Annotated in this window: 53 protein-coding genes (1 of these 53 only partly in view); 19 read left to right on the forward strand and 34 right to left on the reverse strand. The window is 70.9% G+C overall.

Annotation, left to right across the window (positions count from 1 at the left end):
* Positions 1 to 406 precede the first annotated feature (406 nt).
* On the reverse strand, positions 407 to 1,420 hold the full coding sequence (locus ACFQ6X_RS18775; protein ID WP_383182804.1) for a GlxA family transcriptional regulator: 1,014 nt from the start codon (positions 1,418 to 1,420) through the stop codon (positions 407 to 409).
* A gap of 73 nt (positions 1,421 to 1,493) precedes the next feature.
* Here ACFQ6X_RS18775 and ACFQ6X_RS18780 point away from each other — a divergent pair, with 73 nt between their 5' ends.
* Positions 1,494 to 2,078 carry a cysteine hydrolase family protein gene (locus ACFQ6X_RS18780; RefSeq protein WP_383182806.1) on the forward strand — a complete coding sequence of 195 codons (585 nt, stop codon included), beginning with the start codon at positions 1,494 to 1,496 and terminating at the stop codon, positions 2,076 to 2,078.
* 30 nt (positions 2,079 to 2,108) lie between these two features.
* On the opposite strand, the gene proC is transcribed toward ACFQ6X_RS18780, so the two are convergent.
* From proC to ACFQ6X_RS18795, 3 genes are read right to left on the reverse strand one after another with little or no spacing between them, the layout of a single operon-like run.
* The gene (proC, locus tag ACFQ6X_RS18785; protein WP_351179221.1) at positions 2,109 to 2,918 is read right to left on the reverse strand and encodes a pyrroline-5-carboxylate reductase; all 810 of its coding nucleotides are present in this window, start codon (positions 2,916 to 2,918) and stop codon (positions 2,109 to 2,111) included.
* Between the two features lie 58 nt (positions 2,919 to 2,976).
* Entirely contained in the window at positions 2,977 to 3,750 is a 774-nt protein-coding gene (locus tag ACFQ6X_RS18790) for an ABC transporter permease (protein WP_383182808.1), read from the reverse strand.
* Positions 3,747 to 4,565 carry an ABC transporter ATP-binding protein gene (locus tag ACFQ6X_RS18795; protein WP_383182810.1) on the reverse strand — a complete coding sequence of 273 codons (819 nt, stop codon included), beginning with the start codon at positions 4,563 to 4,565 and terminating at the stop codon, positions 3,747 to 3,749. Before ACFQ6X_RS18795 ends, ACFQ6X_RS18790 begins: the two co-directional genes overlap by 4 nt.
* 179 nt (positions 4,566 to 4,744) lie before the next feature.
* On the opposite strand from ACFQ6X_RS18795, the gene ACFQ6X_RS18800 reads away from it, so the two are divergent.
* Complete coding sequence (locus ACFQ6X_RS18800; protein WP_383182812.1) at positions 4,745 to 6,199, forward strand: SulP family inorganic anion transporter; 1,455 nt, start codon at positions 4,745 to 4,747, stop codon at positions 6,197 to 6,199.
* On the opposite strand, the gene ACFQ6X_RS18805 is transcribed toward ACFQ6X_RS18800, so the two are convergent.
* The 3 genes from ACFQ6X_RS18805 to ACFQ6X_RS18815 are packed head-to-tail and all read right to left on the reverse strand — an operon-like array spanning position 6,180 to position 7,921.
* Complete coding sequence (locus ACFQ6X_RS18805) at positions 6,180 to 6,959, reverse strand: class I SAM-dependent methyltransferase (protein WP_383182814.1); 780 nt, start codon at positions 6,957 to 6,959, stop codon at positions 6,180 to 6,182. The genes ACFQ6X_RS18800 and ACFQ6X_RS18805 overlap by 20 nt on opposite strands.
* 52 nt (positions 6,960 to 7,011) lie before the next feature.
* Positions 7,012 to 7,560, reverse strand: a complete 549-nt coding sequence (locus ACFQ6X_RS18810) for a hypothetical protein (RefSeq protein WP_329209837.1) — start codon at positions 7,558 to 7,560, stop codon at positions 7,012 to 7,014.
* Between the two features lie 34 nt (positions 7,561 to 7,594).
* Positions 7,595 to 7,921, reverse strand: coding sequence for an SH3 domain-containing protein (locus ACFQ6X_RS18815; protein WP_383182816.1), 327 nt, complete (start codon positions 7,919 to 7,921; stop codon positions 7,595 to 7,597).
* Positions 7,922 to 8,044: 123 nt separating this feature from the next.
* Here ACFQ6X_RS18815 and ACFQ6X_RS18820 point away from each other — a divergent pair, with 123 nt between their 5' ends.
* A complete protein-coding gene (locus ACFQ6X_RS18820) occupies positions 8,045 to 10,213 on the forward strand; it encodes a PQQ-binding-like beta-propeller repeat protein (protein ID WP_383183012.1) in 2,169 nt (722 codons plus the stop codon).
* Positions 10,214 to 10,244: 31 nt separating this feature from the next.
* Here the strand turns inward: ACFQ6X_RS18820 and ilvD are convergent, their stop codons facing one another.
* The 4 genes from ilvD to ACFQ6X_RS18840 all read right to left on the reverse strand — a co-directional run bounded on the left by ilvD (position 10,245) and on the right by ACFQ6X_RS18840 (position 14,706).
* Positions 10,245 to 12,095, reverse strand: coding sequence for a dihydroxy-acid dehydratase (gene ilvD / locus ACFQ6X_RS18825; RefSeq protein ID WP_383182818.1), 1,851 nt, complete (start codon positions 12,093 to 12,095; stop codon positions 10,245 to 10,247).
* Between the two features lie 126 nt (positions 12,096 to 12,221).
* Positions 12,222 to 12,854: a TetR family transcriptional regulator gene (locus tag ACFQ6X_RS18830; RefSeq protein WP_383182820.1), complete on the reverse strand. Its 633-nt coding sequence runs from the start codon at positions 12,852 to 12,854 to the stop codon at positions 12,222 to 12,224.
* Positions 12,851 to 13,675 carry a sugar phosphate isomerase/epimerase gene (locus ACFQ6X_RS18835; protein WP_351179196.1) on the reverse strand — a complete coding sequence of 275 codons (825 nt, stop codon included), beginning with the start codon at positions 13,673 to 13,675 and terminating at the stop codon, positions 12,851 to 12,853. The genes ACFQ6X_RS18830 and ACFQ6X_RS18835 overlap by 4 nt, the downstream gene beginning before the upstream one ends.
* 83 nt (positions 13,676 to 13,758) lie before the next feature.
* On the reverse strand, positions 13,759 to 14,706 hold the full coding sequence (locus tag ACFQ6X_RS18840; protein WP_329209827.1) for a Ppx/GppA phosphatase family protein: 948 nt from the start codon (positions 14,704 to 14,706) through the stop codon (positions 13,759 to 13,761).
* 41 nt (positions 14,707 to 14,747) lie between these two features.
* Between ACFQ6X_RS18840 and ACFQ6X_RS18845 the strand changes: the two genes are divergently transcribed.
* On the forward strand, positions 14,748 to 15,587 hold the full coding sequence (locus ACFQ6X_RS18845; protein ID WP_329209825.1) for a hypothetical protein: 840 nt from the start codon (positions 14,748 to 14,750) through the stop codon (positions 15,585 to 15,587).
* Positions 15,588 to 15,747: 160 nt separating this feature from the next.
* Here the strand turns inward: ACFQ6X_RS18845 and ACFQ6X_RS18850 are convergent, their stop codons facing one another.
* The gene (locus ACFQ6X_RS18850; protein WP_383182823.1) at positions 15,748 to 17,550 is read right to left on the reverse strand and encodes an RNA polymerase sigma factor; all 1,803 of its coding nucleotides are present in this window, start codon (positions 17,548 to 17,550) and stop codon (positions 15,748 to 15,750) included.
* A 143-nt stretch (positions 17,551 to 17,693) separates the two neighbouring features.
* Between ACFQ6X_RS18850 and radA the strand changes: the two genes are divergently transcribed.
* Both radA and disA read left to right on the forward strand, forming a co-directional pair.
* A complete protein-coding gene (radA, locus tag ACFQ6X_RS18855) occupies positions 17,694 to 19,106 on the forward strand; it encodes a DNA repair protein RadA (RefSeq protein ID WP_329209821.1) in 1,413 nt (470 codons plus the stop codon).
* A gap of 80 nt (positions 19,107 to 19,186) precedes the next feature.
* The gene (gene disA, locus ACFQ6X_RS18860; protein ID WP_351178271.1) at positions 19,187 to 20,311 is read left to right on the forward strand and encodes a DNA integrity scanning diadenylate cyclase DisA; all 1,125 of its coding nucleotides are present in this window, start codon (positions 19,187 to 19,189) and stop codon (positions 20,309 to 20,311) included.
* Between the two features lie 141 nt (positions 20,312 to 20,452).
* Here the strand turns inward: disA and ACFQ6X_RS18865 are convergent, their stop codons facing one another.
* Positions 20,453 to 21,274 carry a hypothetical protein gene (locus tag ACFQ6X_RS18865; RefSeq protein ID WP_383182825.1) on the reverse strand — a complete coding sequence of 274 codons (822 nt, stop codon included), beginning with the start codon at positions 21,272 to 21,274 and terminating at the stop codon, positions 20,453 to 20,455.
* A gap of 271 nt (positions 21,275 to 21,545) precedes the next feature.
* Here ACFQ6X_RS18865 and ACFQ6X_RS18870 point away from each other — a divergent pair, with 271 nt between their 5' ends.
* From ACFQ6X_RS18870 to cseC, 5 genes are all read left to right on the forward strand, one after another.
* Positions 21,546 to 22,448: an A/G-specific adenine glycosylase gene (locus tag ACFQ6X_RS18870; RefSeq protein ID WP_329209815.1), complete on the forward strand. Its 903-nt coding sequence runs from the start codon at positions 21,546 to 21,548 to the stop codon at positions 22,446 to 22,448.
* 183 nt (positions 22,449 to 22,631) lie between these two features.
* Entirely contained in the window at positions 22,632 to 23,216 is a 585-nt protein-coding gene (locus ACFQ6X_RS18875) for a SigE family RNA polymerase sigma factor (protein WP_356416505.1), read from the forward strand.
* The gene (locus tag ACFQ6X_RS18880; RefSeq protein ID WP_383182827.1) at positions 23,204 to 23,896 is read left to right on the forward strand and encodes a hypothetical protein; all 693 of its coding nucleotides are present in this window, start codon (positions 23,204 to 23,206) and stop codon (positions 23,894 to 23,896) included. Before ACFQ6X_RS18875 ends, ACFQ6X_RS18880 begins: the two co-directional genes overlap by 13 nt.
* A gap of 8 nt (positions 23,897 to 23,904) precedes the next feature.
* The gene (gene cseB / locus ACFQ6X_RS18885) at positions 23,905 to 24,612 is read left to right on the forward strand and encodes a two-component system response regulator CseB (RefSeq protein WP_383182829.1); all 708 of its coding nucleotides are present in this window, start codon (positions 23,905 to 23,907) and stop codon (positions 24,610 to 24,612) included.
* Positions 24,609 to 25,943 carry a two-component system sensor histidine kinase CseC gene (cseC, locus tag ACFQ6X_RS18890; protein ID WP_383182831.1) on the forward strand — a complete coding sequence of 445 codons (1,335 nt, stop codon included), beginning with the start codon at positions 24,609 to 24,611 and terminating at the stop codon, positions 25,941 to 25,943. The genes cseB and cseC overlap by 4 nt, the downstream gene beginning before the upstream one ends.
* Before the next feature lie 97 nt (positions 25,944 to 26,040).
* On the opposite strand, the gene ACFQ6X_RS18895 is transcribed toward cseC, so the two are convergent.
* Positions 26,041 to 27,630 (reverse strand): MDR family MFS transporter, encoded by a 1,590-nt coding sequence (locus ACFQ6X_RS18895; RefSeq protein ID WP_383182833.1) that lies wholly within the window; start codon positions 27,628 to 27,630, stop codon positions 26,041 to 26,043.
* A 137-nt stretch (positions 27,631 to 27,767) separates the two neighbouring features.
* On the opposite strand from ACFQ6X_RS18895, the gene ACFQ6X_RS18900 reads away from it, so the two are divergent.
* Positions 27,768 to 28,352 carry a TetR/AcrR family transcriptional regulator gene (locus tag ACFQ6X_RS18900; protein ID WP_329209808.1) on the forward strand — a complete coding sequence of 195 codons (585 nt, stop codon included), beginning with the start codon at positions 27,768 to 27,770 and terminating at the stop codon, positions 28,350 to 28,352.
* Positions 28,353 to 28,378: 26 nt separating this feature from the next.
* Here the strand turns inward: ACFQ6X_RS18900 and ACFQ6X_RS18905 are convergent, their stop codons facing one another.
* Both ACFQ6X_RS18905 and ACFQ6X_RS18910 read right to left on the reverse strand, forming a co-directional pair.
* Positions 28,379 to 29,101, reverse strand: a complete 723-nt coding sequence (locus ACFQ6X_RS18905) for a M23 family metallopeptidase (RefSeq protein WP_383182835.1) — start codon at positions 29,099 to 29,101, stop codon at positions 28,379 to 28,381.
* A gap of 1,234 nt (positions 29,102 to 30,335) precedes the next feature.
* Complete coding sequence (locus ACFQ6X_RS18910; RefSeq protein ID WP_329209806.1) at positions 30,336 to 32,864, reverse strand: ATP-dependent Clp protease ATP-binding subunit; 2,529 nt, start codon at positions 32,862 to 32,864, stop codon at positions 30,336 to 30,338.
* A 429-nt stretch (positions 32,865 to 33,293) separates the two neighbouring features.
* Between ACFQ6X_RS18910 and ACFQ6X_RS18915 the strand changes: the two genes are divergently transcribed.
* Positions 33,294 to 33,875 carry an SCO3374 family protein gene (locus tag ACFQ6X_RS18915; RefSeq protein ID WP_383182837.1) on the forward strand — a complete coding sequence of 194 codons (582 nt, stop codon included), beginning with the start codon at positions 33,294 to 33,296 and terminating at the stop codon, positions 33,873 to 33,875.
* Here ACFQ6X_RS18915 and ACFQ6X_RS18920 read toward each other — a convergent pair.
* The 10 genes from ACFQ6X_RS18920 to ACFQ6X_RS18965 form a co-directional block, all read right to left on the reverse strand.
* Entirely contained in the window at positions 33,854 to 34,189 is a 336-nt protein-coding gene (locus ACFQ6X_RS18920; protein ID WP_329209803.1) for an Lsr2 family protein, read from the reverse strand. The genes ACFQ6X_RS18915 and ACFQ6X_RS18920 overlap by 22 nt on opposite strands.
* Before the next feature lie 144 nt (positions 34,190 to 34,333).
* Complete coding sequence (locus ACFQ6X_RS18925) at positions 34,334 to 34,903, reverse strand: amino-acid N-acetyltransferase (RefSeq protein WP_383182839.1); 570 nt, start codon at positions 34,901 to 34,903, stop codon at positions 34,334 to 34,336.
* A 10-nt stretch (positions 34,904 to 34,913) separates the two neighbouring features.
* Positions 34,914 to 35,348, reverse strand: a complete 435-nt coding sequence (locus ACFQ6X_RS18930; protein WP_329209799.1) for a BlaI/MecI/CopY family transcriptional regulator — start codon at positions 35,346 to 35,348, stop codon at positions 34,914 to 34,916.
* Between the two features lie 103 nt (positions 35,349 to 35,451).
* The gene (locus tag ACFQ6X_RS18935) at positions 35,452 to 35,631 is read right to left on the reverse strand and encodes a hypothetical protein (protein ID WP_329209797.1); all 180 of its coding nucleotides are present in this window, start codon (positions 35,629 to 35,631) and stop codon (positions 35,452 to 35,454) included.
* A gap of 57 nt (positions 35,632 to 35,688) precedes the next feature.
* Positions 35,689 to 36,285: a hypothetical protein gene (locus tag ACFQ6X_RS18940; protein ID WP_383183014.1), complete on the reverse strand. Its 597-nt coding sequence runs from the start codon at positions 36,283 to 36,285 to the stop codon at positions 35,689 to 35,691.
* A gap of 140 nt (positions 36,286 to 36,425) precedes the next feature.
* Positions 36,426 to 37,223, reverse strand: coding sequence for a type III pantothenate kinase (locus tag ACFQ6X_RS18945; RefSeq protein ID WP_329209795.1), 798 nt, complete (start codon positions 37,221 to 37,223; stop codon positions 36,426 to 36,428).
* A complete protein-coding gene (gene nadC, locus ACFQ6X_RS18950; protein ID WP_383182842.1) occupies positions 37,223 to 38,272 on the reverse strand; it encodes a carboxylating nicotinate-nucleotide diphosphorylase in 1,050 nt (349 codons plus the stop codon). Before nadC ends, ACFQ6X_RS18945 begins: the two co-directional genes overlap by 1 nt.
* 88 nt (positions 38,273 to 38,360) lie before the next feature.
* Positions 38,361 to 40,145 (reverse strand): L-aspartate oxidase, encoded by a 1,785-nt coding sequence (locus tag ACFQ6X_RS18955; RefSeq protein WP_383182844.1) that lies wholly within the window; start codon positions 40,143 to 40,145, stop codon positions 38,361 to 38,363.
* Positions 40,142 to 41,155, reverse strand: coding sequence for a pantoate--beta-alanine ligase (gene panC / locus ACFQ6X_RS18960; protein WP_383182846.1), 1,014 nt, complete (start codon positions 41,153 to 41,155; stop codon positions 40,142 to 40,144). The genes ACFQ6X_RS18955 and panC overlap by 4 nt, the downstream gene beginning before the upstream one ends.
* Positions 41,152 to 42,138: a Rossmann-like and DUF2520 domain-containing protein gene (locus ACFQ6X_RS18965; protein ID WP_383182848.1), complete on the reverse strand. Its 987-nt coding sequence runs from the start codon at positions 42,136 to 42,138 to the stop codon at positions 41,152 to 41,154. Before ACFQ6X_RS18965 ends, panC begins: the two co-directional genes overlap by 4 nt.
* A 166-nt stretch (positions 42,139 to 42,304) precedes the next feature.
* On the opposite strand from ACFQ6X_RS18965, the gene ACFQ6X_RS18970 reads away from it, so the two are divergent.
* Positions 42,305 to 43,450: a threonine aldolase family protein gene (locus tag ACFQ6X_RS18970; protein WP_383182850.1), complete on the forward strand. Its 1,146-nt coding sequence runs from the start codon at positions 42,305 to 42,307 to the stop codon at positions 43,448 to 43,450.
* Positions 43,451 to 43,513: 63 nt separating this feature from the next.
* Here ACFQ6X_RS18970 and ACFQ6X_RS18975 read toward each other — a convergent pair whose 3' ends face one another.
* On the reverse strand, positions 43,514 to 43,672 hold the full coding sequence (locus ACFQ6X_RS18975; protein ID WP_383182852.1) for a hypothetical protein: 159 nt from the start codon (positions 43,670 to 43,672) through the stop codon (positions 43,514 to 43,516).
* Positions 43,673 to 43,776: 104 nt separating this feature from the next.
* Between ACFQ6X_RS18975 and ACFQ6X_RS18980 the strand changes: the two genes are divergently transcribed.
* A complete protein-coding gene (locus ACFQ6X_RS18980) occupies positions 43,777 to 44,889 on the forward strand; it encodes a DUF5937 family protein (RefSeq protein ID WP_383183016.1) in 1,113 nt (370 codons plus the stop codon).
* 9 nt (positions 44,890 to 44,898) lie between these two features.
* Here the strand turns inward: ACFQ6X_RS18980 and ACFQ6X_RS18985 are convergent, their stop codons facing one another.
* Together ACFQ6X_RS18985 and ACFQ6X_RS18990 are read right to left on the reverse strand one after the other, a co-directional pair.
* Complete coding sequence (locus tag ACFQ6X_RS18985) at positions 44,899 to 45,576, reverse strand: response regulator transcription factor (RefSeq protein WP_329209783.1); 678 nt, start codon at positions 45,574 to 45,576, stop codon at positions 44,899 to 44,901.
* Positions 45,577 to 45,594: 18 nt separating this feature from the next.
* Entirely contained in the window at positions 45,595 to 46,803 is a 1,209-nt protein-coding gene (locus ACFQ6X_RS18990) for a sensor histidine kinase (protein WP_383182854.1), read from the reverse strand.
* 96 nt (positions 46,804 to 46,899) lie between these two features.
* Between ACFQ6X_RS18990 and ACFQ6X_RS18995 the strand changes: the two genes are divergently transcribed.
* Positions 46,900 to 47,895: an SAM-dependent methyltransferase gene (locus tag ACFQ6X_RS18995; protein WP_383182856.1), complete on the forward strand. Its 996-nt coding sequence runs from the start codon at positions 46,900 to 46,902 to the stop codon at positions 47,893 to 47,895.
* Positions 47,896 to 47,943: 48 nt separating this feature from the next.
* On the forward strand, positions 47,944 to 49,086 hold the full coding sequence (locus ACFQ6X_RS19000) for an NADH-quinone oxidoreductase subunit D (RefSeq protein WP_329209777.1): 1,143 nt from the start codon (positions 47,944 to 47,946) through the stop codon (positions 49,084 to 49,086).
* Positions 49,087 to 49,147: 61 nt separating this feature from the next.
* On the opposite strand, the gene ACFQ6X_RS19005 is transcribed toward ACFQ6X_RS19000, so the two are convergent.
* The 4 genes from ACFQ6X_RS19005 to ACFQ6X_RS19020 all read right to left on the reverse strand — a co-directional run bounded on the left by ACFQ6X_RS19005 (position 49,148) and on the right by ACFQ6X_RS19020 (position 52,703).
* Positions 49,148 to 50,170, reverse strand: a complete 1,023-nt coding sequence (locus ACFQ6X_RS19005; protein WP_383182858.1) for a hypothetical protein — start codon at positions 50,168 to 50,170, stop codon at positions 49,148 to 49,150.
* Between the two features lie 102 nt (positions 50,171 to 50,272).
* The gene (locus tag ACFQ6X_RS19010) at positions 50,273 to 51,253 is read right to left on the reverse strand and encodes an ABC transporter substrate-binding protein (RefSeq protein WP_383182860.1); all 981 of its coding nucleotides are present in this window, start codon (positions 51,251 to 51,253) and stop codon (positions 50,273 to 50,275) included.
* Between the two features lie 49 nt (positions 51,254 to 51,302).
* Positions 51,303 to 51,977, reverse strand: a complete 675-nt coding sequence (locus ACFQ6X_RS19015) for an ABC transporter permease (protein ID WP_383182862.1) — start codon at positions 51,975 to 51,977, stop codon at positions 51,303 to 51,305.
* Between the two features lie 3 nt (positions 51,978 to 51,980).
* Complete coding sequence (locus ACFQ6X_RS19020) at positions 51,981 to 52,703, reverse strand: ABC transporter permease (RefSeq protein ID WP_383182864.1); 723 nt, start codon at positions 52,701 to 52,703, stop codon at positions 51,981 to 51,983.
* A 131-nt stretch (positions 52,704 to 52,834) separates the two neighbouring features.
* Here ACFQ6X_RS19020 and ACFQ6X_RS19025 point away from each other — a divergent pair, with 131 nt between their 5' ends.
* Positions 52,835 to 54,016, forward strand: a complete 1,182-nt coding sequence (locus ACFQ6X_RS19025) for an ABC transporter ATP-binding protein (RefSeq protein WP_383182866.1) — start codon at positions 52,835 to 52,837, stop codon at positions 54,014 to 54,016.
* 24 nt (positions 54,017 to 54,040) lie between these two features.
* On the opposite strand, the gene ACFQ6X_RS19030 is transcribed toward ACFQ6X_RS19025, so the two are convergent.
* A complete protein-coding gene (locus tag ACFQ6X_RS19030; RefSeq protein ID WP_383182868.1) occupies positions 54,041 to 55,162 on the reverse strand; it encodes an alpha/beta hydrolase in 1,122 nt (373 codons plus the stop codon).
* Between the two features lie 142 nt (positions 55,163 to 55,304).
* Between ACFQ6X_RS19030 and ACFQ6X_RS19035 the strand changes: the two genes are divergently transcribed.
* Positions 55,305 to 55,698 carry the 5' portion of a phosphatidylglycerol lysyltransferase domain-containing protein gene (locus ACFQ6X_RS19035; RefSeq protein WP_383182870.1) on the forward strand. Its footprint extends 1,442 nt past the window's final position, so the window shows 394 of its 1,836 coding nt (coding positions 1-394); it begins with the start codon at positions 55,305 to 55,307; its stop codon lies off the right edge, out of view.

Here is a 55,698-nt window from a genome sequence, read left to right on the forward strand (position 1 = left end):
GTCCCGTTTCACCGGGGCCCTCCGGGCGCTTCCCTTCGTTCTTGCGTTTCCGACTCTATCAGACTCTTTCGTGTCCGATTCCCGGTCGAAGCGGGTTCCGCTTTCCAGTTCTTCGCTTTCGCGTTTCCCTTTCCGGCGAGTCCGACTCTATCAGATCCTTTCGGGCCTGATTCCCAGTCAGCGGGGCTTGTCATCCCGGCTGTTGGGCCGTTCCGACGAGTGAGACTTTAGCGGAATCCGGGGCCCCGACGCTAATCGGGTCATCGTTCCTTCGAACGTGGATTCCTCATTCCGAACGTGCACACAGAAAACGTGCGACACAGTCGCCGGTTTCTGGTGGTCACTACGGAATGGCTGTCCGGGGACCGACCGGGGTCGGCGCTCACGTCGGACAACTCGGAGCACACTACGGATCCGCACGGGTGGTGTCAACCTCCGGCCTGGCCCCCGCGTCGCGGAAGGCTGTCCGGTAGTCGCGCGGGCTCGTGGAGAGGTGCGCCGCGAAGTGCTGCCGCATGGTGATCTCGCTGCCGAACCCCGTGCGGCGGGCCACCTCCGGGAGGGGCAGGTCGGTGCGTTCGAGGAGCTTCTGGGCTGCGGCGATGCGTTGCGTGATCAGCCAGCGCAGTGGAGTGGTCCCGGTGGTGGCCTGGAAATGACGGGCGAAAGTGCGTGCGGACATGCCGGCCCGGGCCGCGAGGGTGGCCACGGTGTGCGGTTCCGCCAGGTGGGCCAGCGCATGGGCGCGGACCGAGGCAAGAGTGTCGGCGTCCCGGTCGGACTCCGGGGTGGGGTGCTCGATGAACTGGGCCTGGGTTCCGGTCCGGAACGGGGCCGTGACCATCGAACGGGCGATCGTGGCCGCCACTTCGGCTCCATGGGTGATGCGGACCAGATGGAGGCAGAGGTCGATGCCGGCCGCCGTGCCCGCCGAGGTCCAGATGTTCCCGTCGCGGAGGAAGAGGGCGTCCGGCACCACGGTGACCTCGGGGTGGTGGGCATGAAGGAGGTCGGTGAGGTTCCAGTGGGTGACGGCCTGACGGCCGTCGAGCAGCCCCGCCTGCGCAAGCGTGAAGGCGCCGCCGCAGAGCGCGGCGATGGGTGTGCCCCGCGCTTGGGCACCGCGCAGGGCCTCGAGCACCACGGCCGGGGCCGGGGTGAGGTGGTCGTCGAGGCCGGGCACCACGATCAGGTCGCAGCCGGACAGCCAGGCCAGCGTGCGGTCCGGGGTGAGGGACAGGCCCCCGCGGAGCGGAATGGGTGCCGGGTCGGCGGCGGCGCGGCGCAGGTCGAAGGCGGGGACACCCCGGTCGGTGCGGTCCACGCCCCAGACCTCGGTGATGACGGAGACGTCGAACGCCCGCACTCCCGGGAACGAGACCAGAGCGATGCGGGCGGGGCGGTTCGGCGAGGCGGGCACCTTGGCAGTAAAGCATCGATCGATGACTTTCCCGGCTCTGGGAGACGGCCGCCCGTCGACGGAGAGTGGAGGCATGGAGATCGCAGGGAACGCAGCGCTGGTCGTGGTGGATGTGCAGCAGGGCTTCGAGGAGGAGGCGTACTGGGGACCGCGGAACAATCCGGATGCCGACAGGAACATCGCGGGGCTGATCGATGCCTGGCAGGCGAGTGGCCGGCCCGTCGTGTTCGTGCGGCATGACTCGATCAAGCCGGACTCGCCCCTGCGGGTGGGCTATTCGGGAAATGCGTTCAAGGAGTACGTGGAGGAGCGTCGCGGAAAGGGGGACGGGGCGGAGTTGTTCCTGACGAAGTCGGTGAACTCCGCCTTCTACGGGACGCCCGATCTGGATGCCTGGCTGCGGGAGGCCGGGGTGCGGCAGATCGTGGTGGCCGGGATTCAGACCAATATGTGCGCGGAGACGACAGCGCGCATGGGCGGCAATCTCGGGTACGAGGTGTTCTTCGCTTTCGACGCGACGTACACCTTCGACGCGGTGGGGCCGTGGGGATGGGCCCTGGGTGCGGACGAGCTGGCGCGGGCCACCGCCGTGACGCTGCACGGCGGTGGGTTCGCGAAGGTGGTGCGCAGTGCGGATCTGGTTGCCGCGGTGAAGTAGGCGAGTGAGGTGGGGCAGGGGCGCGGCGGCTCAGCCGTTGCCGGAGGCGAGCTCGCGGCTGCGGTCGCGGGCTGCTTCGAGTGCGGCGATGAGGGCGGCTCGTACGCCGTGGTTCTCCAGTTCCCTGATGGCGCTGATGGTGGTGCCGGCCGGGCTGGTGACGGCCTCGCGGAGCTTGACCGGGTGTTCACCGCTGTCCCGGAGCATGATCGCGGCGCCGATGGCGGCCTGGACGATCAGGTCGTGGGCCTGGGCGCGGGGCAGGCCGAGCAGGATGCCCGCGTCGGTCATGGCCTCGACGAGGAAGTAGAAGTACGCGGGTCCGGAGCCGGAGAGCGCGGTGGCGGCGTCCTGCTGGGACTCCGGGACGCGAAGGGTCTTGCCGACGCCGCCGAAGATCGCCTCGGCGTGGGCCAGGTGTCCGGGGGTGGCGTGGCTGCCCGCCGAGATCACGGACATGCCCTCGTCCACGACGACGGGGGTGTTCGGCATGACACGGACGACCGGGGTGCCCTCGGTGAGGCGCTCCTCGATGAACGCGGTCGGGATACCGGCGGCGGCGGTGATGACGAGACGGTCGGCGGTGACGTGCGGGGCGAGTTCGTCGAGGAGCTTGCCCATGTCCTGCGGCTTGACCGCGAGGATGAGGATGTCCGCGCTCTTGGCGGCTTCGGCGTTGGTGACGGACTCGACGCCGTAGCGGGTGCGGAGCTCCTCGGCGCGCTCGGAGCGCCGCGTGGTCACCAGGAGATCGGCGGCGCGCCAGCCCGCCCGGATCATGCCGCTGAGCAGAGCCTCGCCGATTTTTCCTGTACCGAGGACTGCGACTGTCTGGGTCATGCGGTTTCACCCTCCGGGTGGCGGTTCTCGTCGTTGCCGCCATCCTCGCACCGGGTGTTCAGGTGGTGCGGCGGCGGAGGGTGGCCGCGCCCAGGCAGAGGACGAGCAGGGCGCAGCCCGCGACGATCACGATGTCGCGGAAGAAGTCGGCGGTGATGTCGGTGTGGGTGAGGACCTCGTTCATCCCGTCGACGGCGTACGACATCGGCATGACGTTCGAGATGGCTTCCAGGGCGGGGTGCATCTGGTCGCGCGGGGTGAACAGTCCGCACAGGAGCAGCTGGGGGAAGATCACGGCCGGCATGAACTGGACCGCCTGGAACTCGGAGGCGGCGAAGGCCGAGACGAACAGGCCGAGCGCCGTCCCGAGCAGCGCGTCGAGCAGGGCGACCAGGAGCAGCAGCCAGGGCGATCCGACGACATCCAGGCCGAGCACCCACACGGACAGTGCGGTGGCCAGGACGGACTGGAGGACGGCGACCGCCCCGAAGGCGAGTGCGTAACCGGCGATCAGGTCGCCCTTGCCCAGGGGCATCGCGAGGAGACGTTCGAGGGTGCCCGATGTGCGTTCGCGCAGCGTGGCGATCGAGGTCACCAGGAACATCGTGATGAGCGGGAAGATGCCGAGCAGCGAGGCGCCGATGGCGTCGAAGGTCTGCGGGCTGCCGTCGAAGACGTAGCGCAGCAGCGTGATCATCAGGACGGGGACGATCAGCAGCAGCGCGATGGTGCGGGGGTCGTGCCGGAGCTGGCGCAGGACACGGGCGGCGGTGGCCAGGGTGCGGGCGGGGCTCAGCGGCTGCGGGGTGTGCGCGGGGGCCGTGGTGCTCATCGGGTCGTCTCCTGGCGGGTGGCGGTGGCGGCTTCGTCGACGAGGTGGAGGAAGGCCTCCTCGACGGTGGCGGAGCCGGTGCGGGTGCGCAGGCCTTCGGGGGTGTCGGAGGCGAGGATCTCGCCCGCGCGCATGAGCAGCAGCCGGTGGCAGCGCTCGGCCTCGTCCATGACGTGCGAGGAGACGAGGATCGTGGTGCCCCGGTCGGCGGCGAGGGTGTGGAAGAGGTTCCAGAGGTCCCGGCGGAGTACGGGGTCGAGGCCCACGGTCGGTTCGTCGAGGACCAGGAGTTCGGGTGTGCCGAGCAGGGCGACCGCGAGGGAGACGCGGCTGAGCTGGCCACCGGAGAGGTTCCCGGCCAGTGCGTCGGCGTGGGTGGTGAGGTCGACGTCCTGGATGGCTCGGGTGACGGCTTCCCCGCGGGCGTCCCGGTGGCTGCGTCCCGGCTGGAGGACGGCCGCGAAGTAGTCCAGGTTCTGCCGAACGGTGAGGTCGGTGTAGACGGACGGGGCCTGGGTGACGTAGCCGATGCGGGGGCGCAGTGCGGGGTGCCCCGCGGGGCGGCCGAGGACGTCGAGGGTGCCGGTGACCTTTGCCTGGGTGCCGACGACGGAGCGCATGAGTGTGGATTTCCCGCAGCCCGAGGGGCCGAGGAGTCCGGTGATCCTGCCCGGTTCGACGGCGAAGTCGAGGCTGCGGAGCACGGTGCGGTCGCCTCGTTCGACGGTGAGGGCGCGGGCTTCGACGGCAGCTGTGGCGGCGGGTGCGGCTGTGGGAGCGCGGCCGGTTCCCGCACCGTACGGAGAATTCATCATGTGATGAATTTTCGTCCCGTCGAAGGTCCCGCGTCAAGGGATCGGCGTGGCGTCGGGCGCGGTCGGCCCGAGGCGTGATCGGAATGAGTGGTCCGCTCCCGTTCCACCCCGTTCTGCTTCGTTCCATCCCGTACTGCACCCATGTTTCTCACCGCCCACTGCCGACGGAGGCACCTTCATTGCGTGGCATTCCGGTCTCTCGCGCCGACTTCACCGCTTCACTCGTCGTCTTTCTCGTTGCCCTGCCCCTCTGCGTGGGTGTCGCCGTCGCCTCGGGCGTGCCGGCCGAGCTCGGACTGATCACCGGGATCGTCGGAGGAATCGTCGCGGGACTGCTCCCGGGCAGCAGCCTGCAGGTCAGCGGTCCTGCGGCCGGGCTGACCGTCCTGGTGTACGAGGCGGTCGCGCTCTACGGGATCGGCGCCCTCGGGGTGCTGGTCCTGACCGCCGGCGCACTGCAGGTGGCTCTGGGGGTCATGCGGCTCGGACGGTGGTTCCGTGCCGTGTCCATCGCCGTGGTGCACGGGATGCTCGCCGGGATCGGACTGGTCCTGATCTCCGGTCAGGTGTACGTACTCGCCGACGCGACGGCTCCCGGCTCCATGGGGCAGAAGATCGCGGGGCTGCCGGGCCTTCTGCTCGGCAAGGGGGTGTCCGGTCCGGCTGTCGCATTGGGGGTCGGGACCGTCGTCGTACTGACGCTCTGGCCGAAGTGGCGGCGGGCAGCGCGTGTGGTGCCCGCGCCGCTGGTGGCGGTGGGGCTCGCGGCCGGGGCCACCGCGGTGTTCGGTCTGCCGGTGCGCCGGCTGGAGGTGAACGGCCTGCTCGACGCCGTACAGCCGCCCGGGATCGCCGACTGGGCGCGGCTCCTTGAAGCCGGGGTCCTCGGCACCGTCCTCGCGTTCGCGCTGATCGCCTCGGCGGAGTCACTGTTCAGCGCGGCGGCGGTGGACCGGCTGCACAACGGGAAGCGGACCGACTACGACAAGGAACTGATCGCGCAGGGCGCGGGCAATGCCGTGTGCGGGGTGCTGGGCGCCCTGCCGATGACCGCGGTGATCGTGCGCAGCGTCGCCAATGTGCAGGCCGGCGCGCGGACGAAGGCGTCCCGCATCCTGCACGGCGTGTGGCTGCTGCTCTTCGCCGCGGCCCTGCCGATCGCGCTGGGGATCATTCCGGTGGCGGCTCTGGCGGGCGTACTCGTCCACGCCGGCTACAAGCTCATTCCCGTACGGACGCTGGTGCCGCTGTGGCGTGAGCACCGTGGTGAGGCGGTGGTGCTGGGGGTGACGGCCGGGACCATCGTGGCGACCAGCCTGTTCGAGGGGGTCGTGGTCGGACTGGTGCTGGCCGTCGCCAAGACCGCCTGGGACATCAGCCATGTGCATGTGGAGGTGGAGGAGGGTGCCGGCGGTGTGCTGCGGGTGCGGGTGGCGGGCAATGCCACGTTCCTGCGGCTTCCGAAGCTGCTCGACGCCCTGGACGCACTGCCGCGCGACCGGGTGGTGGAGCTGGATCTGGCGGGGCTCCGGCACACCGACCACGCGTGTGCGGCCGCTCTGGAGGGATGGGCCGAGGCCCACGAGGCACGACGGGACCAGGAGACCGGCACGGTCAGCGGATCGCCACGATGAGGTCGGCGACATAGCGCTCCTCGACCCTGCCGTCCGGGAAGAGCCCGGCGAGGTGAGCGCGCTCCGCGGCGAGGAAACGGCGGGTGGCCTCCTCACCGGCGGTGCCGAGCACGAGGAACGCGGAATGGCTGGCGAGGTTGGCGAGGTGGGTCTCGACCGGCACCGTCCGGGACCAGGGGAGCAGGCGCTGCGCGAAGCCGCCGCCGTCCGGCCGGGGCAACTCGCGGAACCGGCTGCCGGGGACCGGGGACGCGGGCGAGGAGCCGTGCGCGCTGTTGTCGGCGCCGAGGTGGCGGCGCAGACGGGTGTCCTGGTCGGCGATCCAGGCGACGGAGTGGTCGGAGACGTTCCACCACAGCGCCAGGGCGCCCCCGGGACGCAGGACGCGGAACGCCTCGGGCATCGAGCGTTCCTGATCCGTCCAGTGCCACGACTGTGCGTAGGTGATCAGGTCGGCCGACGCGGTGGCCAGCGGGAGACGGTTGCCGTCCCCCCGAACGATCGGTACGGACGGGAGCGTCCGGTGCAGTTCGGCCGCCATACCGGGGCCCGGCTCCACGGCCGTGACCCTGGCGCCCCGGGCGTGGAGCAGCCGGGTGGCGATGCCTGTTCCGGCGCCGATGTCGACGGTGCGGGCGCCCCGCAGCGGACGGCCCGCCAACTCCTCGACGGCGTCGAAGAGGGCGGGCGGGTAGTCGGGGCGGGCCGCCGCGTACTGGGCGGCGGCACGGTCGAACGAGAGGGCGCGTGCAGTGGCCATGCACTCATCGTGCCTCTGCCCCGGCCTACGCGGGAGCGGTTTTCCGCAGACGCTACTTCCGCCCGGTGCGCTTGCCCTTGGCGCTCCTGCGGGCCGCCGGGTTGCCCGTGCGGGTCGAGCGGCGCTTCACGTACTGGGCGAGCGCCGTCTCGTACTCCGTGCGTCGGAGCTTCTCGCCGGGCGCCTCCAGGAGGGAGCGGAAGAAGTACGCGAGGAGCGAGCCGATGAAGCCGATGGACTTGAGGCCGCGCAGGCTGTCCTCGCGGGACGGGTCGGCGGGACGGCGGCTGAACCCGTCCCAGGTCCTGCGGAAGGCGATGGCGCTGCACACCGCGAACATCAGGACCACGAGCATGCCGACGAGGCTGCCGACCTCGGCGATCTCCAGGCCCTGGTACGCGAAGCGGAGGACGAAGCACGAGGCGACGGCTGCCGCGAGCGAGCCGACGGCTGCCCCGGCGCGCCGCAGCCCGTAGCCACCGTCGTGGTCGACCCAGGTCGTACCGAAGAAACGAAGGGGCTCGGGCTGCGGACCCGGCGTGCTGCCGCCGGACGTCGTGCTGCCGGAGGGCGTACCGGATGCTTCGCTGTTCTCGCTCACGGAATCGATTATCCCTGGGCGAGCGCGGTGCGTGTCAGTCGCAGCGCGGGGCGATGTAGCCGTCACTGCCCGTGTGCACGTACGCGTCGGACACGAACTCGCCGCTGGCGATGTTGTCCCAGAGGTTCGTCGTGCCGTACGGGCCGCTGACCCGCTCCCCCGGCTTCTGGCAGTAGACCGGGACGCTCATCCCGTACGGCAGCGTCCTGACGATCCCGTACTGCGTGCCGGGTCCCTTGCGGACGTTGACGCGGTAGCCGGGGGCGATGGGGTATCTGACGACGCTCGCGGCGAGCGTCGTCACCCCCTGGTCGTCCGCCGCCGCGCTGTCGGTGATGCCGGTGTTCTCTCCAACGCCCATGAGGGCCTCCCCCGTTGAAAACGATGCGTACGACGCGCAGGCTAACAACCCCCAGCCGACTCGCACGCACCATCGACTAGGCTCCGTGCGTCGCGCTTGCGGACGAACACACGGGGGTGGGCGGTGCCGCCGCTGCGAGGTACCGGATCGCATCCGGAAGCGGAACAACCTGAGTACGCCGGCCGGTACCGGCTCGAGGCATGTCTCGGTGCGGGCGGCATGGGTGTGGTGCACCTGGCACGCTCCGCCTCCGGGCTGCAGCTCGCGGTCAAGGTGGTGCACCGCCAGCATGCGGCGGACCCCGAGTTCCGGGCACGGTTCCGGCAGGAGGTCGCGGCGGCCCGCAGGGTCAGCGGCGCGTTCACCGCTCCGGTCGTGGATGCCGATCCGACAGCCGAACTGCCCTGGATGGCCACGCTCTACGTGCCCGGCCCGACGCTCTCCGCACAGGTCAAGCGGAACGGGCCGATGAGCCCGGCCGAGCTGCGCAGGCTCACGGCAGGGCTGGCCGAGGCCTTGCGTGACATCCACCGGGCCGGTGTCATCCACCGCGATCTCAAGCCGAGCAACGTGATGCTCCCCGACTCCGGTCCCAAGGTCATCGACTTCGGGATCTCCCGGCCGTACGACAGCGATCTGCGCACCGAGACGGGAAAGCTGATCGGCTCGCCCCCGTACATGGCGCCCGAGCAGTTCCAGCGGCCGCGTGAGGTCGGCCCCGCCGCGGATGTGTTCGCGCTGGGCGCGGTGCTGGTCCACGCGGCGACCGGCCGGGGGCCCTTCGACTCGGACAGCCCGTACATCGTGGCCTATCAGGTGGTGCACGACGAGGCCGATCTGGCCGGGGTGCCCGCCGATCTGGCACCGCTGGTCGGGCGGTGTCTGGCGAAGGATCCCGCGGAGCGTCCCACCCCGGACGAGATCATGGCGGCGCTGCATCCCCCGTCGTACGAGGCCACGGCGTTCGTCCCGGCACAGCGGCGCCCCGCCTCCGTCGGGTCCGGGGCGGCGTCCGGCGCGCGGGAGCCCGCCCAGGAGACGGCGACCCACATACGGGCGCCGGAACCGCCGTCCGGGGCGAGTCGCGGGCGGCGGACGGGACGGCGGCTCGCGGTGGCCGCGGGAGTGCTCGCCCTGATCGCCGGCTGTGTGTGGGCGGCCGGTGCGTGGAACAGCTCCGGGACCCCGGGCACGGCCGAGGCCGAGGGGAGGAAGAAGAGCGCGCCGGCCTTCGTACCGTGGCAGACACCGCTGCCTTCCCCGCAGGGCTCGACACCCTCGTGCTCCCCCTCGGGGACGGGTGCGGACTCCGCGTTGTACTGCGTGGCCGCGGGCTTCGGCACGGCGCGGCTGGACCCGTCGGACGGCCGGGTGATCTGGTCGCAGCGGGACGCCTCGCCGGAGGCCCCCGAACTGGGAGCGCCGGCCGGCGGACCGGCGTACACCGCCGTGCCGGGCGAAACCCTCCGGGCCTACGACCCCGGCCGGGGCACCCAGCTCTGGAGGACGGACCTCTCCGCGTACCTCGACGTCCCCTTCCCTGCCGGTGACACGCTGCTGATGGTCGGGCGGGACGGCACCGCGCAGGGCCTCGACGCCACGACCGGCGCCTCACGCTGGCGGCACACCGTCCCCGGCCACCGCCGGCCGGGCTACGCGCTGTACGACAGCGGAACAGGACTCGCGTACGCCTTCGAGAACTCGGCGCACGGGACCACCACGCTCGTCACGGCGGTCGAGGCGCGGACCGGGCGCACCGCCTGGCAGCGCCGGCTGGACGGGACGCTCACCCCGGCCGGGGCGTCCGACGGGATACTCGTCCTCACGTCCATGGACGAGAACGCCCAGACCACCGGGCTGGTGCGCTACGACCCGGTGCTGCGGAGCGCCACCCGGACGACGCTGCCCTTCCGGATGAACGAACCGGAGGTCGTGCTCGGCGGCGACACCGCGTACCTGCTGGAACGCGGCGGCACACTGCTGGCCGCCGGAATCCGTCCGAGCAGCGGGAAAGCGGAACGGTGGCGCCTGGAGACCGCCGTCGGGCTCACGTCCTCGCCCGTCCTCGGAGAGGGCGACCGGCTGTACTTCTCCGCGGCCGACGGGCGGCTGCTCGCCGTCGACACGGAACACGGAACGCTGCTCGGGCAGACCCGTCCGCGGCTGAGGGCGGGGAAGCTCAGCCACGCCTCGTCGCTGCCCGCTCCCGTGGTCCTCGGCACGGCCGTGTACGGAACCTCCCCGGACGGTTCCGTTTTCGCCGTGGACGCGAACGACCCCGCCCACTGGTGATACCGGGGACGGGGTCGGCCGTGCGGTGGTATCAGCCGAGCTTGGAGACGTCGCGCACGGCGCCGCGGTCCGCGCTCGTCGCCATGGCCGCGTAGGCCCGCAGCGCCGCCGAGACCTTGCGGTCGCGGTTCTTCGGCGCGTACACGCCGTTCAGGGCCGCTCGGCGGGTGGCCAGCTCGGCCTCGGGGACGAGGAGCTCGATCGAACGGTTCGGGATGTCGATCCTGATCCGGTCGCCGTCCTCGACGAGCGCGATGGTGCCGCCGGACGCCGCCTCCGGCGACGCGTGCCCGATGGACAGCCCGGACGTGCCGCCGGAGAAACGGCCGTCGGTGACGAGCGCGCAGGTCTTGCCGAGACCGCGCCCCTTCAGGAACGACGTCGGGTAGAGCATCTCCTGCATGCCGGGGCCGCCGCGCGGGCCCTCGTAGCGGATGACGACGACGTCGCCGTGCGTGATCTCCTTCCGGAGGATCTTGTCCACCGCGTCGTCCTGGGACTCGCAGACCACGGCCGGGCCCTCGAAGGTCCAGATCGATTCGTCCACACCGGCTGTCTTGACGACACAGCCGTCGACCGCGAGGTTGCCCTTGAGGACCGCGAGGCCGCCGTCCTTCGAGTACGCGTGCTCCACGGAGCGGATGCAGCCGCCCTCGGCGTCGAGGTCGAGGGTGTCCCAGCGCTCGGACTGCGAGAAGGCGGTCGCGGAGCGGACGCAGCCGGGGGCCGCGTGCCACAGCTCGATCGCGTCGGGGGACGGGGAGCCGCCCCGCACGTCCCAGGACTTCAGCCAGTCCGCGAGGGAGTCGGAGTGGACGGAGTGGACGTCCTCGTTGAGGAGGCCGCCGCGGTAGAGCTCACCGAGGATGGCGGGGATGCCGCCGGCCCGGTGGATGTCCTCCATGTAGTACGTGCCGCCGGGCGCGACGTTCGGCGCGACCTTCGCGAGGCAGGGGACACGGCGCGAGATCGCGTCCATCTCCGGGAGGCCGAAGTCGAGCTCGGCCTCCTGGGCGGCGGCCAGCAGGTGCAGGATCGTGTTGGTCGAGCCGCCCATGGCGATGTCCAGGGCCATGGCGTTCTCGAAGGCGGCCCGCGAGGCGATGTTCCGGGGGAGGACCGTCTCGTCGTCCTGCTCGTAGTGGCGCTTGGTGATCTCGACGATCGTGCGGCCGGCGTCCTCGTACAGCGCCTTGCGGGCGGTGTGCGTGGCGAGGACCGAGCCGTTGCCGGGCAGGGCCAGGCCGATCGCCTCGGCGAGGCAGTTCATCGAGTTGGCGGTGAACATGCCGGAACAGCTGCCACAGGTCGGACAGGCGTTCTCCTCGATACGGAGGATGTCCTCGTCCGAGATCTTGTCGTTCACCGCGTCGGAGATCGCGTCGACCAGGTCGAGGCTGCGGACCGTGCCGTCGACGAGGGTGGCCTTGCCGGCCTCCATCGGACCGCCGGAGACGAAGATCGTGGGGATGTTGAGGCGAAGGGCCGCCATCAGCATGCCGGGGGTGATCTTGTCGCAGTTGGAGATGCAGATCAGCGCGTCGGCGCAGTGGGCCTCGACCATGTACTCGACGCTGTCCGCGATGAGGTCGCGGGAGGGCAGGCTGTAGAGCATGCCGCCGTGGCCCATCGCGATGCCGTCGTCCACCGCGATCGTGTTGAACTCGCGGGGCACCGCGCCTGCGGCCTTGATCGCCTCGGAGACGATCCGGCCGACGGGGGCGAGGTGGGTGTGCCCGGGGACGAACTCCGTGAAGGAGTTGGCTACCGCGATGATCGGCTTGCCGATGTCCTCACTGGCTACGCCTGACGCCCGCATAAGGGCGCGGGCGCCCGCCATGTTGCGGCCGTGGGTGACAGTGCGGGACCTCAGATGGGGCATCGCCGATCGCTCCTTCGACAGATAAAGACTGTCTCCGAGCGTACGCCCCGCTCCAGGATCTGGACAGCGTGTCCGGATTCCGGGACGCGGTGCCCAGTGTCCGGGCAGGTGCGGCACCCGCCGGCCCTACGGGACGTCCTGCCCCGTGAGGTAGCGCTGGAGCGTCGGGGCCACCATGGTGATGATCTTCTCCGGGTCCGCCGACGCCAGTGGTTCCGCCTGGATCACATAGCGCAGGATCGCGATCCCGATCATGTGCGAGGCGGCCAGTTCGGCGCGGAAGGTCGGGTCGGGTACGTCCAGGTCCCCCGCGATCCGCTCCAGAAGCCGTCGCAGCACGAAGCCCCGCAGGACCTTCGCGGCCGCCTCGTGCGTGAGCGCGGAGCGCAGGATCGCCAGCATCGGCGCACGGGACACCGGGTTCTCCCAGACGCCGATGAAGTACCGGGCCAGCCGCTCGCCGACGCTGTCCATGGGACCGCCGAGGATCTCGGGGATGACGAGCGCGGGCTCGAAGGAGACCTCGATGGCTGCCGCGAAGACCTCGTCCTTCGTACCGAAGTAGTGGTGGACCAGGGCAGCGTCGACGCCGGCCGCCTTGGCGATGCCGCGCATCGACGTCTTGTCGTAGCCGCGCTCGGCGAATTCGGTACGGGCCGCCTCGAGGATCCGCGTCCGGGCGTCGGGGCCGGCGCTCTTCGCCGTACGGGAAGGGCGGCCCCGGCGGCGGGGAGCCGGGCCGTCCGCGCCCGGGGTCATGAGCGGGGTGCCTGCGCGGAGGACGCCAGGTGGAGCCGGGTGAAAGCGAGCGCCTCCGCGAGGTCGGCCTCGCGTTCGGCCGCTGACATGGCGCGGCGCGTGTTGACCTCGATGACCACATGGCCGTCGAACGCGGTACGGGCGAGGCGCTCCAGCAGTTCCGCACAGGGCTGGTCGCCCCGGCCGGGCACCAGGTGCTCGTCCTTGGCGGAGCCCTTGCCGTCGGCGAGGTGGACGTGGGCGAGGCGGTCGCCCATCCGGTCCACCATCGCCAGGCTGTCGGTCCGTGCGGTCGCGGTGTGCGAGAGGTCCACGGTGAAGTGCCGGTAGTCGTCCTGGGTGACGTCCCAGTCGGGGGCGTACGCGAGCATCTCGCGGTCCCGGTAGCGCCACGGGTACATGTTCTCCACCGCGAACCGCACATCGGTCTCGTCCGCCATGCGCCAGATTCCGCTGACGAAGTCGCGTGCGTAGTTGCGCTGCCAACGGAACGGCGGGTGGACCACCACCGTCGACGCCCCGAGCTTCTCCGCAGCCGCCCTGGCCCGCTGGAGCTTGACCCACGGGTCGGTGGACCAGACCCGCTGCGTGATCAGCAGGCAGGGCGCGTGCACGGCGAGGATCGGGACCTGGTGGTAGTCCGACAGCCGCTTCAGCGCCTCGATGTCCTGGCTGACCGGGTCGGTCCACACCATGACCTCGACGCCGTCGTAGCCCAGGCGCGCAGCGATCTCGAAGGCCGTCGCCGTCGACTCCGGATAGACCGAAGCAGTCGACAGGGCGACCTTCGCATCCGGGATGCGCACCACTGGTTCTGCCACGGAGACAGGGTACGGGCAGCGGTACGCGTCGAAGAGGGACCCCGGCTGAAAGTGAGAAGGGCCATGACCCCCGGGACGGGGGATCAGTCGAGTGCGACCTGGCCGGTCGGGAGGTGGTCCAGGCGGCGCAGGATGACTCCCTCACGCAGCGCCCAGGGGCAGATCTCCAGCTCCTCGACCCCGAACAGGTCCATCGCCCCTTCGGCGACCAGCGCCCCGGCCAGCAGCTGCGCGGCCCTCCCCTCGGCCACCCCGGGCAGGTGGCCCCGCTGCTCGACGGTCATCGCCGCCAGCTTCGGCACCCACTCCTCCAGCGCCTTGCGGGTGAGGACGCGCTGGACGTACAGGCCCTCCGCGGAGCGTGCGGCGCCCGCGATCCTGGCGAGCTGCTTGAAGGTCTTGGACGTCCCGACGACATGGTCCGGCGGGCCCAGCCGGGTGAACTCGCCGACCGTGCGGGCGATGCCGGCCCGGACGTGGCGGCGCAGCATCCGTACGTCCGTCGCGGCCGGCGGATCACCGGGCAGCCAGCTCGCGGTGAGGCGCCCGGCGCCGAGCGGCAGCGAGACGGCGGCATCGGGCTCCTCGTCCATCCCGTAGCCGACCTCCAGCGAACCGCCGCCGATGTCCAGCACCAGCAGCTTCCCCGCCGACCAGCCGAACCAGCGGCGCGCGGCCAGGAAGGTCAGCCGGGCCTCCTCCTCGCCGCTCAGTACGGCCAGGGCGATGCCCGTCTCCTCCCGCACCCGGGCCAGCACCTGGTCCGCGTTGCTCGCCTCGCGCACGGCGGACGTGGCGAACGCGAGTACGTCCTCGCAGCCCTTGTCCTCGGCGGCCCGCAGCGCGTCGGTGACCGTCGACACGAGCCGGTCGACGCCCTCGGGGCCGATCGCCCCGTCCATGTCGAGGAGTTCGGCCAGCCGCAGCTCCGCCTTGTGCGAGTGTGCGGGCAGCGGGCGGGCGCCGGGGTGCGCGTCGACCACCAGCAGATGAACCGTGTTCGACCCCACGTCGAGGACTCCGAGTCTCATACCCGGAACGCTACTGCTCCGGTCGGTCTTACTCTTGGCCCGTGCCAAAGACGAAAAAGGCGAAGCCGGACAAAGTCACGAAGAAGCAGAAGATGAAGCAGGAGATGCAGCAGCCGGAAGCAAAGGGGCCCGGCGGGCCCGATGAGAAGGGGCTCGACTTCGCGCGGGCCTGGGTCGAGTTTCCCGACCCCGCCGACGACGAGCAGATCTTCCGTTGCGATCTGACCTGGCTGACGTCCAGGTGGACCTGCATCTTCGGCAGCGGCTGCCAGGGCATCCAGGCGGGCCGTGCGGACGACGGGTGCTGCACGCTGGGCGCGCACTTCTCGGACGAGGACGACGAGAAGCGGGTGGCCGGACACGTCGCCCGGCTCACGCCCGACCTGTGGCAGTTCCACGACGTCGGCACGGAGACGGGCTGGGTCGGTGTCGACGAGGACGGCGAACGCCAGACGCGGCGCTGGGAGGGCTCCTGCATCTTCCAGAACCGTCCCGGTTTCGAGGGTGGCGCGGGCTGCTCGCTGCACATCCTGGCGCTGCGGGAGGGCAAGGAGCCGCTGGAGACCAAGCCCGACGTGTGCTGGCAGCTGCCGGTCCGGCGTACCTACGACTGGATCGACCGGCCCGACGACACGCGCGTGCTCCAGGTCTCGATCGGGGAGTACGACCGCCGGGGCTGGGGTCCCGGCGGCCACGATCTGCACTGGTGGTGCACCTCGGCGACGTCGGCCCACGGGGCCGGGGATCCGGTCTACGTGACCTACCGTCCGGAGCTCGTCGAGCTGATGGGCAAGCAGGCGTACGACCGGCTGGTCGAGCTGTGCGAGGAGCGGCTGTCGTCGCTGCTGCCGATGGCGCCGCATCCGGCCGATCCGGTCTGATCCGGGCCTTCTCCGGGTCTGCATCCGGGTCTGATCCGGGTCTGATCCGGCCGGTCCGCCCCGGAGGCGCGTGTCCGGCTGCGCAGCTCCGACCTGTGTGATCGCGGCCCGGTGCGCGGTGGACAAACGTTCCGCCGCCCACCGGGCCGTGTGCTGTCCGTCAGTCCGTCGGCTCGGGGCTGCCCCCGGGATCCGTCGTCGCACCGGACGGACCGGGTGTGGGCGACGGCGGGTCGGTGGCGGGCGGCGTCGGATCCGGGGAGTCCGTCGGGTCCGGGGTCGGATCCGACGGGCCGGGAGTCGGCTCCGTGGGGTCCGGGGTCGGGTCGGGCGTCGGCGAGGACGGCGAAGGCTCGGGGGAGCCGGAGGGCGGATCCGGGTCCGGGTCCGGGCTTCCCGGCGGCGGCACCGTGGCGCCGTACCCGCTGATCGCGACCACGGCGCCCGACGGGGCGAGCACGATGTGCGCGCTCCACGGTCCCGACGGTTCCGCCGCGTGGTTCACGAGGGCGTGGATGGTGACGCTCCGCCCCGGGGCGATCGTGCCGGAGGAACGGCTGAGGTACAGCCACGGCACATCCGCCCGTGCCGACCAGGCGACGGCTTCGGTGCCGGTCGCGGTCAGGGTGATCGTCGTACGGCCGCCGGAGGAGCGGGCCGCGACCCTGAGCGCTCCGGGTCCGTGCCTGCCGCTGCCGGCACTGATCACCTCGGCCGAGACGTCCGGCCTCCGGCCTGCGTCGGCGAAGCGGCCGTCGGCGTCGGGACGGGCGTTGCCCGCGTTCTCGTAGTGGTCGTACGGATCGCCTTCGAGCCCGGCTCCCCCGTCCACCTCCGTCGCGGTCACCGAGGAGGACCCGTCGCGGCCCTCTCCGGTCAGCGGTGCGCCCCGGTAGGCGGCCCACAGTGCGATCACGGGGGCGGCGACGACCGTCGCCACGACCGTCGTCGTCACGACCCGGGCGCGCAGCCGGTCCCGGCGCGCGGCATGGTCCTTCGGGTCGAGGGGGAAGCCTGTCCGGCCGAAGCGCGGGGTACCCGACCGGGACCGCCGGGCGTGAACCAGGGCGACGCTCACCGAGGGGCGGGGCGCCTCGAGGACCGTCAGCGCGGTGGCCGGGGTGACGGTCGCGCCGGGCCACGGTCCGGCGGCACCCGCCCGTTCGGCGGCGCCGCGGCACCGGGGGCAGTCGTCGACGTGCCGGACGAGCTCGCGGCGCATGGCCGCGGACAGCAGGACCCGGTGGGTGCCGGTGAGCCGGGCGACGGTGGGGCAGTTCCCGGTCTCGACGACCGCGAGGGCGGCGCGGGTGCGCTCCACCTCGCAGGCCGCGGCGGCCAGGAGCTCCCGGGCGGTGGCGGGTTCCAGGCCGAGGACGGCGGCGACGGCGCGCGGGGTCAGCCGGTGACGAACGGCGAGCTCCAGCGCCTCGCGCTGTTCGGGGGTGGTGCCCGCGGCCTCCGGCCAGGCGAGCTGGGCGAGTTCGCGCCGGCGCGCTTCGGCGGCGGGGGATTCGGCGTGGCCCGGGGCGACCGCTTCCTCCGGGGTGGCGCCGGCGGCTGGTAACGGGGGCGGCTGGGTGGCCGTCCGGCGGTGGGCCTGGCGGCCCCGCTTCTGCTCCGTGAGCGTGCGCAGGCACATCCACCTGGCCAGGGCGTACAGCCAGGATTTACGTTCCTCCTCGGCTGCGGGGCACCGGCCGTCCTGACGCTCCGCGATCGCGAGGACGGCGCCGAGCGCCTCCGTGGCCGCCTCGTGGTCGCACAGCACGGAGAGGCAGTAGGTGAACAGGCCGTCGAGATACGGCTCGTAACGTGCGGACGATCGCTGTGCCGCCGGGCTGGGCCCGCGGCGGTGCGCCCGGGGTGCGCCGGTGGTGTGTAGGGGTGTCTCCAGCCTGCTGCTCGTCACCTGGCGACCGTAGGCAGACGAAGGTGCGCCCTTAGCACCCCTTCCACACATTTAATCCTTACGGGTGAACGTATCCCTCGAAAGGGGACAGGAATCCCGGATTCAGATGGAAATACCGCATCGTGCACATGTTCGTCACCCGTGACTCCGGTCGACTGGTCGGCACTGTCGGACCACCCCTATACGGTGACGCCATGGCTGCCCGTACGAAATCCGCGAAGGACCGGCCGTCCTACCGCTGCACCGAATGCGGCTGGACGACCGCCAAGTGGCTCGGCCGCTGCCCCGAATGCCAGGCCTGGGGGACGGTCGAGGAGTTCGGCGGCGCCCCTGCCGTGCGCACCACGGCCGCAGGCCGCGTCTCCACGGCCGCCGTGCCCATCGGGCAGGTCGACAGCCGCCAGGCCACGGCGCGCTCGACCGGGGTGAGCGAGCTGGACCGGGTGCTCGGAGGCGGGCTCGTGCCGGGCGCCGTCGTGCTGCTCGCGGGCGAACCGGGCGTCGGGAAGTCGACGCTGCTGCTGGACGTGGCGGCGAAGGCGGCGAGCGACGAACACCGCACGCTGTACGTCACGGCGGAGGAGTCCGCGAGCCAGGTGCGGATGCGGGCCGACCGCATCAGGGCGATCAACGATCACCTGTATCTGGCCGCGGAGACCGACCTGTCGGCCGTTCTCGGCCATCTGGACGCGGTCAAGCCCTCCCTCCTCGTCCTCGACTCCGTACAGACGGTCGCCTCACCGGAGATCGAGGGCGCACCCGGCGGCATGGCGCAGGTCCGCGAGGTCGCGGGCGCCCTCATCCGGGCCTCCAAGGAACGCGGCATGTCCACGCTGCTGGTCGGCCACGTCACCAAGGACGGCGCGATCGCCGGGCCGCGGCTCCTGGAGCACCTCGTCGATGTCGTGCTGTCCTTCGAGGGCGACCGGCACGCCCGCCTCCGTCTGGTGCGGGGCGTCAAGAACAGGTACGGGGCCACGGACGAGGTCGGCTGCTTCGAGCTGCACGACGAGGGCATCACCGGCCTCGCCGATCCTTCCGGCCTCTTCCTCACCCGGCGCGACGAGCCGGTTCCCGGCACCTGCCTGACCGTCACCCTGGAGGGCAAGCGCCCTCTCGTCGCGGAGGTCCAGGCGCTGACGGTCGATTCGCAGATCCCCTCGCCCCGGCGCACGACCTCGGGCCTGGAGACCTCCCGCGTCTCGATGATGCTGGCGGTTCTCGAGCAGCGCGGCAGAATCAGCGCGCTCGGCAAGCGGGACATCTACAGCGCGACGGTCGGCGGCGTGAAGCTCACCGAGCCCGCCGCGGACCTCGCGATCGCACTGGCGCTGGCCAGTGCGGCGAGCGACACCCCCCTCCCGAAGAACCTCGTCGCGATCGGCGAAGTGGGCCTCGCGGGGGAGGTCAGAAGGGTTACGGGGGTCCAGCGCAGGCTCGCCGAGGCGTACCGTCTCGGGTTCAAGCACGCCCTGGTCCCGAGGGACCCCGGGCAGGTCCCGGCCGGTATGAAGGTCACGGAAGTCGCCGACATGGGCGATGCTCTGAGAGTCCTCCCGCGCAGGTCTCGCTCGGACGGACCACAGGAGGACGGCGCACGCCGGTAGACTTTGCCCTGGTCTCGCCCGCCCGTACGAACGGCATGAGGGACGCAAGGGCACCGCAAACCTGTGACCGGAGGAGTGCAGTGGCAGCCAACGACCGGGCAGCATCGCCCGGAAAGTCCGGCCAAGGCACCGGTAACGAGGCGCTGATGCGCGCCTCGTTGAGCGCAGTGGCGCCCGGTATGGCCCTGCGGGACGGCCTGGAGCGCATTCTCCGGGGCAACACCGGCGGGCTGATTGTCCTCGGCATGGACAAAACCGTCGAATCCATGTGTACCGGTGGATTCGTACTGGATGTGGAGTTCACCGCGACGCGGCTGCGCGAGCTGGCCAAGCTGGACGGCGCGCTGATCCTCGACAAGGACATGACCAAGATCCTGCGGGCCGGAGTACAGCTGGTCCCGGACGCCTCGATCCCCACCGAGGAGACCGGCACCCGCCACCGCACGGCGGACCGGGTCTCCAAAGCGTGTGTGTACCCGGTCGTCTCGGTCTCCCAGTCGATGCACCTGATCGCCTTGTACGTGGACGGGGAGCGCAGGGTCCTGGAGGAGTCCTCCGCGATCCTGTCCCGTGCCAACCAGGCGCTCGCCACGCTGGAGCGGTACAAGCTCCGGCTCGACGAGGTCGCCGGGACGCTCTCCGCGCTGGAGATCGAGGACCTGGTGACCGTCCGGGACGTGACGGCGGTTGCGCAGCGGCTGGAAATGGTGCGCAGGATCGCCACCGAGATCGCCGAGTACGTGGTGGAGCTGGGCACCGACGGCAGGCTCCTGTCGCTCCAGCTCGACGAGTTGATCGCGGGCGTGGAGCCCGAGCGGGAGCTGGTCGTACGGGACTACGTGCCCGAACCGACGGCGAAGCGGTCCCGCACGGTCGCCGAGGCGCTGACCGAGCTGGACGCGCTCTCGCACACGGAGCTGCTCGAACTCCCGGTGGTGGCACGGGCGCTGGGATACAGCGGCTCCCCCGAGACGCTGGACTCCGCGGTCTCGCCGCGCGGCTTCAGGCTGCTGGCGAAGGTGCCGCGGCTGCCGGGAGCGATCATCGAGCGGCTGGTGGAGCACTTCGGCGGTCTGCAGAAGCTGCTCGCCGCGAGCGTCGACGACCTCCAGACGGTGGACGGGGTCGGCGAGGCGCGGGCACGGAGCGTGCGGGAGGGGCTCTCGCGACTGGCGGAGTCCTCGATCCTGGAGCGGTACGTCTAGCCGGACCCGAACGTCCGGGGGGAGCCGGGAGAGTCGGACCGCGACAGTCCGACCCGAGGGGCGCACGGAGCGGCCATCCGGACCGGGTGGCCGGCCCGGTGGCCCGATCGGTGCCTGCCGGGCGGGCGCCGGTCCTGCCGGTCAGTCCTTGGCGAGGACGAACGAGGCACGCTGGAGCGGCTCGCCCGGAGCCTTCGCCTCGAGCAGATACGTACCGGGGGCCGCCTTGCCCGGGGGCGGTGTCGCGCACCGGGGCGCGCTCTTCTTCCGGTCCCATTCCACGGTGTGGACGACGGTCGACCCTGCCGGGACCTTCAGGAACACCGCGCCGCCCGACGGGCAGTCCTTGGAGGACCACACCTGCTCGTCGTTGCCGCCGGCCTCGGTGATGGTGAGCACCGCGCTCTTCGGCCCGAAGTCGGCCTTGCAGTCGCTGCCCGAGGTGTTCTTGGCCGTCAGCCTGAACTTCGGCTTGTCGTCGGGGCCGTAGCTGATCTCCGTACGGAGGCTCAACTGCAGTACGGAGGGCGCGCAGTTGGGGAGCGAGGAGCCGGCCGGTACCTGTTCGCCCGTGGTCCCGCCGCCACCCGTTCCCGTGCCGGCCGCCGAGCCGTCCGATCCGCCCGAACCGGAGCCGGCGTCACCGCCCGCCCCGCCGTCGCCGTTGCTCCCGTCGGAACCCGCGTCGGCTGCACCTTCGCCGCTCCCGCCGGAGTCCGACTCGTCGCGTCCGCCCGGCTGTTGGCTGATTGCCGGTCCTGAACCGGAGGGTCCCGGGGTGATGGAGGGGGCGGGATCGTGGTCGCCGGGCTTCGCGTCGTCCTTCGTCCCGCCGCCGCCACCCGAGGTGACGGCCCATGCGACCAGCGCCGCGAGCAGCGCGATCACCATCGCCGCAACTGCCCTCCGCCGCCAGTAGATGCTGGAGGGAAGCGGCCCGACCGGATTGCGCATAGATCCCACGGCGCAAACTGTACGAGAGATCCGGACCAACTCCGGCCCCACCCGCCGCTCTGATCCTCAAGTTTTCCGGATCATCATCACGCAGGGGCCGTTCCCGGCCACTTCCGGCCACTTTGCACCGCACGGAGGACTCCCGGGGCGTCCTCGAGGGGTCCGGAGGGACCAGAAGGGTCAGAACGGGTGGCGTTATCACTCCCTGAGCCCTCAGCCGGGCCGACACCCCCGTGACCGTGCCCCATGTCCTGCCTTCCGTGCCAGGATCGTGGGTGCGATGACTGCCACGACTTCGACACACACGCCCCCCGCCTCCCTCCACACCCCCGTCATCGGGTGGTTCGAGCAGCACGCCCGCGATCTGCCCTGGCGCCGCCCCGAAGCGGGCGCCTGGGGTGTGATGGTGAGCGAGTTCATGCTGCAGCAGACTCCCGTGAACCGGGTCCTCCCGGTGTACGAGCAATGGATGGCCCGCTGGCCGCGCCCCGCAGACCTGGCCGCCGACGCGCCAGGTGAAGCGGTCCGCGCCTGGGGCCGGCTCGGCTACCCGCGACGTGCCCTGCGCCTGCACGGGGCCGCGCAGGCGATAACGGAACGCCACGGCGGCGACGTACCCAGCGAGCACAACCAGCTGCTCGCGCTGCCCGGGATCGGTGAGTACACGGCCGCTGCCGTGGCCTCGTTCGCGTACGGACAGCGTCATGCCGTGCTCGACACGAACGTCCGCCGGGTGTTCGCCCGCGCCGCCTCCGGCATCCAGTACCCGCCGAACGCCACCACGGCGGCCGAGCGCAAGCTCGCCCGCGCACTGCTCCCCGAGGAGGACGAGCGCGCGGCCCGCTGGGCCGCGGCCACGATGGAACTCGGCGCACTCGTGTGCACCGCGAAGAACGAGGACTGCACGCGCTGCCCGATCGCCGGACAGTGCGCCTGGCGGCTGGCCGGCAAGCCCGCGCACCAGGGACCGCCGCGCCGCGGCCAGACCTACGCGGGTACGGACCGGCAGGTGCGGGGCCGGCTGCTCGCCGTTCTGCGCGAGGCGGTGACGCCTGTGCCGCAGTCCGCGCTGGACGCGGTGTGGGAGGAACCGGTGCAGCGCGCGCGTGCCCTCGACGGACTGGTCGCCGACGGACTGGTCGAACCCCTGCCGGGCGGCCAGTACCGGCTGCCCCTGACCTGACCCCACACCGGCGGACCGGGCTGTCCAGCGGCTGTTACACAACCGATGGACAGCCGTGCGTCCGCGTACGGCTCCTCCGCACACCCTCGTGACAACGCCTCCGTAGCGTCTGCGACGTCAGCGAACGGGACCACCTGCTGACCAGCGGTACCACGGGGATTCACGGGGACGGAGGCGGTTGTTATGGCGCAGGGCGAGGTGCTCGAATTCGAGGAGTACGTGCGCACCAGGCAGGACGCGCTGCTGCGCAGCGCGCGCCGGCTGGTTCCGGACCCGGTGGACGCGCAGGACCTGCTGCAGACCGCCCTGGTCCGCACCCTCGGCCGGTGGGACGGGATCGCCGACAAGTCCCTCGCCGACGCCTATCTGCGCCGCGTCATGATCAATACGCGTACGGAGTGGTGGCGGGCCCGGAAGCTCGACGAGGTACCCACCGAGCAGCTGCCCGACGCGAGCGTCGACGACGGTTCCGAGCAGCGCGCCGACCGTGCTCTGCTCATCGACGTCCTGGGTGTCCTGGCTCCCAAGCAGCGCAGCGTCGTCGTGCTGCGACACTGGGAGCAGATGAGCACCGAAGAGACGGCTGCGGCGCTCGGCATGTCGGCCGGTACGGTGAAGAGCACGCTGCACCGCGCCCTGGCCAGACTGCGCCAGGAGCTGGAGGACCGTGCCGCCCGGAGCCGCGAGGCCGAGGGAACACCGGCGCGGATACCGGCGCAGCCGGACAGGCGTCATGACGAGCGGGGGCGGGAGCGGTGCGCGGCCTGACAGGCAGCGGTACGGCGGCCGGCCGGGGCAGTGGGCTCCGGGCCGGTCTGGCGGCGGGAGGTACGGCCATGGCCGGGCTCGCCGCCTTCGGGCTGTTCTGCGCCGGCTGTTCCACCGGCGGTACGGGCACCCGGGACGAGGGGCCCGCGGGCACCCAGCCGGTGGCTCAGGTGACGCCTTCGAACGTGCCGCCCACCGGCACGGCGAAGGCCGCCGCGCCGGTCAACGCCGTACAGCTCGTCAAGCGTGACCCCGAGGTGAGCCGGCGGATCAGCAGCGATCTGAGGCCCTGCACCGGTGACGAGTACCCGGTGGACACCTCGTACGGCTCGATCACCGACGGCCCCGCACCCGATGTCGTGGTCAACGTGATGACCTGCGGCGATTCGGTGGGGGTCGGCACCTACGTCTACCGGCAGCGCGCGGACGGTTCGTACGAGAACGTCTTCGCCGCCGAGATACCCGCGGTCTACGGCACCATCGACCGCGGTGACCTCGTGGTGACGACCCAGGTGTACGGCTCGAAGGACGCGGTCGCCTACCCGTCCGGCGAGGACGTGATCACCTACCGCTGGTCGGCCGGCCGGTTCACCGAGACCGACCGGGTGCACAACGACTTCAACCGGGCCGTCGGCAACGGGGACGGAGAACTTCCCGCCCCGCCGACGACGCAGAACTGAGAGCCCGCATGGCCGAGACCCATGTCCTCTTCGTCGAGGACGACGACGTCATCCGCGAGGCCACCCAGCTCGCACTGGAGCGGGTCGGCTTCACGGTCACCGCGATGCCCGACGGCCTGCTGGGCCTGGAGGCCTTCCGGGCGGACCGGCCGGACATCGCCCTGCTCGATGTGATGGTGCCGGGTCTGGACGGGGTGAGCCTGTGCCGCCGCATCCGCGACGAGTCGACCGTGCCCGTGATCATGCTGTCCGCGCGGGCCGACTCGATCGACGTGGTGCTCGGCCTGGAGGCCGGGGCGGACGACTACGTCACCAAACCCTTCGACGGAGCGGTGCTGGTCGCCCGGATCCGCGCCGTACTGCGCCGGTTCGGCCACGCCTCGGGCGGGCAGGGCGGCGCCACGGCTGCCGAGCCGTCGCACGGGACGGGCGGGGCACTGGTCTTCGGTGATCTGGAGATCGACACCGAAGGCATGGAGGTACGGCGGTCAGGCGCGCAGGTCGGTCTGACGCCGACCGAGATGCGGCTGCTGCTGGAGTTCTCGTCCGCGCCCGGCACCGTGCTCTCCCGGGACAAGCTCCTGGAGCGGGTCTGGGACTACGGCTGGGGCGGTGACACCCGGGTCGTGGACGTCCATGTGCAGCGGCTGCGCACCAAGATCGGGCAGGACCGGATCGAGACGGTCCGCGGCTTCGGCTACAAGTTCCGCGCATGAAGCGGCTCGCACTGCGGACCGGTGTCCGCTGGAAGATCAGCATCGCGATCGCCGCGGTCGGCGCACTCATCGCGGTGGCCCTGAGCCTCGTCGTCCACAACGCCGCGCGCGTCTCGATGCTGGAGAACGCCCGCGAGGTGCAGCTGGAACGGCTGCTGTTCGCCCAGCGGCTGTACGAGGCGTCGAACACGCAGAAGCCGTCGCCCAAGTTCGGCGCCAAACTCAACGACCCCGCGATGCCCTCCAGCCTGCGGGACCAGGTCCGGAACAACCGGCGCGCCACCCACGTCGACGAGTTCGCGGGAGGAGTGCCCGACGTCTGGGCGGCCGTACCGCTCGCGAACGGTGACGTCCTCTCGCTCCACACACGCTTCGCCGACCGCAACGCCACGATCATGGGCGACCTCGACCGCGCCCTCGTCATCGGCTCGGTCTCGGTCGTCTTCGGCGGGTGCGCCCTGGGGGTACTCATCGGCGGCCAGCTGTCACGCAGACTGCGCAAGGCCGCGGCTGCGGCGGGCAAGGTGGCCCAGGGGAACACGGATGTACGGGTACGGGAGGCCGTCGGCGGCGTCGTACGGGACGAGACCGATGAGCTGGCCCGCGCGGTCGACGCCCTCACGGACGCGCTGAACGAACGGATCGAGGCGGAACGCCGGGTCACGGCGGACATCGCCCATGAGCTGCGCACCCCGGTGACCGGACTGCTCACGGCGGCCGAACTGCTGCCGCCGGGGCGCCCGACCGAGCTCGTACGGGACCGGGCACAGGCGATGCGGACCCTGGTCGAGGACGTGCTGGAGGTCGCCCGGCTGGACAGCGCCTCGGAGCGGGCCGAGCTGCAGGAACTGCCGCTCGGCGAATTCGTGAGCCGCCGGGTCGCCCTGCTGGATCCGGAGATCACGGTCCAGGTGGTGCACGAGTCCTGGGTGTCCACGGATCCGCGGCGCCTGGAACGCATCCTGGGCAATCTGCTGGGGAACGCCGCCAAGCACGGGGCGGGCCCGGTCGAGCTCACCGTCGAGGGCAGGGTCGTGCGGGTCCGCGATCACGGGCCCGGTTTCCCGGAGGCGCTGCTGCGGGAGGGGCCGAGCCGGTTCCGTACCGGCAGCAGTGACCGGGCCGGCCGCGGGCACGGTCTGGGGCTGACGATCGCCGCAGGGCAGGCGCGGGTCCTCGGTGCCCGGCTCACCTTCCGCAACGCTGCGCCCGCCGGGGCTGCGGACGGTGCGGGCGGGGCCATCGCCGTGCTGTGGCTGCCCGAGCACGCGCCGACGAACACCGGGAGCTTCCCGGTCCTGCAGCAGTCGGGGCAGCAGACCAAGGACTGACGGCTGGGCCGCTCCGGAAAGGGGTGGGCCGCCGCCCAGGAGACGGGTGGGCCCCGGAGGCATCACGCCTCCGGGGCCCCACACGTCGTACAGCCGCTCAGACGGTCTGCGACTCCTTGGCCGCCGATGCCTGCGGCGGTGCCGCGTCCTCGGCCGGAGCGGCCTCCGGCTTCTCGGTGCCCCGCAGCGGGACCTCCTTGACGAACAGCGCCGCCACTAGGGCCAGCACCGCGATCGAGCCGCCGAGCAGGAAGGCGATGTGCGTTCCCGAGGACACCGCGAACTCGTACGCCTGCCGCATCTCGTCCGGCAGCTTCGCCAGGCTCGCCGCATCCAGCTGGGCGGACTTCTCGGTGGCTCCCCCGCCGCCGCGCGCCGCCATCTCGTCCTGGACCCGCCCGGTGAACAGGGCACCCATGATCGCGACTCCGAAGGAGCTGCCGAGCGTGCGGAAGAGGGTGGTCGCGGAGGAGGCGACGCCCATGTCCTTCAGCTCGACGCTGTTCTGCGCGACGAGCATGGTGATCTGCATCAGGAAGCCCATGCCGGCACCGAGCACCGCCATGTAGACACCGGAGGTGAAACGCGTGGTGCCGGTGTCCATGGTGGAGAGGAGGAACAGGCCCGCGACCATCAGGATGCTGCCCACGATCGGGAACACCTTGTACTTGCCGGTGCTGGTGGTGACCCGGCCGGCGATCAGCGAGACGATCATCATCGCGATCAGCATCGGCAGGAGCAGCAGTCCGGAGTTGGTCGCGGAGGCCCCCTGCACCGACTGCTGGAACAGCGGCAGGAAGAGCACCGCACCGAACATCACGAAGCCGGCGACGAAGCCGACGATCGACATGAGCGTGAAGTTGCGGTTGCGGAAGATGTGCAACGGGATGATCGGCTCCGCCGCCTTCGTCTCGACGAAGACGAAGCCGACGAGGGAGGCCACGCCGAGGGCGATGAGCTCCATGATCACGGCCGAGCCCCAGGCGTACTCCGAACCGCCCCAGGTGGTGACCAGCACGATCGCGGTGATGCCTACGGTGAGCAGCGCGGCGCCCAGGTAGTCGACCTTCGCCTTCGTGCGCTCCTTCTTGGGCAGGTGCAGCACCGCGGTGACCATGGCCAGCGCGACCGCGCCCAGCGGCAGGTTGATGTAGAAGCTCCAGCGCCAGCCCAGGTGGTCGGTGATGGTGCCGCCGACGAGCGGCCCGCCGATCATGGCGATCGCCATCACGCCCGCCATCATGCCCTGGTACTTGCCCCGCTCCCGGGGCGGCACCAGATCACCGATGATCGCCATGACGCCGACCATCAGACCACCGGCGCCGAGGCCCTGGATCGCCCGGAAACCGATGAGCTGGCCCATGTCCTGGGCCATTCCGCTCAGCACCGAGCCGACCAGGAAGATCACGATGGACGTGAGGAAGATGCCCTTGCGCCCGTACATGTCGCCGAGCTTGCCCCAGATGGGCGTGGAGGCCGCCGTGGCCAGCGTGTAGGCCGTGACCACCCAGGCCAGATGTTCCATGCCGCCCAGGTCGCCGACGATCGTCGGCATCGCGGTGCCGACGATCAGGTTGTCGAGCATGGCCAGCAGCATCGCGATCATCAGGGCGAGAACGACCACCCGGACGCTGCGTGGCTGTGGTTCCGCTTTCCCGGCCGACGCCGCTTTTTTCAGATCCGCCATGTCCCGTACTCCCCTGATCCCCTGCTGTCCGGTCCGCCACCGGATCCGGCACTTACTTGCCGCCCGGCTAGTTGGCTACACTGAGGAAAGTAGACCCGTAACTAGCCGGGCGTCAAGTAAGTTCTTGGGAGAGTCGCATGGGCAGCAGGCCGCAGCCGCGCCGGGGCAACACCCGGCAGCGCATCCAGGACGTGGCCCTCGACCTGTTCGCCGAACAGGGATACGAGAAGACCTCTCTCCGCGAGATCGCCGAGCAGCTGGACGTCACCAAAGCGGCGCTGTACTACCACTTCAAGACCAAGGAAGACATCCTCAACAGCATCTTCGAGGACCTGAACCAGCCCGTCGAGGAGCTCCTCGCCTGGGGCAAGGAACAGCCGCGCACCCTGGAGACGAAGAAGGAGATCCTGGTCCGCTACAGCGAGGCGCTCAACCGCGCCGCCCCGCTCTTCCGCTTCATGCAGGAGAACCAGGCGACCGTGCGCGATCTGAGCATCGGCCACACGATCAAGCACCGGGTCATCGCCCTGGTGGACCTGATCAAGGAACCCGACGCCCCGCTCACCGACCAGGTGCGCTGCTTCACCGCACTCTTCGCGATGCACGCGGGGATGCTCGCCCTCAGAGACGCCGAAGGCGACCCCGAGGAGAAGCGCAAGGCTGCTCTCGAGGTCGCCATCGAACTGGTGACCAAGGCCCATGACCCGGGGCCTGCCGCTTAGCCGCTACCGGCATCGCGGGCACTCCATCAGATGTGGACGTGCTCGGCCTTCAGGTAGGAGACCGGGTTGATCGCCGAACCGTAGTTCGGGGTGGTCCGGATCTCGAAGTGCAGGTGCGGGCCGCTGGAGTTTCCGGTGTTGCCGGACAGGGCGATCTTCTCGCCCGTCTTCACGCGGTCGCCGATGTTCACTTCGATCTTGGACAGGTGCGCGTACTGCGAGTACTTGCCGTTGGAGTGCTTGATCACGATGGCGTTGCCGTACGCGGGACCGTCGCCGCCGCCGTTCGGGCCGGCCTTGACGACCCGGCCGGAGTGCGCGGCCTCGACCTTGGTGCCGATCGGCACCGCGAAGTCCTGGCCGGAGTGCTTGCTGGCCCAGCGGTCGCCGCCGGTGCCGTAGGTCGCGCTCAGCACGTAGTGGTTGACCGGGGCCTCCCACGACGCGGCCTTCTTCTTCGCAGCCGCGGCCTTCTTCTTGGCTGCGGCCTTCTTCTCGGCCTTCTTGTCGGCCGAAGCCTTCTTGGCGGCCTCAGCGGCCTTGCCCTGGGCGGTCGCCTGCTGGGCAACGGACTGGGCCGTGGCCGCACCGGCGAGAGCCGCGGTGCCCGCAGTGCCCGTCGTACCGGACGCGAACGCCGCGCCCGCACCGAACACCATCGACGCACCCAGGCCTGCGGCCACGACGGCGCCACTGACGCGGGACATGGACGGGCGGCGGGAGTGCTGGAACGTAACGCGCTTCGACATACGGGGAGAACCTCCGGGGTGCTGGGACCCGGCACTCGGACCGGGCTTGCTCCACCTTGGTAACCCGGATCGCCCAGAACACTCAAACCCCCCATCTACGAAGAAAAGCCGTAGACAGACCCTGCGGGAATCGCTTCCCGGCCCGCGCGAGGACGTCCGCGCAAACCTACCCAAACATGCTCGAATCAGGATCTCGGAACAGGTTTAGGCCCAGCCCCAAAGGCCCCTTTGCGGACATTGGGCGGCGATCCGGGCGGTTTCGCCCCATCCGCCGAAGGTCCCGACCGCTCCGGGGACGAAGGTCCCTTGAGCGATCAAGGACTTTGCTCCTACCGCTCGTAGTAGGCCCAAATCGGCTGTGCGCCTTGTCACCGCCGGTGGGACCTATGGCCCTCCGTTTCGGGACCTTCGCGACGGGGTATGGCGAGGCGTTTTCGCGGGGTCCCGGCCCCTTTTCGGGGCCCGTCACCGGTGGGACCGGGCGTCCAGTACGGGGGAACGGCCACCCGACACCCGCGGACCGCCGCCCACCACGCGGGGAACGGGCGCCCAGCATCCGCGGTCCGGCCGCCCACCACGCAGGGAAACGGGCGCCGCGCCCCGGGAAACAGCCGCCGGGCCCGGGCTCCGGGGAACGGCCACCCAGCATCCGCGGTCCGGCCGCCCACCACCTGAGGGGAAGGGCCACCACCCGAAACCGGTGGTGTCCGCCCCCTAGGCCTCTGGGCCCCTGGGGACGGGCGCCCTGCTCCCGATGCCCGACCGCCCGAATCCCGTCGTGCCCGGCCCTCGGCCGCCGGCCCCTGGGGACGGCTCACCCGACACCCTGGGGCCGGGCCCGACCGCAGTCAGGCCCGGGATTCCGGCGGTCGAGGCCGCAATCCCGGGCCTGGACCCCAGGCGGGTGTACGTGCGCCCAGGCCCGGAGCACACGCGGTTCGGCGCATGCCCGATACCCAGGGGCACACGCGGTCCGGCCCATGCCCGGTATCCAGGGGCACACGCGGTCCGGCCCATGCCCGGTATCCAGGGGCACACGGCCGGTCTCACGCCCCCATGGCTCGCGTACGCCCGCCTGCGCCGCACCTACGCACGCATGGCCCTCCCTGCGGCGGGCCGGCCCCAGGCCCCGTGGCCACACGCCGAACCGCGCCCCGGGACACAGAAAGGGGCTGCCCCGGACCGTTGACCGGTCCGGGGCAGCCCCTTCTGCGTGCTCAGGCGCTACGCGCCCTTACGCTTCCTTCGTCAGGTTCGGGCCGGCGCCACCGGCCGCCTGCTCGATCGGCGGGACGTCGGGCAGTGCCGACTTCTCCTCGCCACGGAACGAGAACTTCTTCTCGTCCCCCTCGCCCTCGGTGTCCACGACCACGATGTGACCGGGGCGCAGCTCTCCGAAGAGGATCTTCTCGGAGAGGATGTCCTCGATCTCGCGCTGGATCGTCCGGCGCAGCGGCCGGGCGCCCATCACGGGGTCGTAGCCCTTCTTCGCCAGCAGCGACTTGGCGTTCGGGCTGAGCTCGAGACCCATGTCGCGGTCCTTGAGGCGCTCATCCACCTTGTCGACCATCAGGTCGACGATCTGGATGATGTCCTCCTCGGTCAGCTGGTGGAAGACGACCGTGTCATCGACACGGTTGAGGAACTCGGGCCGGAAGTGCTGCTTGAGCTCTTCGTTGACCTTGACCTTCATCCGCTCGTAGTTCGTCTTCACATCGCCCTGGGCGGCGAAGCCCAGGTTGAAGCCCTTGGAGATGTCCCGGGTCCCGAGGTTGGTCGTCATGATGATGACCGTGTTCTTGAAGTCCACGACCCGGCCCTGGGAGTCGGTCAGACGACCGTCTTCCAGAATCTGGAGCAGGGAATTGAAGATATCGGGGTGGGCCTTCTCGACCTCGTCGAAGAGAACGACGGAGAACGGCTTGCGGCGCACCTTCTCGGTGAGCTGGCCACCCTCCTCGTAACCCACGTAACCGGGGGGCGAACCGAAGAGGCGGGAAACCGTGTGCTTCTCGCTGAACTCCGACATGTCGAGGGAGATCAGCGCGTCCTCGTCACCGAAGAGGAATTCGGCGAGCGTCTTGGAGAGCTCGGTCTTACCGACACCGGACGGGCCGGCGAAGATGAACGAGCCACCGGGGCGCTTCGGGTCCTTCAGGCCTGCTCGCGTACGGCGGATCGCCTGCGAGAGGGCCTTGATGGCGTCCTTCTGGCCGATGACGCGCTTGTGGAGCTCGTCCTCCATGCGCAGCAGACGCGAGGACTCCTCCTCCGTCAGCTTGAAGACCGGGATGCCGGTGGCGGTGGCCAGGACTTCGGCGATGAGCTCGCCGTCGACCTCGGCGACGACGTCCATGTCGCCGGCCTTCCACTCCTTCTCCCGCTTGGCCTTCGCCGCCAGCAGCTGCTTCTCCTTGTCCCGGAGGGACGCTGCCTTCTCGAAGTCCTGGGAGTCGATCGCCGACTCCTTGTCACGGCGCACGCCCGCGATCTTCTCGTCGAACTCGCGGAGGTCCGGCGGCGCGGTCATCCGGCGGATGCGCATCCGGGAACCGGCCTCGTCGATCAGGTCGATCGCCTTGTCCGGCAGGAAGCGGTCCGAGATGTAGCGGTCGGCCAGGGTGGCGGCCTGCACCAGCGCCTCGTCCGTGATGGAGACCCTGTGGTGGGCCTCGTAACGGTCGCGCAGACCCTTGAGGATCTCGATGGTGTGCGGCAGCGACGGCTCCGCGACCTGGATGGGCTGGAAGCGGCGCTCGAGTGCGGCGTCCTTCTCCAGGTGCTTGCGGTACTCGTCGAGCGTGGTCGCACCGATGGTCTGGAGCTCGCCTCGCGCCAGCATGGGCTTGAGGATGCTCGCCGCGTCGATCGCGCCCTCGGCGGCGCCCGCACCCACCAGGGTGTGGAGCTCGTCGATGAACAGGATGATGTCGCCGCGGGTGCGGATCTCCTTGAGGACCTTCTTCAGGCGCTCCTCGAAGTCACCGCGGTAGCGGGAGCCTGCGACCAGCGCACCGAGGTCGAGGGTGTAGAGGTGCTTGTCCTTGAGGGTCTCGGGCACCTCGCCCTTGACGATGGCCTGCGCCAGGCCCTCGACGACCGCCGTCTTGCCGACGCCGGGCTCGCCGATGAGGACCGGGTTGTTCTTGGTCCGGCGGGACAGCACCTGCATGACCCGCTCGATCTCCTTCTCGCGCCCGATGACCGGGTCGAGCTTGGACTCACGAGCGGCCTGGGTGAGGTTCCGGCCGAACTGGTCGAGCACCAGGGACGTGGAGGGCGTGCCCTCCGCGGGGCCGCCTGCAGTGGCCGCCTCCTTGCCTCCCGAGTACCCGGAGAGCAGCTGGATGACCTGCTGCCGCACCCGGTTCAGGTCGGCGCCCAGCTTCACGAGGACCTGGGCTGCGACGCCCTCGCCCTCGCGGATCAGGCCGAGCAGGATGTGCTCGGTGCCGATGTAGTTGTGGCCGAGCTGAAGGGCCTCGCGGAGCGACAGCTCCAGGACCTTCTTCGCCCGGGGAGTGAAGGGGATGTGCCCGGACGGGGCCTGCTGGCCCTGACCGATGATCTCCTCCACCTGCTGGCGGACCGCCTCGAGCGAAATCCCGAGGCTCTCCAGGGCCTTAGCGGCGACACCCTCACCCTCGTGGATCAGGCCCAGGAGGATGTGCTCGGTGCCGATGTAGTTGTGGTTGAGCATCCGGGCTTCTTCCTGAGCCAGGACGACAACCCGCCGCGCGCGGTCGGTGAACCTCTCGAACATCGTTAATCGCTCCTCAGAGCGGTCAGGCAGTAAGGGGTAGGTCCCCTCCCTGTCCTTCCGCAGCTTAGTCCCGCAAGCGGGGACCGCTCATTTCAACTGCCGACACCCGTCGATGGCCTCCTGCCCCGAACGCCGACAACTGCTCCAACCCGATGGTGCGAGACGATGTTCCCGCAGGCCAGGCAGATAGCCCTTTCGCCAGTACGCCGATGGCGAACGTGAGACGTTTTTACCTGCGTGTCGCCCCTTCTCACTAGGGATGTCTTACCCGCACTCACTGACAGTCCATGCGGCGCACCCCCGTTCCCTCCGCTACGGGCGAACAACTTCACGCTCCCGAATGCTCCCGTACGCCCCCATCACGGACACGAAGAGCAGTCGATCATGAACTGTGCGTAACCCTGGACCCGGTTCGGCGGTTCATCGGTCATGGCTCCCACCGTCCCGCCTCCCCGCTCGTCGCCCGAAGCCGACGCCTGCGCGCGGTGGTACGCGACGGAGCTCGACTGGGCCACGGCGGGAACAGCGCCTGTGCGGCTGCTGACCGGGCTGCGCTTCGACGTGCTGGAGCTGCCTGCCGCGGCTGGTCACGCGACACTGCGCCGGGTGGGGCGCACCGGCCCCGTGGCAGTGGCCGGGCAGCGGATGTGGCTGCTGGTGGCCGCCGGGAGCGCCGACGAGTTGCCGGGGCTGCTGGACTGGCTGGAGTGGAGCGGTATCGCTCTCGACCTGGCCGCCATCGGCGCGGGCGGGCGCATCGACGCCCCTGCGCCGCCCGACGGGGCGGGAGGCTCGGCGGGGGCCGCGTTCTGGCTGCGGCCCCCCGAACCGCGCCAGGAGGTGGAGCCGCGGCTCCCGGCTCTGGCCGGCCTCGGGAGCAGGGGTGGGGATGCTCCCGATCTCGTACGACTGGTGGACGCGGCAGCGACCGAATGCCACCGGGTCCGGCTCACGCATGCCCGGACGCTGTTGTCCCATCGGCCGACAGGTCAGCCGTTGGCCTTCTCGTAAGCCTCGCGGATCTCGGCCGGAACACGGCCGCGGTCATTCACATTGTGGCCGTTCTCGCGGGCCCACTTACGGATCTCCGCAGTGTCCTTGTTGCCACCCGCAACGGCACGGCCCTTGCCGCGGCCGGTCGCTGCGCGACCACCCGTGCGACGGCCACTCCGGGCGTAGGGCTCGAGAAGACCACGGAGCTTGTCCGCGTTGCTCGTCGTGAGGTCGATCTCGTACGTCTTGCCATCAAGAGCGAACGTGACGGTCTCGTCCGCCTCGCCACCGTCGAGGTCATCAACAAGAAGGACCTGAACCTTCTGTGCCACCGGATTTCCTTTCATCGAAAATGCAGTACGCGGAAAGGAAACCGCTTTTCCCCGGAAAACACAAACCCCTGGGAGACGTTCAGTAGCACAAGAACACGGGAAACGTGCGCGATTCGGACATAGGGTTCCGATGTCCAGTCCCGGTCACAGGTGCAGAAGCATCCGACTGTTGCCCAAGGTGTTCGGCTTCACTCGTTCGAGACCGAGGAACTCGGCGACACCCTCGTCATAGGAACGCAGCAGCTCGCTGTAGACATCTCCGTCGACCGGCGTCTCTCCGATCTCGGTGAAGCCGTGCTTCGCGAAGAAGTCGACTTCGAAGGTGAGACAGAAAACCCGGCGGACGCCCAGCCAGCGTGCGGTCTGCAAGAGCTTGTCCAGAACTTGGTGGCCTACTCCCGCGCCCTTGATGCCGTGGTCGACGGCGAGAGTACGCACTTCGGCGAGGTCTTCCCACATCACGTGGAGTGCGCCGCAGCCGATGACACGGGCGTCCTCATCACGTTCGGCGACCCAGAACTCCTGGATGTCCTCGTAAAGCGTCACCGTCGCTTTGTCGAGCAGGATGCCTTCGGCGACGTAGCCGTCAAGCAGGCCGCGGACGGATGCCACATCGCTCGTCCTGGCACGCCGGACGGTGATGGCGAGTTTCCCAACCGACGGGTCGGTAGGAAAATCTGTATGCGGCTCGGTTTGCGGCAGCTCTGGAGACATGCCCCCGACGCTATCGCCCGATCTCCGGCGGTGCTTCATCGGCCGGTACCGCGTCATCCGGCGGGGTTGCGGACGGTTCGGGGAAGACCGGCGAGACCATGCGCACCGCATCCTGGAGAGCCTCGCGCTGCTCGGCGGACATCATGCCGAAGAAGGCGACCAGAGCGGCCGCCGGGTTGTCGCTGAGGGACCAGGCTTCGTTCATCAGTGCGGCCGAGTACGCGGCCCGGGTGGAGACCGCCGTATATCGATATGCCCGGCCATCGACTTCTCGGCGCACCCAGCCCTTCTGATGGAGATTGTCCATTACCGTCATCACGGTCGTGTATGCGATGGACCTCTCCTGCTGAAGGTCCTCGAGAACTTCCCGCACGGTGACCGGACGGTTCCATTGCCAGACCCGTGTCATCACGGCGTCTTCCAGCTCTCCCAATTGGCGAGGCACAGCGTCACCTTAGTGCTAGATGTCTGGAATGAGCCATTTATCGAGACGGCAAAAGGGCGCACAGCTCCTCAGGAGCCGTACGCCCTTCTTGGCCTGGTCCGGATCAGACGCCGTCGGCCCGCGGGGCCTGCTGCAGCGATTCGGTGCGGGCGGCCGCCGCGTCCACGGCCGCGTCCTCCTTGGCCTTGTTCGGACCGCCCTGGCTCTTGACGATCGTCACGACAAGACCGATGAAGAAGGCGGCCATCACCACGGGGGGCACGAGCGCGGATACGTAGTCCATGCCGTCCAGGGTAGCGAGCCCGGCATTCCGGTCCCTCTCGGGCACCCCGTAGGAGCCCTAGGACACGGCGCGTTCCTCGGGCGGGGGTGCGGGCGCCGGACGGCGCCGGGGCGGGAAGACCTCGGACGGCTTGGGCATGGGGCGCTCACCGGGGGCCGCCGGGCGGGACGGCGTGGCGGGCCGGGCCGGGGTCTTGGGGCGCTCGGGTTCCTTGGCCGCCGCGAGGCCGCCGGGCAGGGCGAGCAGCCGGCTGCGCGGCGCGGGCGTCGTCGCGGGCACGGCGCGTCCGGCGAGGCGGGCCCGAACCGAGCGTTCCGCGAGCACCTGGCAGCGCTCCAGGAGCGCCGCCGCGACCGGTCCTGCGCGCAGTGCGCGCAGGGCGGCCAGATCGTCGGGACGGGGGTCGTAGCCGGCGGCGAGGGCGTCCTGCAGGAGCTCCAGGTAGCCGCTGAGCGAGCCGGGGAGTGCGTCGCGGTACCGGGCGAGATCGGCGAGGAGGAACGCGCGCAGCCTGCCTGCCTCGCTCACCGCCTCGTCCACCGCGGCGGCGAGCCGCAGGCAGTCCTGGACGTCGTCTTCCGGCAGGGACGTGGGGTGGAGGGCATGGGCGAGAGCACGTCGGAGCACTCGCAGCTCGTCCGCACCGAACGCCATGCCGCCGCGTGATCCGTAGGGCGTGGGCATGACGCGACAATACGTGCTAAATGGACAAAATCCGCTTAACTGGTCGCCCGGCGGCGCGCCGTCCTCCGAGGCGCCGCCGGGCCGTTCCCGCAGGTGACCGCGGGCGCGCCCTACATCCGGGCGATGTTGCGCTCGTACACGAGCCGAAGGCCGATGAGCGTGAGCCAGGGTTCGTGCTCGTCGATGACGGAGGACTCCCCCAACACCATCGGAGCAAGCCCGCCGGTCGCGATGACGGTGACCTCGTCGGGGTCGGCCGCCAGCTCCTTCTTCATGCGCTCGACGACGCCGTCGATCTGGCCCGCGAAGCCGTACACGATGCCGGACTGCATCGCTTCGACGGTGTTCTTCCCGATCACACTGCGCGGCCTGGCCAGCTCGATCTTGCGGAGCTGGGCGCCCTTCACCCCGAGCGCCTCCACCGAGATCTCGATACCGGGTGCGATCACACCGCCCGTGTACTCGCCGCGGGCGGACACGGCGTCGAACGTGGTGGCCGTACCGAGGTCGACGACGATCGCCGGACCGCCGTAGAGCTCGACGGCGGCGACGGCGTTGACGATGCGGTCCGCGCCGACCTCCTTCGGGTTGTCCGTCAGTACCGGCACACCCGTCTTGACCCCCGGCTCCACGAGGACCGCGGGGACATCGCCGTAGTAGCGGCGGGTGACCTCGCGCAGTTCGTGCAGGACGGCGGGCACCGTCGAGCAGATCGCGATGCCCTCGATCCCGTCGCCCAGCTCCACGCCGAGCAGCGGGTGCATGCCCATCAGCCCCTGGAGCAGCACGGCGAGCTCGTCGGCGGTGCGGCGGGCGTCGGTGGAGATCCGCCAGTGCTCGACGATCTCCTCGCCGTCGAAGAGGCCGAGGACCGTGTGGGAGTTGCCGACGTCGATGGTGAGCAGCATCAGGCGCCGGCCCCGTCGGTGGGTACCTCGGTGTCGCGGAAGTCCAGGCCGATGTCGAGGATCGGCGAGGAGTGCGTGAGCGCGCCGACGGCCAGGTAGTCGACGCCCGCCTCGGCGTACGCGCGGGCGGAGCCGAGGGCGAGCCGGCCCGAGGACTCCAGCACCGCACGGCCGCCGACGAGGGCGACCGCCTCGGCGGTGGCGGACGGGGTGAAGTTGTCCAGCAGGATCAGGTCGGCACCCGCGTCGAGCACCTCGGTGACCTGCTCCAGCGTGTCGACCTCGACCTCGATCGCGAGCTCGGGGAACGCCTCCCTGACCCGCTTGAACGCCTCGGCGACACCGCCGGCCGCGATGACGTGGTTGTCCTTGACGAGGGCCGCGTCCACGAGCGACATGCGGTGGTTGACGCCGCCGCCGCAGCGGACCGCGTACTTCTCCAGGGCGCGCAGTCCGGGAGTCGTCTTGCGGGTGTCGCGGACCTTGGCCTTGGTGCCTTCGAGCACATCGGCCCAGGCCCGGGTCGCGGTCGCGATCCCGGAGAGCCTGCACAGCAGGTTGAGCGCGCTGCGCTCACCGGTGAGCAGGTCACGGGTGCGGGTGGTGACGGTGAGCAGCTTCTGTCCGGGCGCGACGCGGTCGCCGTCCTCGACATGGCGCTCGACCTCGAACTCGTCCGTGCAGACGATGGACAGGACGGCCTCGGCAACGCGCAGACCTGCGACGACACCTGCCTCGCGGGCGGTGAAGTCACCGGTGGCCACGGCCTCCTCGGAGACGGTCGCCACGGTCGTGACGTCCACCCCGCCGTCGAGGTCCTCCTCGATCGCGACATGGGCGATGTCCTCGACCTGGACGGGGTCCAGGCCCGCGTCGGCGAGCAACTGGGCCAGAGCGGGGTCGAGGCCGCACTCCAGACCGTCCGGGTCGTAGCCGTCGTCGCAGCCGCAGCCGTCGCCGCAGCCGCCCCCGGACGCGGCGGGCGCGCCGATGTGGATCAGCGGTACGTCCACGGGTGTCGGGCGCGGGTTCTCTTCGGGCGTGCTCACGGTTACGGCTCCTAGGGGGCGTCGGCGGGTGGTTCGGGGTACTGCTCGGTGTTGCTGCGCAATCCGGTCGGCGTCGTGCTGTCGCCGCTCAGTCTGCTGAATCCTCGGGGCGTACGGGCGGGAATGCGGCGCTGTCCGTACGACGGACGACGAGCCGCCGGTCCGGGGCGATCCGGACGACGAGGTGACGGCGCCAGTCCGCGTCGTCGCGGTCGGGCCGGTCCTCGCGCCAGTGACAGCCGCGGGTCTCCTCGCGCTCCCGGGCGGCAGCGACCAGAACGCGCGAGACGAGGAGCAGATTGGTGGCCTCCCACGCCTCGACGCCGGGTACCGCGTCCTTGGCACCGGTCGCCGCGGTGTCCGCCGCGGTGGCCGCGGTCTGCTGGAGGGCGTCCAGCTCCTCGGCCGCGCGGGCGAGGCTGGCGGCGGAGCGGATGACTCCGGCGCCCCTCGTCATGATCCGCTGGATCTCCGTCCGGGACTCGGCGGTGAGCAGCGGGGCGGGCTCCGACGCGGGCCCGAGGGCGCCGGGGACGGCTGCCCCGGTCCCGGCCGGCCGCGGCAGGTCCTGTTCACCGGACACGTCCTGGGCCGGATCCGGGGTCGGGACCTGGGCCGGATCCGGGGTCCGGTCCGTCACGATGTCCGCCGCGATGCGTTCGGCGAAGACCAGGCCCTCCAGGAGGGAGTTGGACGCGAGCCGGTTCGCGCCGTGCACCCCCGTGCAGGCGACCTCTCCGCAGGCGTACAGGCCGGGGACCGTCGTACGGCCCCGGAGATCGGTGCGGACGCCGCCGGAGGCGTAGTGCGCGGCCGGGGCCACCGGAATCGGCTCCGTCACCGGGTCGATGCCGTGGGCCCTGCAGGCGGCCAGGATCGTCGGGAAGCGCTGCTCCCACATCTCGGCGCCGAAGTGACGCGCGTCGAGGTACATGTGCTCGGTGCCCAGAAGGTGCATCTGGCGGGTGATGGCCTTGGCGACGATGTCGCGCGGGGCCAGCTCGGCCAGCTCGTGCTGCCCCAGCAAGAAGCGCGTGCCGGAGGCGTCGACGAGATGGGCGCCCTCACCCCGTACCGCTTCCGACACCAGCGGCTGCTGGCCCTCGGAGTCGGAGCCGAGAAACAGGACGGTCGGGTGGAACTGGACGAATTCGAGGTCGGAGACCTCCGCGCCCGCCCGCAGCGCGAGGGCCACGCCGTCGCCGGTGGAGACCGGCGGGTTGGTGGTGGCCGAGAAGACCTGGCCCATGCCGCCGGTCGCGAGGACCACCGCGGGAGCGCGGACCGCGCCGACGCCGTCGTGCTGGCCCTCGCCCATGACGTGCAGGGTGACGCCCGCCGTACGGCCTTCGGCATCGGTGAGCAGGTCGAGGACCAGGGCGTTCTCGACGGTGTGCAGGGCTGCCGAGCGGACCGCCTCGACCAGGGCGCGGGAGATCTCGGCGCCCGTGGCGTCTCCGCCCGCGTGCGCGATGCGGCGGCGGTGGTGGCCGCCCTCTCGGGTCAGGGCGATGGCGCCGGTGTCGGTCGTGTCGAAGTGCGCGCCGGTTTCGATCAGCCGGCGTACGGCGTCGGGGCCCTCGGTCACCAGCGCCCGCACCGCCGTCTCGTCGCACAGGCCGGCGCCGGCGACCAGGGTGTCGTCGAGGTGCTGCTCGGGGGTGTCGCCCTCGCCGAGGGCCGCGGCGATGCCGCCCTGCGCCCAGCGGGTGGAGCCGTCGTCGAGGCGGGCCTTGGTGACGACGACGGTGGCGAGACCGGCCGCGGCACAGCGCAGGGCGGTGGTGAGACCGGCCACGCCGGAGCCGACCACGACGACGTCCGCGTCGATGGCCCAGCCGGGGGCGGGGGCGGTCAGCCGTATTCCGGTCACGTCAGGGCTCCGAGGGTCAGCGGGATGTTGTCGATCAGACGGGTGGCACCCACCCGTGCAGCGACGGCGAGGATCGCCTCGCCGCTGTCGCGGTCGTCGGGGATCTCGGTGAAGTCGGCCGGGTCCACGAGCGCCAGGTAGTCGAGCTCGAGCGGCACCGCCTCCTCGGCCGCCTCGGCGAGGACGGCCTGGGCCGCTGCCCGCACCGCGGCCGGCCCGACCGTCGGCCGGGCCAGCGCCACGGCCTGGGTGTCGGCGGCCGCACGGGCCTCTCCGAGCTTCGTGAGGGCGGCGGCCCGGCCCTCCCGCTCGGGGACGGTCTGCGCGCGGGCGTGCAACGCCTGCTGGGCTGCCAGCCGGTCGCGGGCCGCGAACAGGGCCCGGGGGAGAGCCAGCGCGGTGCGGCGTTCGTCGGCGGAGAGGAACCGGTTGCGGCTGGAGAGCGCGAGCCCGTCGGGGTCGCGGACCGTGGGCACGGCGACGATGTCGACGCCGAAGTTGAGGTCGCGCACCATGCGGCGGATGAGCGCCAGCTGCTGGGCGTCCTTCTGCCCGTAGAACGCCGCGTCCGGCCGGGTGAGGTGGAGGAGCTTGGCGACGACGGTGAGCATGCCGTCGAAGTGCCCCGGGCGCGAGGCGCCTTCGAGACGCTCTCCCATGGGGCCCGCGGTGATCCTGACCTGGGGGTCACCGCCCGGGTACACCTCGTCGACGGACGGCGCGAAGACGGCGTCGGCACCGGCCGCCGCGGCAATGGCGAGGTCGGCGTCCAGGGTGCGGGGGTAGCGGTCGAGGTCGGCGGCCTCACCGAACTGGAGCGGGTTGACGAACACGGTGACGACGACCTGTCCACCGGGTCCCGCGGCGGCCCGTGCCGTACGGATCAGGGTGGCGTGGCCGTCGTGGAGCGCGCCCATCGTCATGACGACGGCGCGCTGCGCACCGGCCGGCCGGTGCAGGGCGTCCAGTTCCGCGGCGGTGCGCAGGAGCGTGGCGGGTGCGGTGCTCATCGGCCCTCCCCCGGCCCGGTCTCGTCCGTGCCGTCCGTCCCGCTCGTTCCTTTTGCCCTGTTCACGCCATTCGCGCTGTCCGACAGGACATCGAGGAGGTCCTCCGCGAACTCGGACTTGAGCAGACCGTGGGCCAGCGCCCGGTCGGCCGTGGTGCGGGCCATCGCGAGATATCCGGCCACTGCCTGCGGGGCATGCCTGCGCAGCTCGGCGATGTGCGCGGCCACCGTGCCCGCGTCGCCCCGGGCCACGGGGCCGGTCAGCGCGGCGTCGCCGGAGCGCAGGGCGTTGTCGAGGGCGGCGCCGAGCAGCGGGCCGAGCATCCGGTCGGGTGCGGACACTCCGGCCTTCTGCAGCAGCTCCATGGACTGGGCGACCAGGGTGACCAGGTGGTTCGCTCCGAGGGCGAGCGCCGCGTGATAGAGCGGACGGGACTCCTCCGCGATCCATTCGGGCTCACCGCCCATCTCGATGACGAGCGCCTCGGCGGCGAGCCTGAGCTCCTCGGGGGCGGTGACCCCGAAGGAGCAGCCGGCCAGCCGCTGGACGTCGACCGAGCTGCCCGTGAAGGTCATGGCCGGATGCAGTGCGAGCGGGAGCGCCCCCGCGCGCAGTGCGGGCTCGAGCACCTTCGTCCCGTACCGCCCGGACGTGTGGACGATCAGCTGGCCCGGCCGCACGGCACCGGTCTCCGCGAGGCCCTCGACCAGGCCGGGCAGCGCGTCGTCGGGGACCGTCAGCAGCACGAGCTCGGCGCGCGCGAGGACCTCGGCCGGGGTGACGAGGGGTACGTCGGGGAGCAGGGCGGCGGCCCGGCGCACGGATGCGTCGGAGACGCCCGAGACCGCGACCGGGCGGTGCCCGGCGAGCTGCAGCGAGGCGGCGAGGGCGGGGCCGACCCGTCCCGCGCCGACGACGCCGACGGTGAGACGGGCGGGGCGGTCCCTCGCGTCGAGGGATTCCTTGGAAACAGATGCGTTCACGCGGCGATGGCCTTCCGTTCCAGTCCGCGGGGGGTACCGGACGATTTCTCTGCATGCTACGCCAGCGTTTCGCGAGACCCCCCGGCTGTCCACAGCCTGTGGGTAACTCTGGGCCGCAACCGAAAACGGGGTGGGCTGTGTCCGCGGTCCGGGTGATGATCGTCCCATGGCAGTCACCGATGAGCAGAAGCAGCGGCACCGCAGGCTGACCGCGTGGAAGCGGTCCGGAAGGGTGCTCGCCCGGGCGTCCGCCGACCACACCCTGGGCGAGCGGCTGGCCGCGCTGGCCGCCGACGCGGGGTCGGTCCACGACCTGGACGAGTGGACGGATGTGTACGGCGACGGGGTCGTCGCCGAGGTGGAGCGGCGAACCGCTGATCTGCTGGGCATGGAGGCCGCGGCGTTCTTCCCGACGGGGACGATGGCCCAGCAGGTCGCGCTGCGCAGCTGGGCGGGGCGCACGGGGAATCCGGTCGTGGCGCTTCATCCGCTCTCCCACCCCGAGATGCACGAGGGGGGAGCCCTCACCTCGGTGAGCGGGCTGCGCACGGTGCATCCGACGTCCGCACCCCGGCTGCCCACGGCGGACGAGGTCCGGGACTCCCCCGAGCCGTTCGGCACCCTCATGCTGGAGCTCCCGCTGCGCGACGCCGGCTTCGTCCTGCCCTCCTGGGAGGAGCTGGAGGCCGTCGTGGCCGCCGCGCGGGAGCGGGACGCGGTCGTCCACCTGGACGGAGCCCGGCTGTGGGAGTGCGGACCCCACTTCGGGCGGGGTCTGCCGGAGATCGCGGCGCTCGCCGACAGCGTCTACGTGTCGTTCTACAAGTCCCTGAACGGGTTGTCCGGTGCGGTGCTCGCCGGCCCCGAATCGCTGGTCGACGAGGCACGGACCTGGCGCCACCGGTACGGCGGTCAGGTCTTCCAGCAGTACCCGGCGGCGCTCTCCGCGCTGCTGGGCCTGGAGCGGGAGCTGCCGAGGCTGCCCCAATACGTGGCGCACGCGAAGGTGGTCGCAGGGGCACTGGCGGAGGGTTTCGCGGACAGTGCGGTGCCCTGGTCCCGAGTGCATCCGGAACCGCCGCACACCCACCAGTTCCAGGTGTGGCTGCCGTACGGGACGCAGGAGCTGGACGAGGCGTCGGTCCGGCAGGCCGAAGAGACGGGCGTGACGCTGTTCCGCCGGTGGCTGGCGGGGCCCGCGGGGCCGCCCGGAGTCTCGTACACCGAGGTCACAGTCGCCGCGCCGGGGCTGGAGTGGTCGGCGGGGGATGTGCGGGAGGCGGTGGCGGAGTTCGTGCGGCGGCTGGGGTAGGGCGCGGGCGGGGCCCGCTCCGCCCGGTGGCCGGGCTCTCCTCGGTCGCCGGACGGGCTCTCCTCAGGCGTCGCGCCGGTTCTGTCCCGCGGTCCAGGCGTGGAAGCGTCTGCGCAGTTCCCGCAGGACCTCCCGGTCGTGGCGGCCGGGCAGCGGGGGCGGTGGCTCACCGTGCTGTGCCGCGCGATAGCTGTCGAGCATGTGCTGCTGAACGATGTCCATGCATCCAGCGTGAACCCGTTCCCGGCACTCCGCCCGCCGATTGACGGCCCCCGTCAACCGGCGCCCGACCCCGGTCGCGTACCCCTCACTATGGAGGGGTGAGCGTGCACATAGACATCGCGGGCCTGACCTCCGACCGCATCCATTTCGAGATCTCCCCCCTCGCCGAGCTGGGGCTCGCCCTGCACGCGCTCTCCGAGCCCGGGCACCATCCGGGCCATCACGGCTGGGCGACCGCGACCTCCGCGGCTCTCGAGCCCGACCTCGCGGACCGGCTGCACGAGGCCGACTTCCTCTGGCGCAACACCTTCTCCGACGTCTTCCTCCCGTTCGCCGGAGTCCGCGGCGGCGACGGCCGGACCGGTTCGAGCCTGGCCGAGGACCTGGACATCCTCGACAGGATGGATGACGAGCGGTTCGTCTCCGCTGCCCTGGAGTTCACCTGCGCGAGCCTGTACGGGACGGGCGCGCCGTCCCCGCTCACCAGCGCCACGATGCGGGCCCGCGCACTGGACATGGCGGCGGCCCGGGGGCCCCAGCAGCTGGAGTTCACCCAGCAGCTGCTCGCCGCACCCGGCTCCGTACGCACCTGGGTGCGTCGCCTCTTCGAGGACTGCGACCAGGCCTTCTTCGCGGACACCTGGCAGCGGGTCCAGGTCCAGCTGGCCGCCGACGCCCGGCACAAGACCGAACTGCTGCGGCACAAGGGCCTCGACGAGGTGTTCCGCGCGGTCTCGCCCGCCCTGTCGCTCAACGAGGACGCGAACAGGCTGATCATCGACAAGCTGACCGTCGGCCGGACGAACGCCGCCGACCCGGCCGTCGGGACAGGGCTCACCCTCATCCCGACCAGCTTCGGCTGGCCCCATCTGATGGTGCTCCACGCCCCGGGCTGGCGGCCGGTGATCCACTACCCGGTGCACCGCCCCGAGCTGCCGTCCCCCGCCTCCGTGGAGCTGCTCCAGCTGCGGATGGAGGCCCTGGCCCACCCGATGCGGATGCGCCTGTGCCGCAACCTGGCCCGTTCCCCGTACACCACCGGTGAACTCGCCGACGCGCACAGCATCACGGCGCCCGAGGTCTCGAGGCACCTGTCGGTGCTCAAGAAGGCCGGTCTGATCACCACGCGCAGACGCGGCCGGTACGTCCTGCACGCGCTGGACCTGACCGTGGTGGCCCGGCTCGGCAGCGACTTCCTGGAAGGCGTGCTGCGGTAGCCGCGCCGGTCAGGCGCCCGACCCGCCGCCCGCCCTGACCAGGCCCGTCTCGTACGCGAGGACGACCACCTGGACGCGGTCGCGCAGGCTCAGCTTGGTGAGGATGCGGCCCACGTGGGTCTTCACCGTCGCCTCGGACAGCACCAGGCGGGCCGCGATCTCGCCGTTCGACAGACCCTGGGCGACGAGCATCATGACTTCCCGCTCGCGCTCGGTCAGCTTCTCGATGTGCTTGTGCTGCGGCTCCTTGCCGCTGCTGGGCAGCATCGGGGAGAACTGGTCGAGGAGCCTGCGGGTGGTGGACGGGGCGACCACGGCGTCGCCGCTGTGCACGGACCGGATCGCGGCGAGCAGCTCGCCGGGCGGCACATCCTTGAGCATGAAGCCGCTCGCGCCCGCCTTCAGGCCGGAGAACGCGTACTCGTCCAGGTCGAACGTGGTCAGGATGAGGACCTTGGGCGGATCGGTCTGCGCGCAGATGCGCCGGGTCGCCTCGACCCCGTCCAGCCGCGGCATGCGCACGTCCATCAGCACCACGTCGACGGTCGTGGACCGCAGGACCTCGATCGCCTCCGCCCCGTCACCCGCCTCGGCGACGACCTCCATGTCCGGCTGGGCGGCGAGCACCATCCGGAAGCCCGTGCGCAGCAGCATCTGGTCGTCGACGAGCATTACGCGGATCGTCATGAGGGTCCTGTCCTTGTGTCACTGGTTGGCGGGCTTGAGCGGGAGCAGTGCGCTGATCCGGAAGCCGCCGCCCGGCCGCGGTCCCGCGTCCAGCGTGCCGCCGACCATGCCGACCCGCTCCCGCATACCGATCATTCCGTGTCCGGCACCGTCGGCCCCGCCGTCCTCGTACAGCTCGTGCGCGGCGCCCCGGCCGTCGTCCTCGACGAGCAGCCCGAGGCCGTCGTCGAAGTAGACCAGCCGCACGCTCGCCCCGGCGTCCGGACCGCCGTGCTTGCGGGTGTTGGTGAGGGCCTCCTGCACGATCCGGTACGCGGTCAGCTCGACGCCGGTCGGCAGCGGACGCGGAGTGCCCTCGATCTTGAAGTCCACCGCGAGGCCCGTCCGCCTCACCTGGTCGACCAGGTCCTCGATCTGCTCGACGTCGGGCTGCGGCACGTACTCGCCGCTCTCCCGGGTGTCGCCCGTGCGCAGCACCCCGAGCAGCCGCCGCATCTCGGCGAGGGCCTGACGGCCGGTGCTGGAGATGGTCTCCAGGGCCTGCCGGGCCTGGTCGGGAGCCGCGTCCATGACGTAGGCGGCGCCGTCGGCCTGAACCACCATCACCGAGACGTTGTGCGCGACGACGTCGTGCAGCTCCCGGGCGATGCGGGCCCGTTCGGCGGCCACGGCGACCTTCGACTGCGCCTCGCGCTCACGCTCCAGCCGGGCGGCGCGCTCCTCCAGCTGACTGAAGTAGGCCCGCCGCGTACGTATCGAGTCGCCGAGCACCCAGGCGAGGACGAACGGCACGGTCAGGACGACGACGACGAAGACCGACTGCACCCAGCTGTCCGACGGGGAATCCTCCGGCCAGCGCAGCTGCGAGAGCCCCGCGGCGCCGAGACTGCACGCCAGGGCGAGCCGGGAGGCCCAGCGCTCCCCCACCGTGGACACGGTGTAGATGATCACCAGCATGGCGAAGTCCGCGGCGCCCGGACGCACGTCGAGCAGCAGCTGCGCGATGCCCATCACGATCGTGAGCAGCAGCATCTTCTCCGGTGCGCGACGGCGCAGCGCGACCACGGTGCACAGACCGACCGCGATCGGTACGGCCGCGACGCGTTCCCTGCCGTCACCGGCCTGCTCGGCCACGATGGACATGCCGGAGAGCCCGAGGAGGAAGACAGCCCAGAAGGTGTCGACGCCCGTCGGGTGTCTGCGGATGAAATCGTAGAGGCGCTGCACGTAACCCAGCGTAGGTACAGGTGATCGGTACCCGGGTCAGCCGAAGGGCCGATCCAGGTCCTGGGACCGTACTCCCCAAGGTGGAGACTTGCCTACGTGACGGATGACTGGTGCGGATGGCGGGAAGCGGCAGAGACCGCTTTGTACGGGGACGGGGGCTTCTACCGGCGCCCCGAGGGGCCGGCGGGCCATTTCCGCACATCGGTGCACGCGTCCCCGCTGTTCGCCTCCGCTGTCGCCCGGCTGCTCGCCGGCACGGCACACGAGCTGGGAACGGACTCCGTGGACCTGGTGGATGTGGGAGCGGGCAGGGGTGAGCTGCTGACCGGCGTGCTGACGGCGCTGCGGGCCGGGGCCGCCGGTCCGGGTCTCGTCGTACGGGCCCACGCCGTGGAGATCGCTCCGCGGCCGGCGGGTCTGGACCCTGCCATCGGGTGGAGCGCCGAGCTGCCGCAAGGCACGAGGGGCCTCCTGTTCGCCAACGAATGGCTGGACAACGTCCCGACGGACATCGCCGAGGCCGACGCCGACGGGGTGGCCCGCTACGTCCTCGTCCGGGCCGACGGCGCGGAACGGCTGGGCGATCCGGTGACCGGGGCGGACGCAAAGTGGCTGGACCGCTGGTGGCCGCTGACCGGACCGGGTGCCCGTGCGGAGATCGGCCGGCCGCGCGACGAGGCCTGGACCCGGGCGGTCGCCTCGATGGCCGAGGGGGTCGCGGTCGCGGTGGACTACGCGCATGCACGGGGGGCGAGGCCGCCGTTCGGAACACTGACCGGCTTCCGGGCCGGCCGCGAGGTGCGGCCCGTGCCGGACGGCAGCTGCGACCTGACCTCGCACGTGGCGCTGGACGCGTGCGCGGAGGCGGCGGGCAACGGCGCGGAGGCCGAGCTGCTGGATCAGCGGACGGCCCTGAAGGAGCTGGGGATCAGCGGCGAACGTCCGCCGCTCGCACGGGCGTCGACGGATCCGGCCGGCTATGTGCGGGCGCTCGCGGCGGCCGGAGAGGCTGCTGAACTCACCGCCCGGGGCGGGCTCGGCGACTTCGGGTGGCTGCGGCACCGGACAGCGCCGGGGCTTCGGCCGGTCTGAGGGACCTGGGGCCGGGTCCCGGGAACGGGAAGGGGGATACTGTCCCGCATGACGGAGACGACGGTCGGCATCGGCGGCGCGGCAGAGAGCACCGACATGGTGCTCAACATCGGTCCGCAGCACCCCTCCACACACGGTGTGCTCCGGCTGCGGCTCGTCCTGGACGGTGAACGGATCCAGCACGCCGAACCCGTCATCGGCTATATGCACCGCGGCGCGGAGAAGCTCTTCGAGGCCCGCGACTACCGGCAGATCATCATGCTCGCCAACCGCCACGACTGGCTGTCGGCCTTCTCCAACGAGCTCGGTGTCGTGATGGCCGTCGAGCGCATGCTCGGCATGGAGGTCCCGGAGCGCGCCGTCTGGACGAGGACGCTGCTGGCCGAGCTGAACCGGGTCCTGAACCACCTGATGTTCCTGGGCTCCTACCCTCTCGAACTCGGCGGGATCACTCCGGTCTTCTACGCGTTCCGGGAACGCGAGGAGCTCCAGGCCGTGATGGAGGAGGTCTCCGGCGGCCGGATGCACTACATGTTCAACCGGGTCGGCGGCCTCAAGGAGGACCTTCCCGCGGGCTGGCTGGGCCGGGCCAGGGAAGCCGTCGCCTCGGTCCGCTCCCGGATGGACGTGTACGACCGGCTGGTGCTCGGCAACGAGATCTTCCGGGGCCGCACCAGGGGCGTGGGCGTGCTGTCCGCCGAGGCCGTGCACGCCTACGGGGTGTCCGGTCCGATCGCCCGCGCGTCCGGGGTCGACTTCGATCTGCGGCGCGACGAGCCCTACCTCGCGTACGGGGAGCTGCAGGACACCCTCAAGGTCGTCACCCGGACCGAGGGCGACTGCCTGGCCCGCTTCGAGTGCCTCCTGGAGCAGACGCACAACGCACTGGACCTGGCGGACGCCTGCCTGGACCGGATGGCGGACCTGGCACCCGGTCCCATCAACCAGCGGTTGCCCAAGGTCCTGAAGGCGCCCGAGGGGCACACCTACGCGTGGACCGAGAACCCGCTCGGCATCAACGGCTACTACCTGGTGTCCAAGGGCGAGAAGACCCCGTACCGGCTGAAGCTCCGGTCCGCCTCGTTCAACAACATCCAGGCGCTCACCGAACTGCTGCCGGGCACCCTCGTCGCCGACATGGTCGCGATCCTGGGGTCGCTGTTCTTCGTCGTCGGGGACATCGACAAGTAGCCGGCGGACGGCCACCCGCCGCCCGCCTCCCGGCGCGCAGCGGCTACGGCTACGGCTACGGCTACGAGGAGATCGCGCTGCGCAGCCGGGCGACGTCCAGCTGTTCGGTCTCGTCGTGCGCGGTCAGGTCGATGACTTTCCCGACGGCCCGGTTCTCGGCCGTGCGCGTACGGTGCGCGGCCAGGGCCTCCTCGCCCACGACGTCCGCGAGGTCCTCGTTCTGCACGGACTCGATCGCGGCGTTGGCCTTCTGCGTACCGAAGAAGTCGAAGCTGCCCTGCGGGACGAGATGGCGCCGCCCGCCCGCGTACGGGACGACGGCCGAAGCGGCGGGTACGGAGCGCGGCGCACGCACGGGTGCGGACGGCAGCTGAGGTGCGGGGAGGGCGGCCGAAGGGCGGCGGTGCTGGTGCTGGTCACCCGCTCCGGCGGCCGCCGCGTGCTTCCCCTTCGGGCCCTCGCCCTCCGCGGCCCGCTCGGCGAGATCGCGCTGCCTGGCCAGCTCGGCCGTGCGGCGGGCCTCCTGGAGCGCGGCGTTGCGCGTCAGTTCCTGCAGGGCCTGGGCGGCGCGCAGGTAGGCGGCCGGGGTCGGGGTCGACCGGGCCGTGGGGAGCTCGCGGGGTACGGCCGCCGCTTCGATGGCGAGCTGCCTGCGGCCCTCCAGGGCACCGGCCCGCTCGGTCTCGGCGTTCGCGTACCGGCGCAGCAGAGCGGCGTGTTCGCCCCGCAGGCCGGCGAGCTCCACCCGCTTGCGGCGCAGTTTCGTCTCCAGGCGGAGGCGCAGTTCCCGTGATTCCTCGAGGTCGGCCTCGAGCTCGGCTATGCGCTCCTCGGTCTTCCACTCGTCGCTGACGCGGGCCCGGTTCAGCTCCGCGACGCGCAGTCCTGCCGCCCGGTCCCAGCTGCGCATCAGATAGGCGCCGCTGAGAGCGGCGGCCGCTGTCGCGGCCACCAGAACGCGCAGCGCCACAGGTTCCGCGAGGAGCCAGGCTCCGGCGGCGCAGACGACCGACACTCCGGCCACCACGGAGGGGGGCAGGATTTTGTGGAGGGGTGGCGAATGGCGGTGACGTCCACGTGGCATGGCCCGAAATTTACCGTGCGCACGGGTCACTTGGGAGGCCGCCCGGCAATCTGTTCCCGCCCGGTTACCTTGCGGCCCCTCAAATGACTGTTCCGCGGCCGTCTACTTCTTGATCAGACCCTTCGACTGCAGATACTCCTTGGCCGCATCGGCGGGCTTGGCGCGCTCCGCGTCGACCTTGCGGTTGAGTTCGGCGAGGTCCTCCGTGGTGAGGACTTCGGTGAGCTTCCCGAGCGCCGCGGCGATCTCCGGGGCACCCGCGTCCTTGGCGTTGAGCACCGGCAGGACGTTGTCGGCGTTCTGGAGCTTCTTGTCGTCCTCCAGGAAAACCAGCCCGTACGCGTCCAGCACCGCATCCGTGGTGGTCGTGAGGACGAGCTGGTCCTTGCCGTCCTTGACCGCCTGCTTGGACTGCGGTGTCCCGACGCCCTTGGGGTCGATCCCGGTGACGTCGATCCCGTACGTCTTCTTCAGTCCCGGTGCGCAGAACGGGCGGATCTCGCACTCGTCACCCGCTGCGATCTTCACCTTGATCTTCGACCGGCCGAGGTCGGAAAGCGTCTTGAGGTTGTTCTTGTCGGCGAATTCCTTCGACACCGCGAAGGCGTTCTGGTCGACTGCCTCGCCGACCGGGAGAACCTTCAGCCCGAGCGGGCCGGCGAGCTTCTCCAGGGCTGCCACGGTGGCCGCGGCGTCCCCCGATGCGACCGGCTTCTTCTCCGCCTCCGCCGCCCCGTTGACCTTGGCGTTGAGGAATTCGGCGATGGTCGCCGCGTATTCCGGGACGACGTCGATCTCGCCCTTCTCCAGCGACGGCTCGTACAGTTCACGGTTCTTCACCGTGGTGATCGAAGTGCTGTATCCGGCATCGCCGAGGAGCTGTGCGTACAGCTCGGCGAGCACCTTGGACTCGGTGAAGGAAGCGGCGCCCACGACGAGCGAGCCCTTCTTGGAGTCCGCGCCCGCCGCGCTGTCCGAGCCGCTCTTCTCCTTCTCCAGGCTGTCGCCGCCGCACGCGGCGAGCGACCCGGCCAGCGCGACCACTCCGATGACCGCACTCGCTATGCGCGAGGTCCTGCTCATGTTGTTCTCCATCCGGGAAAAGGGTGTGCACTGTCCGAAAAGTGCGCGTTCATGCCGTCCGGCGGCGACGCAGGGGCGACAGCAGCCGGTCCAGCGCCACGAGTGCCCCCTCCACCACCAGGGCCAGCAGGGCGACCAGTACGGCGCCCGCGAATACCTGCGCCGTGTCGTAGGTGTTGAATCCTGCGGTGATGATCCGGCCCAGGCCGCCCAGTCCGACCATCGCCGCGATCGAGGCGGTGGCGACCACCTGGACCGCCGCGGACCGCAGCCCGGTCATGATCATCGGATAGGCCAGCGGGAGTTCGACCCGCGCGAAGAGCTGCATGCCGGACATGCCCATGCCCCGGGCCGCCTCGAGCACCGACCGGTCCACTTCCCTCATCCCGACATAGGCGTTGGTCAGCAGCGGCGGCACGGCGAACAGCACCAGCGCGATGATGGTGGGGACATAGCCGGAGTTGCGCAGCGGCGTCATCATGAAGAGGGCGAGGACCGCGAACACCGGGATCGCCCGGCCCACGTTGGAGATGTTGACCGCGAGCGCACCCCCCTTGCCCATGTGCCCCAGGTACAGCGCGATCGGCAGGGCGATGGCGCAGGCGGCCAGCAGGGCCACACCGCTCACGTACAGGTGCTCGCCCAGCCGGTGCGTCGCCCCGTTCTCCCCGGACCAGTTGGCTCCGGTGACGAGCCAGGTCCAGGCGTCCCCGATGACTCCCATGGATCAGCCCGCCTCCGTCTTCGCGAGGCCCGCGGGCCCGGTCGCCGCCGTGGCGGGCGTGCGTATACGGGTCCAGGGCGTGAGCAGGCGCTGCAGGCCGAGCAGCAGCAGGTCCGCAGCCACCGCGAGCAGCACGCAGAGCACGGAGGCCGTGAGCACCTGGGCCTTGAAGAAGCTGGGCAGCGCGTCCTCGATGAGATTGCCGAGGCCGCCCTTGCCGACGAGGGACCCCACCGTGGTGAGCGCGACCGTCGACACCGTGGCGATCCGCAGACCGGCCATCAGCGCGGGCAGCGCGAGGGGGAGTTCCACCTCCCACAGGAGCCGGCCGGGGCCGTACCCCATGCCCTGCGCCGCTTCCTTCGCCTCCTGGGGCACCGCTTCGAGCCCTGCCAGGATGTTCCGCACGAGAATGGTCAGCGAATAGAGCACCAGGCCGGTGACGACGAGGGCCGCGGACAGTCCGAACAGCGGCAGCAGCAGCGAGAACATCGCCAGTGACGGCACCGTGTAGAGCACCGTGGTCAGACCCAGCACCGGTCCGGCGAAATGCCGGCCGCGGCGTGCGAGAAGCGCGAGCGGAAATGCGACCACGAGGCCGATCAGCACCGAAACCACCGTGATCCAGATGTGCTGGACGGTCGCCTCGGTCAACTCCTGGCTGCGGGAGCGCAGATACTCGCCGCAGATCCAGTCGTTCGCCACCAGGCAGTTCTGCTCGGCCATCCGTCCCCCACCTCCCGCGTGCCGCCCTGGACTCGATGTCTGGCGACCCTATCCCCGAGCACCGACAATCGCCGAGGCTGTCGTATTCCAGCAACATGTCCTTCACAGAACCCGCGTCACAATGGGGAATCATGATCCGTTTCGAGCACGTCACCAAGCGGTACGCGGACGGCACCACCGCCGTCGACGACCTTTCCTTCGAGGTCGCCGAGGGTGAACTGGTCACGCTCGTCGGACCTTCCGGCTGCGGCAAGACGACCACGATGAAGATGGTGAACCGTCTGATCGAACCGACGGAGGGCCGGATATTCCTCGACGGGGACGACATATCCGCCATCGACCCGGTACGACTGCGCCGCCGCATCGGCTATGTGATCCAGCAGGTCGGACTGTTTCCGCACAAGACGGTCCTGGAGAACACGGCAACCGTCCCCCATCTCCTCGGCTGGAACCGGGGAAAGGCGCGGGAGCGGGCCGCCGAACTCCTCGATCTCGTCGGACTCGATCCTTCCGTTTATGGCGGGCGCTATCCCGAGCAGCTGTCGGGAGGTCAGCGCCAACGGGTCGGTGTGGCACGGGCGCTGGCCGCCGACCCGCCGGTTCTGCTGATGGACGAACCATTCGGCGCCGTCGACCCTGTCGTACGGGAAAGACTGCAGAACGAATTCCTGAAACTGCAGGCGCAGGTACGCAAGACCGTGTTGTTCGTCACGCACGACATCGAGGAGGCCGTCCGGCTCGGCGACCGTATCGCCGTGTACGGACAGGGCCGTATCGAGCAGTTCGACTCGCCCGCCACCGTGCTCGGGGCACCCGCGACGCCGTACGTCGCGGACTTCGTCGGGGCGGACCGCGGTCTGAAACGGCTCTCGGTCACTCCCATCGAGGAGAGCGACCTGGACCAGCCGCCGGTCGTCCATCTCGACGATCCGCTGGCGAAGGCGACCGCGCGGCTGCGGGCAGAGGGCGCCCGCTGGGCGGTCGTGCTGGACGGCGAGGACAACCTGCACGGCTGGATCCCCGCGGGCGACGTCGCGCCGTCCGACGCCGCGGGAACGGTCCGCGAGCACGCCCGCCGCATGGAGGCCTGGCTTCCGCTCGGCGCCCCGCTCAAGCAGGCCTTCGCCACCATGCTCCAGCACGACGCGGGCTGGATCGCGGTCATCGACAAGGACAGCACCGGCCGCTTCCTGGGTGTTCTCACCCCGGCCCGCCTCCACGAGGCGCTGCGCCGCTCGATCGACGCGGACGCCCAGGACCTTCCGCGGGCCGAGGTCGAGGTGGAGACCGTGGCGACGGTCGCTTCACCATGAGCCTGGGGGCCGGGGACGCCGGGGTCAGGTCGCGCTGAGCCTGCCGCTCATCCATTCCAGGGCCGGAGGAATCTCCCGCCGCCAGGTGTTGAAGTTGTGGCCGCCGCTGTCGAGCACGATCGAGGACACCCTGGCGGGGGCCTTCACCTTGTCGATGAACTCCCGGGTGCCCCGGAGGTTCGCCTCGCCCTGGCGGGACGTCGTGACCAGGAAGGACGACGCGGCCGGCGCCCGGTGGTCCAGGCTCCACAGCAGATCGGCACGGTTGCGCGCCTTCCGGTCCCCGTGGAAGAGGTCGCCGGTCGTCGGGTCCTCGGCCGCCCTGTAGTAGGCCGACAGACCGGCACTCGCGGCGAAGCGCTCCGGGTGGTGCAGGCCGAGCTTCAGCGCGCAGTAGCCCCCGGTCGAGTTGCCGATGACGCCCCAGTTGCGGGCCCGGCTGCCGACCCGGTACGCCCGGGATACCGCCTGCGGCAGGTCCTCGGCGAAGAACGTCTCGGTCTGCGGGCCTCCCGCGATGTCCACGCACTCGGTGTCCCGGGGCGGCGCCACCGTCGGCCGCAGCATCACCAGGACCATCGGCTGCGCCCTGCCCGCCCTGACCTGTTCATGAGCGGTCCGCGGGTAGCGCAGACCCTTGACCAGGTTCTCGGCGGTGCCCGGGTAGCCGGTCAGCACGACGACCGCGGGGAACGTCCGCCGGGCGTGCGCCGACTGGAAGTACTCCGGGGGCAGATAGACGTACGCCGGACTGTCGATCCGCGAAGCCCGCCCGGAGACGACCACCTTGTCGATCCGGCCCGCCACCGCGGGCCTGCCGGCTCCGGGCACGTCGGGCCGCTGGGAGCCGATGCGGGTCACGCTCCCCGCCACGGGCTCACCGGCGCCGTGGTCGGTGACCGTTCCCAGGTCCTGCTTCTGCCCGAACAGATCGGCCCAGGAGCCGTAGAAGAGGAAGGAGTTGTTGGCCAGGAGACCGGCCGAGACGAAGAGCGCCAGCTGGGTCGCCAGCAGCAGGCCGGTCCGGCCCGCCACCGCGGAGGCGGTGCGGGCGGCGAGCCGTGGCCAGAGCCGGATCGTGGCCGTGAACAGCCCGACGGCCAGTGATACCGCCAGAACCAGAACGGCGTTGCTGGTGAGACCCATGGTGAAGGTGAGCTTTCTGTGCGGGAAATTTCCGGAAAGGGGATGAACCCACTCCGCGGAAGCCTCGTCCTAGAGGGCGCACATCGTCCGTAGGGGCTTCGGCCGACGGACTCAGGAATCTCTCGCGGAGCCACGGGAAGCGATGTCTGTCACGGTAGATGGGGATAAATCAGGAACGGTTCCGTATGCGGCACGCGGACGCAGGTTCCTGCGCGGACCGCGACCCGCGTCCGTACCGGCACTGGTGGGAAGCGCCTGCGCGGCGGTCGGCCTGATCGATGTCGCCGCCGGGGTCTTCCCGCGGTTCCGGCACAGCCGGATGCACACCTTCGCCGAGGTGCTCCCGGGCGCCCTCGGCCCGTTCGCCGCGGCGCTCTCGCTCAGCTCGGGCGTCCTGCTGCTCCTGCTCGCCCACGGCATCAAACGGCACAAGCGGCGCGCCTGGCGGGCCGCCGTCGTCCTGCTGCCCGCGGGCGCGGTGGCGCAGTTCGTCTACCGCCACTCCCTGATCGGGGTGCTCGTCTCCCTCGCGCTGT

The sequence above is a fragment of the Streptomyces sp. NPDC056452 genome (assembly GCF_042796085.1).
Lineage (GTDB): Bacteria > Actinomycetota > Actinomycetes > Streptomycetales > Streptomycetaceae > Streptomyces.

Bases quoted from the DNA above. Each gene is read 5' to 3' on its own strand.
- ACFQ6X_RS18780 (WP_383182806.1), top strand. From the start codon at position 1,494: ATGGAGATCGCAGGGAACGCAGCGCTGGTCGTGGTGGATGTGCAGCAG.
- ACFQ6X_RS19015 (WP_383182862.1), bottom strand. From the start codon at position 51,977: ATGGGAGTCATCGGGGACGCCTGGACCTGGCTCGTCACCGGAGCCAAC.
- ACFQ6X_RS18895 (WP_383182833.1), bottom strand. From the start codon at position 27,630: ATGGCGGATCTGAAAAAAGCGGCGTCGGCCGGGAAAGCGGAACCACAG.
- ACFQ6X_RS19020 (WP_383182864.1), bottom strand. From the start codon at position 52,703: ATGGCCGAGCAGAACTGCCTGGTGGCGAACGACTGGATCTGCGGCGAG.
- ACFQ6X_RS18830 (WP_383182820.1), bottom strand. From the start codon at position 12,854: ATGACCCCGGGCGCGGACGGCCCGGCTCCCCGCCGCCGGGGCCGCCCT.
- ACFQ6X_RS18790 (WP_383182808.1), bottom strand. From the start codon at position 3,750: ATGAGCACCACGGCCCCCGCGCACACCCCGCAGCCGCTGAGCCCCGCC.
- proC (WP_351179221.1), bottom strand. From the start codon at position 2,918: ATGACCCAGACAGTCGCAGTCCTCGGTACAGGAAAAATCGGCGAGGCT.
- ACFQ6X_RS19000 (WP_329209777.1), top strand. From the start codon at position 47,944: ATGACGGAGACGACGGTCGGCATCGGCGGCGCGGCAGAGAGCACCGAC.
- ACFQ6X_RS18940 (WP_383183014.1), bottom strand. From the start codon at position 36,285: ATGGCGTTCGGTGCGGACGAGCTGCGAGTGCTCCGACGTGCTCTCGCC.
- cseC (WP_383182831.1), top strand. From the start codon at position 24,609: ATGAAGCGGCTCGCACTGCGGACCGGTGTCCGCTGGAAGATCAGCATC.
- ACFQ6X_RS19030 (WP_383182868.1), bottom strand. From the start codon at position 55,162: ATGGGTCTCACCAGCAACGCCGTTCTGGTTCTGGCGGTATCACTGGCC.
- cseB (WP_383182829.1), top strand. From the start codon at position 23,905: ATGGCCGAGACCCATGTCCTCTTCGTCGAGGACGACGACGTCATCCGC.
- ACFQ6X_RS18900 (WP_329209808.1), top strand. From the start codon at position 27,768: ATGGGCAGCAGGCCGCAGCCGCGCCGGGGCAACACCCGGCAGCGCATC.
- ACFQ6X_RS18875 (WP_356416505.1), top strand. From the start codon at position 22,632: ATGGCGCAGGGCGAGGTGCTCGAATTCGAGGAGTACGTGCGCACCAGG.
- ACFQ6X_RS19025 (WP_383182866.1), top strand. From the start codon at position 52,835: ATGATCCGTTTCGAGCACGTCACCAAGCGGTACGCGGACGGCACCACC.
- ACFQ6X_RS18840 (WP_329209827.1), bottom strand. From the start codon at position 14,706: ATGAGACTCGGAGTCCTCGACGTGGGGTCGAACACGGTTCATCTGCTG.
- radA (WP_329209821.1), top strand. From the start codon at position 17,694: ATGGCTGCCCGTACGAAATCCGCGAAGGACCGGCCGTCCTACCGCTGC.
- ACFQ6X_RS18815 (WP_383182816.1), bottom strand. From the start codon at position 7,921: ATGGGCGTTGGAGAGAACACCGGCATCACCGACAGCGCGGCGGCGGAC.
- ACFQ6X_RS18970 (WP_383182850.1), top strand. From the start codon at position 42,305: ATGGCAGTCACCGATGAGCAGAAGCAGCGGCACCGCAGGCTGACCGCG.
- ACFQ6X_RS19005 (WP_383182858.1), bottom strand. From the start codon at position 50,170: ATGCCACGTGGACGTCACCGCCATTCGCCACCCCTCCACAAAATCCTG.
- ACFQ6X_RS18850 (WP_383182823.1), bottom strand. From the start codon at position 17,550: ATGTGTGGAAGGGGTGCTAAGGGCGCACCTTCGTCTGCCTACGGTCGC.
- ACFQ6X_RS18945 (WP_329209795.1), bottom strand. From the start codon at position 37,223: ATGCTGCTCACCATCGACGTCGGCAACTCCCACACGGTCCTCGGCCTC.
- ACFQ6X_RS18795 (WP_383182810.1), bottom strand. From the start codon at position 4,565: ATGATGAATTCTCCGTACGGTGCGGGAACCGGCCGCGCTCCCACAGCC.
- ACFQ6X_RS18910 (WP_329209806.1), bottom strand. From the start codon at position 32,864: ATGTTCGAGAGGTTCACCGACCGCGCGCGGCGGGTTGTCGTCCTGGCT.
- ACFQ6X_RS18870 (WP_329209815.1), top strand. From the start codon at position 21,546: ATGACTGCCACGACTTCGACACACACGCCCCCCGCCTCCCTCCACACC.
- ACFQ6X_RS18915 (WP_383182837.1), top strand. From the start codon at position 33,294: ATGGCTCCCACCGTCCCGCCTCCCCGCTCGTCGCCCGAAGCCGACGCC.
- panC (WP_383182846.1), bottom strand. From the start codon at position 41,155: ATGAGCACCGCACCCGCCACGCTCCTGCGCACCGCCGCGGAACTGGAC.
- ACFQ6X_RS18935 (WP_329209797.1), bottom strand. From the start codon at position 35,631: ATGGACTACGTATCCGCGCTCGTGCCCCCCGTGGTGATGGCCGCCTTC.
- ACFQ6X_RS18805 (WP_383182814.1), bottom strand. From the start codon at position 6,959: ATGGCCACTGCACGCGCCCTCTCGTTCGACCGTGCCGCCGCCCAGTAC.
- ACFQ6X_RS18985 (WP_329209783.1), bottom strand. From the start codon at position 45,576: ATGACGATCCGCGTAATGCTCGTCGACGACCAGATGCTGCTGCGCACG.
- ACFQ6X_RS19010 (WP_383182860.1), bottom strand. From the start codon at position 51,253: ATGAGCAGGACCTCGCGCATAGCGAGTGCGGTCATCGGAGTGGTCGCG.
- ACFQ6X_RS18925 (WP_383182839.1), bottom strand. From the start codon at position 34,903: ATGTCTCCAGAGCTGCCGCAAACCGAGCCGCATACAGATTTTCCTACC.
- ilvD (WP_383182818.1), bottom strand. From the start codon at position 12,095: ATGCCCCATCTGAGGTCCCGCACTGTCACCCACGGCCGCAACATGGCG.
- ACFQ6X_RS18905 (WP_383182835.1), bottom strand. From the start codon at position 29,101: ATGTCGAAGCGCGTTACGTTCCAGCACTCCCGCCGCCCGTCCATGTCC.
- ACFQ6X_RS18975 (WP_383182852.1), bottom strand. From the start codon at position 43,672: ATGGACATCGTTCAGCAGCACATGCTCGACAGCTATCGCGCGGCACAG.